This window comes from Aeribacillus sp. FSL k6-2211, from assembly GCF_037966125.1.
GTDB classification, from domain to species: domain Bacteria; phylum Bacillota; class Bacilli; order Bacillales; family Aeribacillaceae; genus Aeribacillus; species Aeribacillus composti.
The window spans coordinates 1,483,765-1,541,435 of the sequence record NZ_CP150190.1; the positions used below are offsets into that span (position 1 = coordinate 1,483,765).

At 39.2% G+C, this 57,671-nt stretch carries 57 protein-coding genes, 4 pseudogenes and 1 riboswitch (2 of these 62 only partly in view); of the genes and pseudogenes, 43 read left to right on the top strand and 18 right to left on the bottom strand.

Annotation, left to right across the window (positions count from 1 at the left end; genetic code table 11):
• The 3 genes from NSU19_RS07250 to NSU19_RS07260 form a co-directional block, all read right to left on the bottom strand.
• Positions 1–404, bottom strand: the start of a protein-coding gene (locus tag NSU19_RS07250) for a Ku protein (RefSeq protein ID WP_063389385.1). It extends 439 nt beyond the left edge of the window; the window shows 404 of its 843 coding nt (coding positions 1–404); its start codon is at positions 402–404; the stop codon falls past the left edge of the window.
• 165 nt (positions 405–569) lie between these two features.
• Positions 570–737: a twin-arginine translocase TatA/TatE family subunit gene (locus NSU19_RS07255; RefSeq protein ID WP_063389384.1), complete on the bottom strand. Its 168-nt coding sequence runs from the start codon at positions 735–737 to the stop codon at positions 570–572.
• 175 nt (positions 738–912) lie between these two features.
• A complete protein-coding gene (locus NSU19_RS07260; RefSeq protein ID WP_063389383.1) occupies positions 913–1,107 on the bottom strand; it encodes an alpha/beta-type small acid-soluble spore protein in 195 nt (64 codons plus the stop codon).
• Positions 1,108–1,480: 373 nt separating this feature from the next.
• On the opposite strand from NSU19_RS07260, the gene NSU19_RS07265 reads away from it, so the two are divergent.
• The 4 genes from NSU19_RS07265 to NSU19_RS07280 all read left to right on the top strand — a co-directional run bounded on the left by NSU19_RS07265 (position 1,481) and on the right by NSU19_RS07280 (position 5,027).
• On the top strand, positions 1,481–2,683 hold the full coding sequence (locus NSU19_RS07265; protein WP_063389382.1) for a glycine betaine/L-proline ABC transporter ATP-binding protein: 1,203 nt from the start codon (positions 1,481–1,483) through the stop codon (positions 2,681–2,683).
• The gene (locus NSU19_RS07270; protein WP_277986810.1) at positions 2,673–3,533 is read left to right on the top strand and encodes a proline/glycine betaine ABC transporter permease; all 861 of its coding nucleotides are present in this window, start codon (positions 2,673–2,675) and stop codon (positions 3,531–3,533) included. The genes NSU19_RS07265 and NSU19_RS07270 overlap by 11 nt, the downstream gene beginning before the upstream one ends.
• A gap of 50 nt (positions 3,534–3,583) precedes the next feature.
• The gene (locus NSU19_RS07275) at positions 3,584–4,474 is read left to right on the top strand and encodes a glycine betaine ABC transporter substrate-binding protein (protein ID WP_066250827.1); all 891 of its coding nucleotides are present in this window, start codon (positions 3,584–3,586) and stop codon (positions 4,472–4,474) included.
• 337 nt (positions 4,475–4,811) lie between these two features.
• Positions 4,812–5,027 carry a DUF6366 family protein gene (locus NSU19_RS07280; RefSeq protein WP_339199556.1) on the top strand — a complete coding sequence of 72 codons (216 nt, stop codon included), beginning with the start codon at positions 4,812–4,814 and terminating at the stop codon, positions 5,025–5,027.
• Here NSU19_RS07280 and NSU19_RS07285 read toward each other — a convergent pair.
• Positions 5,019–5,525: pseudogene (locus tag NSU19_RS07285) on the bottom strand (IS1595 family transposase); the annotation flags it as partial. The gene NSU19_RS07280 and the pseudogene NSU19_RS07285 overlap by 9 nt on opposite strands.
• Positions 5,526–5,607: 82 nt before the next feature.
• Here NSU19_RS07285 and NSU19_RS07290 point away from each other — a divergent pair.
• On the top strand, positions 5,608–5,832 hold the full coding sequence (locus NSU19_RS07290; RefSeq protein ID WP_339199559.1) for a hypothetical protein: 225 nt from the start codon (positions 5,608–5,610) through the stop codon (positions 5,830–5,832).
• A 44-nt stretch (positions 5,833–5,876) separates the two neighbouring features.
• Here NSU19_RS07290 and NSU19_RS07295 read toward each other — a convergent pair whose 3' ends face one another.
• Positions 5,877–6,575, bottom strand: coding sequence for a DUF1836 domain-containing protein (locus NSU19_RS07295; protein ID WP_339199562.1), 699 nt, complete (start codon positions 6,573–6,575; stop codon positions 5,877–5,879).
• Between the two features lie 234 nt (positions 6,576–6,809).
• Here NSU19_RS07295 and NSU19_RS07300 point away from each other — a divergent pair, with 234 nt between their 5' ends.
• The 5 genes from NSU19_RS07300 (at position 6,810) to NSU19_RS07320 (ending at position 12,652) form a co-directional block, all read left to right on the top strand.
• The gene (locus tag NSU19_RS07300; RefSeq protein ID WP_339199565.1) at positions 6,810–8,165 is read left to right on the top strand and encodes a TrkH family potassium uptake protein; all 1,356 of its coding nucleotides are present in this window, start codon (positions 6,810–6,812) and stop codon (positions 8,163–8,165) included.
• 48 nt (positions 8,166–8,213) lie between these two features.
• Entirely contained in the window at positions 8,214–10,199 is a 1,986-nt protein-coding gene (locus NSU19_RS07305) for a penicillin-binding transpeptidase domain-containing protein (protein WP_339199981.1), read from the top strand.
• Between the two features lie 502 nt (positions 10,200–10,701).
• Positions 10,702–11,979, top strand: coding sequence for an IS110 family transposase (locus tag NSU19_RS07310; protein WP_339196343.1), 1,278 nt, complete (start codon positions 10,702–10,704; stop codon positions 11,977–11,979).
• Positions 11,980–12,363: 384 nt separating this feature from the next.
• Positions 12,364–12,519: a hypothetical protein gene (locus NSU19_RS07315; protein WP_094245525.1), complete on the top strand. Its 156-nt coding sequence runs from the start codon at positions 12,364–12,366 to the stop codon at positions 12,517–12,519.
• On the top strand, positions 12,509–12,652 hold the full coding sequence (locus tag NSU19_RS07320) for a hypothetical protein (protein ID WP_339199568.1): 144 nt from the start codon (positions 12,509–12,511) through the stop codon (positions 12,650–12,652). Before NSU19_RS07315 ends, NSU19_RS07320 begins: the two co-directional genes overlap by 11 nt.
• Here NSU19_RS07320 and NSU19_RS07325 read toward each other — a convergent pair.
• Complete coding sequence (locus NSU19_RS07325) at positions 12,649–14,418, bottom strand: B12-binding domain-containing radical SAM protein (RefSeq protein WP_144598529.1); 1,770 nt, start codon at positions 14,416–14,418, stop codon at positions 12,649–12,651. The two genes, NSU19_RS07320 and NSU19_RS07325, sit on opposite strands and share 4 nt — an antisense overlap.
• A gap of 489 nt (positions 14,419–14,907) precedes the next feature.
• Here NSU19_RS07325 and NSU19_RS07330 point away from each other — a divergent pair, with 489 nt between their 5' ends.
• A complete protein-coding gene (locus tag NSU19_RS07330; protein WP_063389375.1) occupies positions 14,908–15,654 on the top strand; it encodes a FadR/GntR family transcriptional regulator in 747 nt (248 codons plus the stop codon).
• Between the two features lie 109 nt (positions 15,655–15,763).
• Positions 15,764–16,314 (top strand): annotated as a pseudogene (locus NSU19_RS07335) (transposase); the annotation flags it as partial.
• A 96-nt stretch (positions 16,315–16,410) separates the two neighbouring features.
• Here the strand turns inward: NSU19_RS07335 and NSU19_RS07340 are convergent.
• Complete coding sequence (locus NSU19_RS07340) at positions 16,411–16,647, bottom strand: hypothetical protein (protein WP_339199572.1); 237 nt, start codon at positions 16,645–16,647, stop codon at positions 16,411–16,413.
• Positions 16,648–17,079: 432 nt separating this feature from the next.
• On the opposite strand from NSU19_RS07340, the gene NSU19_RS07345 reads away from it, so the two are divergent.
• The 4 genes from NSU19_RS07345 (at position 17,080) to NSU19_RS07360 (ending at position 22,127) form a co-directional block, all read left to right on the top strand.
• Positions 17,080–18,309, top strand: coding sequence for an IS110 family transposase (locus NSU19_RS07345; protein ID WP_027725928.1), 1,230 nt, complete (start codon positions 17,080–17,082; stop codon positions 18,307–18,309).
• A 930-nt stretch (positions 18,310–19,239) separates the two neighbouring features.
• A complete protein-coding gene (locus tag NSU19_RS07350) occupies positions 19,240–19,959 on the top strand; it encodes a (Fe-S)-binding protein (RefSeq protein WP_063389374.1) in 720 nt (239 codons plus the stop codon).
• An 18-nt stretch (positions 19,960–19,977) separates the two neighbouring features.
• Complete coding sequence (locus NSU19_RS07355) at positions 19,978–21,411, top strand: LutB/LldF family L-lactate oxidation iron-sulfur protein (RefSeq protein ID WP_063389373.1); 1,434 nt, start codon at positions 19,978–19,980, stop codon at positions 21,409–21,411.
• Positions 21,408–22,127: a lactate utilization protein C gene (locus NSU19_RS07360; RefSeq protein WP_339199575.1), complete on the top strand. Its 720-nt coding sequence runs from the start codon at positions 21,408–21,410 to the stop codon at positions 22,125–22,127. Before NSU19_RS07355 ends, NSU19_RS07360 begins: the two co-directional genes overlap by 4 nt.
• A 284-nt stretch (positions 22,128–22,411) precedes the next feature.
• On the opposite strand, the gene NSU19_RS07365 is transcribed toward NSU19_RS07360, so the two are convergent.
• Positions 22,412–23,413, bottom strand: a complete 1,002-nt coding sequence (locus NSU19_RS07365; protein ID WP_066247926.1) for an acyltransferase family protein — start codon at positions 23,411–23,413, stop codon at positions 22,412–22,414.
• Between the two features lie 174 nt (positions 23,414–23,587).
• On the opposite strand from NSU19_RS07365, the gene NSU19_RS07370 reads away from it, so the two are divergent.
• Entirely contained in the window at positions 23,588–25,744 is a 2,157-nt protein-coding gene (locus tag NSU19_RS07370) for a PAS domain S-box protein (RefSeq protein WP_339199578.1), read from the top strand.
• A gap of 1 nt (position 25,745) precedes the next feature.
• Positions 25,746–26,240 carry a methylated-DNA--[protein]-cysteine S-methyltransferase gene (locus NSU19_RS07375; protein WP_063389369.1) on the top strand — a complete coding sequence of 165 codons (495 nt, stop codon included), beginning with the start codon at positions 25,746–25,748 and terminating at the stop codon, positions 26,238–26,240.
• A gap of 181 nt (positions 26,241–26,421) precedes the next feature.
• Here NSU19_RS07375 and NSU19_RS07380 read toward each other — a convergent pair whose 3' ends face one another.
• Together NSU19_RS07380 and NSU19_RS07385 are read right to left on the bottom strand one after the other, a co-directional pair.
• The gene (locus tag NSU19_RS07380) at positions 26,422–27,582 is read right to left on the bottom strand and encodes a toxic anion resistance protein (protein ID WP_339199581.1); all 1,161 of its coding nucleotides are present in this window, start codon (positions 27,580–27,582) and stop codon (positions 26,422–26,424) included.
• A 5-nt stretch (positions 27,583–27,587) separates the two neighbouring features.
• A complete protein-coding gene (locus NSU19_RS07385; RefSeq protein WP_339199583.1) occupies positions 27,588–28,214 on the bottom strand; it encodes a 5-bromo-4-chloroindolyl phosphate hydrolysis family protein in 627 nt (208 codons plus the stop codon).
• Positions 28,215–28,393: 179 nt separating this feature from the next.
• Between NSU19_RS07385 and NSU19_RS07390 the strand changes: the two genes are divergently transcribed.
• Entirely contained in the window at positions 28,394–28,708 is a 315-nt protein-coding gene (locus NSU19_RS07390; RefSeq protein ID WP_066247932.1) for a YbjQ family protein, read from the top strand.
• Between the two features lie 418 nt (positions 28,709–29,126).
• Positions 29,127–29,375 carry an aspartyl-phosphate phosphatase Spo0E family protein gene (locus tag NSU19_RS07395; protein WP_066247934.1) on the top strand — a complete coding sequence of 83 codons (249 nt, stop codon included), beginning with the start codon at positions 29,127–29,129 and terminating at the stop codon, positions 29,373–29,375.
• Positions 29,376–29,397: 22 nt separating this feature from the next.
• On the opposite strand, the gene NSU19_RS07400 is transcribed toward NSU19_RS07395, so the two are convergent.
• Positions 29,398–30,129, bottom strand: coding sequence for a ZIP family metal transporter (locus tag NSU19_RS07400; protein WP_339199586.1), 732 nt, complete (start codon positions 30,127–30,129; stop codon positions 29,398–29,400).
• A gap of 88 nt (positions 30,130–30,217) precedes the next feature.
• On the opposite strand from NSU19_RS07400, the gene NSU19_RS07405 reads away from it, so the two are divergent.
• On the top strand, positions 30,218–30,670 hold the full coding sequence (locus tag NSU19_RS07405) for a hypothetical protein (RefSeq protein WP_339199589.1): 453 nt from the start codon (positions 30,218–30,220) through the stop codon (positions 30,668–30,670).
• A 205-nt stretch (positions 30,671–30,875) separates the two neighbouring features.
• Here the strand turns inward: NSU19_RS07405 and NSU19_RS07410 are convergent, their stop codons facing one another.
• Positions 30,876–32,363 carry an ATP-binding protein gene (locus NSU19_RS07410; protein ID WP_339199592.1) on the bottom strand — a complete coding sequence of 496 codons (1,488 nt, stop codon included), beginning with the start codon at positions 32,361–32,363 and terminating at the stop codon, positions 30,876–30,878.
• 174 nt (positions 32,364–32,537) lie between these two features.
• On the opposite strand from NSU19_RS07410, the gene NSU19_RS07415 reads away from it, so the two are divergent.
• Entirely contained in the window at positions 32,538–32,984 is a 447-nt protein-coding gene (locus NSU19_RS07415; RefSeq protein ID WP_327863584.1) for a MarR family transcriptional regulator, read from the top strand.
• Positions 32,985–32,997: 13 nt separating this feature from the next.
• Here NSU19_RS07415 and motB read toward each other — a convergent pair whose 3' ends face one another.
• Together motB and motA are read right to left on the bottom strand one after the other, a co-directional pair.
• On the bottom strand, positions 32,998–33,777 hold the full coding sequence (gene motB, locus NSU19_RS07420) for a flagellar motor protein MotB (protein ID WP_063389361.1): 780 nt from the start codon (positions 33,775–33,777) through the stop codon (positions 32,998–33,000).
• Positions 33,770–34,564, bottom strand: coding sequence for a flagellar motor stator protein MotA (gene motA / locus NSU19_RS07425; protein ID WP_063389457.1), 795 nt, complete (start codon positions 34,562–34,564; stop codon positions 33,770–33,772). The genes motB and motA overlap by 8 nt, the downstream gene beginning before the upstream one ends.
• A gap of 267 nt (positions 34,565–34,831) precedes the next feature.
• Here motA and NSU19_RS07430 point away from each other — a divergent pair, with 267 nt between their 5' ends.
• Entirely contained in the window at positions 34,832–36,601 is a 1,770-nt protein-coding gene (locus NSU19_RS07430) for an IS1182 family transposase (protein ID WP_339199596.1), read from the top strand.
• On the opposite strand, the gene NSU19_RS07435 is transcribed toward NSU19_RS07430, so the two are convergent.
• Positions 36,596–38,716 carry an ATP-dependent Clp protease ATP-binding subunit gene (locus NSU19_RS07435; protein WP_339199599.1) on the bottom strand — a complete coding sequence of 707 codons (2,121 nt, stop codon included), beginning with the start codon at positions 38,714–38,716 and terminating at the stop codon, positions 36,596–36,598. The two genes, NSU19_RS07430 and NSU19_RS07435, sit on opposite strands and share 6 nt — an antisense overlap.
• 243 nt (positions 38,717–38,959) lie before the next feature.
• Here NSU19_RS07435 and NSU19_RS07440 point away from each other — a divergent pair, with 243 nt between their 5' ends.
• The 7 genes and pseudogenes from NSU19_RS07440 to queF form a co-directional block, all read left to right on the top strand.
• Positions 38,960–39,994 carry a hypothetical protein gene (locus NSU19_RS07440; protein ID WP_339199602.1) on the top strand — a complete coding sequence of 345 codons (1,035 nt, stop codon included), beginning with the start codon at positions 38,960–38,962 and terminating at the stop codon, positions 39,992–39,994.
• A gap of 32 nt (positions 39,995–40,026) precedes the next feature.
• Entirely contained in the window at positions 40,027–40,764 is a 738-nt protein-coding gene (locus NSU19_RS07445; RefSeq protein ID WP_066247942.1) for a metallophosphoesterase family protein, read from the top strand.
• Positions 40,765–41,139: 375 nt separating this feature from the next.
• Positions 41,140–41,183: riboswitch (PreQ1 riboswitch) on the top strand.
• Positions 41,184–41,368: 185 nt separating this feature from the next.
• Complete coding sequence (gene queC, locus NSU19_RS07450) at positions 41,369–42,028, top strand: 7-cyano-7-deazaguanine synthase QueC (protein ID WP_063389357.1); 660 nt, start codon at positions 41,369–41,371, stop codon at positions 42,026–42,028.
• Positions 42,028–42,465, top strand: coding sequence for a 6-carboxytetrahydropterin synthase QueD (queD, locus tag NSU19_RS07455; protein WP_063389356.1), 438 nt, complete (start codon positions 42,028–42,030; stop codon positions 42,463–42,465). Before queC ends, queD begins: the two co-directional genes overlap by 1 nt.
• Positions 42,465–43,193 carry a 7-carboxy-7-deazaguanine synthase QueE gene (gene queE, locus NSU19_RS07460; protein ID WP_339199605.1) on the top strand — a complete coding sequence of 243 codons (729 nt, stop codon included), beginning with the start codon at positions 42,465–42,467 and terminating at the stop codon, positions 43,191–43,193. Before queD ends, queE begins: the two co-directional genes overlap by 1 nt.
• A gap of 24 nt (positions 43,194–43,217) precedes the next feature.
• A pseudogene (locus NSU19_RS07465) lies at positions 43,218–43,385 on the top strand (NADPH-dependent 7-cyano-7-deazaguanine reductase QueF); the annotation flags it as partial.
• A gap of 383 nt (positions 43,386–43,768) precedes the next feature.
• Positions 43,769–44,092 (top strand): annotated as a pseudogene (gene queF / locus NSU19_RS07470) (preQ(1) synthase); the annotation flags it as partial.
• Between the two features lie 130 nt (positions 44,093–44,222).
• On the opposite strand, the gene NSU19_RS07475 reads toward queF, so the two are convergent.
• Positions 44,223–44,402, bottom strand: a complete 180-nt coding sequence (locus NSU19_RS07475; protein ID WP_063389354.1) for a DUF2187 family protein — start codon at positions 44,400–44,402, stop codon at positions 44,223–44,225.
• 135 nt (positions 44,403–44,537) lie between these two features.
• Here NSU19_RS07475 and NSU19_RS07480 point away from each other — a divergent pair, with 135 nt between their 5' ends.
• Positions 44,538–44,741: a hypothetical protein gene (locus NSU19_RS07480; protein ID WP_063389456.1), complete on the top strand. Its 204-nt coding sequence runs from the start codon at positions 44,538–44,540 to the stop codon at positions 44,739–44,741.
• 61 nt (positions 44,742–44,802) lie between these two features.
• On the opposite strand, the gene NSU19_RS07485 is transcribed toward NSU19_RS07480, so the two are convergent.
• Positions 44,803–45,312, bottom strand: coding sequence for a sigma-70 family RNA polymerase sigma factor (locus tag NSU19_RS07485; RefSeq protein WP_063389353.1), 510 nt, complete (start codon positions 45,310–45,312; stop codon positions 44,803–44,805).
• A 273-nt stretch (positions 45,313–45,585) separates the two neighbouring features.
• Here NSU19_RS07485 and NSU19_RS07490 point away from each other — a divergent pair, with 273 nt between their 5' ends.
• The 6 genes from NSU19_RS07490 (at position 45,586) to NSU19_RS07515 (ending at position 53,602) form a co-directional block, all read left to right on the top strand.
• Positions 45,586–47,061, top strand: coding sequence for a spore germination protein (locus NSU19_RS07490; RefSeq protein WP_066248007.1), 1,476 nt, complete (start codon positions 45,586–45,588; stop codon positions 47,059–47,061).
• Positions 47,062–47,084: 23 nt separating this feature from the next.
• Positions 47,085–48,179, top strand: a complete 1,095-nt coding sequence (locus NSU19_RS07495; protein WP_339199608.1) for a GerAB/ArcD/ProY family transporter — start codon at positions 47,085–47,087, stop codon at positions 48,177–48,179.
• A 2-nt stretch (positions 48,180–48,181) separates the two neighbouring features.
• A complete protein-coding gene (locus NSU19_RS07500) occupies positions 48,182–49,249 on the top strand; it encodes a Ger(x)C family spore germination protein (RefSeq protein WP_158640196.1) in 1,068 nt (355 codons plus the stop codon).
• 147 nt (positions 49,250–49,396) lie between these two features.
• Positions 49,397–50,722 carry an oligosaccharide flippase family protein gene (locus NSU19_RS07505; protein ID WP_066247952.1) on the top strand — a complete coding sequence of 442 codons (1,326 nt, stop codon included), beginning with the start codon at positions 49,397–49,399 and terminating at the stop codon, positions 50,720–50,722.
• Positions 50,723–50,841: 119 nt separating this feature from the next.
• Complete coding sequence (locus tag NSU19_RS07510) at positions 50,842–51,390, top strand: TlpA disulfide reductase family protein (protein ID WP_339195041.1); 549 nt, start codon at positions 50,842–50,844, stop codon at positions 51,388–51,390.
• A gap of 313 nt (positions 51,391–51,703) precedes the next feature.
• Positions 51,704–53,602: a heavy metal translocating P-type ATPase gene (locus tag NSU19_RS07515; RefSeq protein WP_339199983.1), complete on the top strand. Its 1,899-nt coding sequence runs from the start codon at positions 51,704–51,706 to the stop codon at positions 53,600–53,602.
• A 27-nt stretch (positions 53,603–53,629) separates the two neighbouring features.
• On the opposite strand, the gene NSU19_RS07520 is transcribed toward NSU19_RS07515, so the two are convergent.
• Complete coding sequence (locus NSU19_RS07520; protein ID WP_082829436.1) at positions 53,630–53,851, bottom strand: hypothetical protein; 222 nt, start codon at positions 53,849–53,851, stop codon at positions 53,630–53,632.
• A 208-nt stretch (positions 53,852–54,059) separates the two neighbouring features.
• On the opposite strand from NSU19_RS07520, the gene NSU19_RS07525 reads away from it, so the two are divergent.
• The 6 genes from NSU19_RS07525 to NSU19_RS07550 all read left to right on the top strand — a co-directional run.
• Positions 54,060–54,755, top strand: a complete 696-nt coding sequence (locus NSU19_RS07525) for a thermonuclease family protein (RefSeq protein ID WP_063389346.1) — start codon at positions 54,060–54,062, stop codon at positions 54,753–54,755.
• A 96-nt stretch (positions 54,756–54,851) separates the two neighbouring features.
• Positions 54,852–55,811, top strand: coding sequence for a 6-phosphofructokinase (gene pfkA / locus NSU19_RS07530; RefSeq protein WP_066247956.1), 960 nt, complete (start codon positions 54,852–54,854; stop codon positions 55,809–55,811).
• Between the two features lie 360 nt (positions 55,812–56,171).
• On the top strand, positions 56,172–56,390 hold the full coding sequence (locus NSU19_RS07535) for a DUF1659 domain-containing protein (RefSeq protein ID WP_063389344.1): 219 nt from the start codon (positions 56,172–56,174) through the stop codon (positions 56,388–56,390).
• A gap of 19 nt (positions 56,391–56,409) precedes the next feature.
• A complete protein-coding gene (locus tag NSU19_RS07540; RefSeq protein ID WP_063389343.1) occupies positions 56,410–56,628 on the top strand; it encodes a DUF2922 domain-containing protein in 219 nt (72 codons plus the stop codon).
• 66 nt (positions 56,629–56,694) lie between these two features.
• Positions 56,695–56,841, top strand: coding sequence for a YvrJ family protein (locus NSU19_RS07545; RefSeq protein ID WP_063389342.1), 147 nt, complete (start codon positions 56,695–56,697; stop codon positions 56,839–56,841).
• Positions 56,842–57,092: 251 nt separating this feature from the next.
• A protein-coding gene (locus NSU19_RS07550) for a cation diffusion facilitator family transporter (protein WP_063389341.1) crosses the window boundary here: on the top strand, positions 57,093–57,671 show its 5' portion. 297 nt of this gene lie beyond the right edge of the window; 579 of the gene's 876 nt are visible here — the first part of the coding sequence; the start codon lies at positions 57,093–57,095; its stop codon lies beyond the right edge, outside the window.

Below are 57,671 nucleotides of genomic sequence, written 5' to 3' on the forward strand. Positions count from 1 at the left end.
TTCCCTGATTGTTTCAATGCTTCACGAAGCAATGCATACACTTTTTGTCCGTTTTCGCCTGGACCGATATAATATGACCGGTTAAAATAAATCGGATCAATTTCCGGCAAATTCACGAAATCGACGATTTCAACCGTTTTGTCTTCATTTTCTTCCTTCAGAGCTGCTAATTCCTCATCTGTTAAAATAATGAATTTGCCTTGTACATATTCGAACCCTTTCACAATGTCATCGTTGCCAACTTCTTCGTCGCAGTTTGGACAACGTTTTGCGTATTGAATTGGGGTATGGCATTTTTTGTGAAGCTGACGAAATTTCATATCCTTGTCTTCTGTAGCAGAAAACAGTTTGACCGGGATGTTGACGAGCCCGAAGGATATGGAACCTTTCCACATCGTATGCATATTCATTCCGCCTTTCCGTAAGTTACCTTTTCTTTCTCTTTATTTTTAGCGAAAGGATCAGAATGATTTGTGTTAAAAAATGTAAGTTACATACTCGAAAAACGGTTCATACAAATTCCGAAAAAAGAAAAAATCGGCAATTTGCCGATTTTACGGTTGAACCAATTATTTTTTTTCATTTTTTTCTTCTTCGTCAAGAATTCCTTTTGTAGCCAGCTTGAATTCCCGCAGCGTTTTTCCTGCTGCTTTTCCAAGCTCCGGAAGCTTGCTCGGTCCAAAAAGCAAAAGTGCAACGAAAATGATTAAAATAAATTCTGTCCAACCAATTCCCATGTTCTATTCCTCCTAAAAAATGTTCCATTTCATGCCGTTATGCAATCGGAACATGAACAAATAAAACTTATGAAACATCATCCAACATCATTTTACCCTAAACAATATGAAAAATGAAGCATTTGGACGAACATGGGAAAGGATAAAATGTTTGTATTATTTACAAAAGTCTATTTTAAGGCTGTTTTCCGCTAAAATCAGCCTGAGCTTGTGCAATTAAACGCTTTGTCATTTCTCCTCCAACAGATCCGTTTGCGCGTGAGGTAGTATTTGAACCAAGGTGGACACCAAACTCTTGCGCGATTTCCATTTTAAATTGTTCAAGAGCTTGTTCAACTCCTGGAACAATTAATTGATTTCGCCTTGCCATTCGAATTCAACTCCTTTTTGCCTGTTTACGCATAGTTTGCAAAAAAGAAGTGATCTGATGTGTGGAACTTGTTGGTTAAAAATAAACGGTGTAGTTGACCGTAAAATGTTGATATTGGTATGAATTTACCAGCATATAAAAGGAAATGTAAGAAAACTATATAAAAAAACTATTCAGTACAAGCTGACCATTAAATATAAGAGATATCCGCTATATACCGCGTTTGTGTCCATCAAGAAAAATTAGTTATACTTATAAAGCAACGAATCGTTCGGGTTTACATATTTTTATTATGAGCTATTAAAGCTTAGTATGACAATTTTATCGGCGTATTATTTTGAAAATATTGAATTTTATAAAAAGGGGTGGAAAAATGCCGATCATTGAGGTAAAAAATTTAACAAAAATTTTTGGTAAAAACCCCGCTCAAGCATTGAAGCTATTAGATGAAGGATTTTCAAAGCATGAAATTTTACAAAAAACCGGACATACAGTGGGAGTGAATCGCGCTTCCTTTTCCGTTGAGGCTGGAGAAATTTTCGTCATTATGGGGTTGTCTGGAAGCGGCAAATCCACATTGATAAGATTGCTCAACCGGTTGATTGAACCGACTAAAGGAAGCATTTTTATCGATGGGGACAATTTGTCAAAAATGGATAAAAAATCATTGCGAGAGGTGCGGAGAAAAAAAATCAGCATGGTTTTTCAACGATTTGCCCTATTTCCGCACCGAACGGTTTTAGAAAATGCAGAATTCGGACTTGAAATTCAAAAGGTCCCAAAAGAAGAACGAAGGGAGAAGGCAATCAAAGCGCTTGAAATGGTCGGATTAGGACAATATTTGGAGCAAAAGCCTAATCAGCTGTCAGGCGGAATGCAGCAGCGCGTAGGACTTGCGAGAGCATTGGCAAATGATCCTGAAGTGCTGTTGATGGATGAGGCCTTTTCAGCCTTGGATCCGCTTATCCGAAAAGAAATGCAGGATGAATTGCTCGATCTTCAAGGGACGATGAAGAAAACCATTATATTTATTACACATGATTTAGATGAAGCTTTGCGGCTTGGAGACCGGATTGCCTTAATGAAAGACGGATCGATTGTGCAAATCGGTACGCCCGAAGAGATTTTAATGAATCCGGCAAACGACTATGTCGAAAAATTCGTTGAAGATGTAGACAGATCGAAAATATTGACGGCGCAGCATATTATGAAACGGCCCGAAACGATCAATATTGAAAAGCATGGACCGCGTGTTGCATTGGAAAGAATGAGAGAAGAAGGGATATCCACCATTTTCGTTGTTGACAGCAAACGGAATTTAAAAGGTTATGTAACAGCTGATGATGCATCAGAAGCAAGAAAAAAAGATGTTCGTGATATTGAAGAAATATTGCGGACAAATGTTCCGAAGGTTGAAAAGGACACACCAATGTATGATATTTTTACGGTCATCCACGACTCGCCGATACCAGTAGCAGTGGTCGAAAAGGAAAAATTAATAGGGATTATCGTTCGCGGGTCAGTCATCGCGGCTCTTGCAGGTGAAAGCGAGGTGAGCACAAACAGTGCTGAATAATGTGTTGGATTTTGTTCCGAAAATTCCAGTTGCGGAAAAGATCAAACAATTTACGGACTGGGTGACAAATTCTTTTTCGTTTTTGTTTGATCCGTTAAAAAAATATTTTGAGGATTTAATGGAATATGTGGCGGATTTGTTGGGGGCTGTGCCGCCTGTTCTAGTCATATTGATCGTTGCCGTTATTGCCTTTTTTATAAGCGGAAAAAAGTTTGGCCTGCCGGCATTTTCCATCGTCGGCCTTTGGTTTATTTACAACCAAGAGCTTTGGGATCATTTAATAAGTACATTTACTTTAGTTTTGATCGCAAGTTTATTATCCGTCATCATCGGTATTCCAATAGGTATTTTAATGTCTAAAAGCAGAACAGCGGAAGCAATGATTACTCCTATCTTGGATTTTATGCAAACGATGCCTGCATTTGTCTACTTAATACCTGCCGTTGCTTTTTTTGGCATCGGCATGGTGCCGGGAGTGTTTGCATCATTAATTTTCGCGACACCTCCTACCGTTCGTTTTACGAATTTAGGAATTCGCCAGGTGCCGAAAGAATTGATTGAAGCTTCTGATGCATTCGGTAGCACAGCAGTTCAAAAACTATTTAAAGTAGAACTGCCGATGGCGAGAGCCACAATTATGGCCGGAATCAATCAAACCGTCATGCTGGCATTATCAATGGTTGTCATTGCCTCGATGATTGGAGCGCCGGGACTTGGAAGAAACGTGTTATCCGCTTTGCAGCGCGCTCAAATTGGTCCCGGATTTGTTGCAGGTATCGGTATTGTCATATTAGCCATCATTATCGACCGCTTCACTCAAAGCATGAACAAGAAGCATGATCATGTATAGCAAGTTGGTCTCTTTTCGAATTGAAAAATTAAAAAGGAGTTTTGATATTTATGTTTAAACGAATTTGGAAACGCCTAGGACTTGTTGCCGGAATTTCCTTGTCGCTTTTAGTGGCTGGCTGCGGATCAAACGGGGGATCTGAAGGCGGGGCGGCAGATGAAGGAAAAATAAAATTGGTTTACGTGGAATGGGATACGGAAGTCGCCTCCGCCCATGTCATCAAAAAAGTTTTAGAAGATCAAGGATTCGATGTGGACATTACACCTGTTGATAATGCTGTTATGTGGGAATCTGTTGCAAAAGGTGAGGCAGACGGCATGGTTGCCGCCTGGCTGCCGGCTACTCACGGAGATTTATATGAAGAATATAAAGATCAGCTGGAGGATTTAGGTCCAAACTTGGAGGGTGCGAAAATCGGGCTCGTCGTTCCGAAATATATGGACATTCAATCAATTGAAGAGCTCGATCAATATGCTGGCAAATTAAACAAAACGATTACAGGCATTGAACCTGGAGCGGGCGTTGTAAAATCAGCGGAAAACGCTGTTAAAACATATGAAAGCCTAAAAGGCTGGCAAGTCCAAACATCTTCAAGCGGAGCTATGGCAACGGCTTTAGGGGAAGCTTATAAAAATAAAGAACCAATTGTCGTTACAGGCTGGTCCCCGCATTGGAAATTTGCTGCATATGACTTAAAATTTTTGGAAGATCCGAAAGGCTCCTTTGGGAAAGAAGAACATATATCCACAATCGTTCGAAAGGGATTAAAAGAAGATATGCCGAAAGCATATAAAATTTTGGATCAATTCTCATGGACTGCTGAAGATATTGAACAAGTCATGTTGGAAATTTCAGAAGGCAGTGATCCTGCTAAAGCAGCAGAAGATTGGGTCGAAGCAAATCAAGGTAAAGTGGCAGAATGGACAAAAGGTGTGGAATGATCTATTTTAAGAGGGGCTGTACAGAAAGTCAAATCGCCATTGAAAACAAAAAATCATAAACACCGATATATCTAACACATTAATGGGGGCGTCAATAAGCCGTAAAAACGACTTATTAGACACCCCCTTTTATCATTTTTACATGGTCCGGAGCGTCTTTAGTTTTGATCATTTCAATTGTTTATTTTTAGTAAAGGCTGTTCTCTAAAAGATTTTTTTATATGAAAATTTGTTAAATTACCATAATGTGTTAAAATTATGTTATAAACCTTAAGGTAAGATTTATGTAAAGAGTATGAAGAACATATGTTAGTATTACAAAAATGGGGGTGTGATAATGAGCGAAGACAAAGAAACACCTGGAAGAAGAAGAGAAAGACTAAGACGAGAAGAATTAATACGAAACCCAACTGGAAATATAAGCGATGCGTTTAATAGAGCTGAAACTGGAAACCTTGCTGATTTAGTAGGTAGTTTAGGTTGGAAGGGTACTGGAATACCTATTCTTACGATCATAATAGGTTCTATAGCCGCATCAATATTCTTAAAGTAAGGAGAGTGCTTTGAGGTCTTTTATTATGCACTTCTTAGTTGTATAATTTGATTTTTGACAAGCTGAAATAACACGTTTATCAAATGTTAAATCCTTTCTTTATGAATCAACGGAACTAATAAAGGCAGTGATCCAAATAACGAGTTCCAACCCTTTAGAACCTTTCCACCCAACCTTTCAAACGATTGTGGAAATTGTTAACGTGTTGAATAAGATAAATTTCTTCCTTAACACGTTGCTTTTGGCGTTCATTGACCAACATCCCCTTCAATTTGGCAAGCTTTTTATAATTCGTTGCTGTATCAGTGCATAGCAAAGCGGAAAGGTGAATAAACTCACCTATCACAGTTCAATTTCTTCGGCTTTCACACGCCCTGTTCCTGTTTTTCGAGCAATCATATTGCCATTTCTATCTTGTGCTGCGACAACTGCGATTGTAAAATGAGAAATCCCTCTTTTCTTGTCTTTCTTGCCACATTTCTTAACTTTTCTATGTGATTTCACGCTTCCTTAAAAATGTTGCCCTTTGCTGTTTCTTTGTTATTATATAGGTATTGGTCGCTATAAGGAGGGGACTTATTTGAATCATCAAAAAAATGATGTTTATCTTAACATGATGGAAAATAGCTTACAAAGAATTTCAAGCCATTTTCATGAAATGGTCAAGATGATGGAAGAAAAAATGGATTTTACATACGAACGTTATACAGCTTTTGAACGAATGAAAAAGGAATTACTTGAAGACATGAGGGCTCTCGAATTTTACATAAAAGGTTCGGCTAAAAGTAGTCAAGCCCGAAAATAGTTCGGGAATTGCACAACCGCAATTCCCGATCTAAAAGTTAGTTGTTATCCATTTTTTGTCGATTCGCTTTCTTTATCAATGAACGCTTTTGCCCTTGTTTGAAAATGAAACGTTAAAACAGCCAATACCGCAGCAACCGTCACATGGCAAATGCTGTCGATTTGAGCTTCCGATAAAGAAGTTTGATTTTGAAGAAGCCTTTTTGTTTGTACGAAAAGTTTTTTTTCAAACTGCCGGTTGTTGTCGATCTCGACATTTTTTACTTGTTCCAACACATCTGTATATAATTTATAAAACATTAACGGACTGATTAAATCATCATTCCGGTCGGAAATCGTATTAAAAACTTTCATCAATAAGGAACGGACAGTTTCAAAGTCGAATATGGTTTTTAAATCTTTTACAATTAACAATAAAGCAGCTTGTTCGACCGAATATTTTTTTCCAAGTTCAGGAGGACCGATGATTTCTTTTATATCACGCTTGACCCAATTTTGAACGGAAGTTGATTTCAAGGAAGTTAGTTCGCAAAAATTTCCTAAGATGACGATTTCATTCGTTGACAGTCCAAGCTCTCCTTTGTCTCTTTGTTTGCTCAATTTTTTGATGAAGCCAGGTATTTGGTTTGTTTGATCAGAGGGCAATTGTTGTTTCATCACTTCTTCAGGGGATAATTCGTGTATTCCTTTTAAAGATAGTAATAATTGAACCATAACGGAACGGCGCAATTGAATTTTTCCCATAACATCCCCCTTTATTAAACAGCCTACCCTTATTTTTAATAAAAAGATATAAAAAAACAAGCATTTTATATGGAATTAATAAGTTCAGATAAATTTTTCTTGAGTATGAATTTGTAGAAATTGACACAATAACAAATTTTTCAGTTTCGATGATCAAAATTGGAAAAACCTCTTTAAAAAAACTTGTACTTTCTTTATGATAGTATGAGCAGTAAAAAAAAGGATTGAACAAGGATGCTAGTAAATATTCGTAATCGATTAGTTTCACTATCACCAGCTCAGATGCTTGCTATTTTTTATTTTTTAGCTATCACAGTTGCGGTCATTTTGCTCAGTTTGCCGTTTGTTCACAAACCGGATGCCGAATGGACGTTTTTGGATGCATTGTTTACTGCTGTTAGTGCAGTAAGTGTAACAGGGCTGACAACTGTTTCAATTATTGATACGTTTACCGTTCCGGGGATTTTTATTTTAATGATTGTTCTCCAAATTGGCGGCATCGGCATCATGACGTTGGGCACATTGTTTTGGCTCGTTTTAGGCAAAAAAATAGGCTTAAGGGAACGTCAGTTGATTATGGTTGATCAAAATCAATTGAATTTGTCCGGCATTGTAAATTTAATGAGGCAAATTATGTTGATGATTTTGATTATTGAACTGATCGGCACCATCATATTAGGCACATATTATTTAAAATATTTTCCGGAATGGAAGGAAGCTTATTTGCATGGCATGTTTTCTGCCATCAGCGCCACAACGAATGCCGGCTTTGATATAAGCGGTTCGTCGCTCGTACCTTTTGCACATGATTATTTTGTCCAAATGGTTCATATTATTTTAATGACGCTGGGAGCTATCGGATTTCCAGTTTTGATTGAGACAAAAAACTTTATTTTGACAATTGGAACAAAAAGGACATACCGGTTTTCCTTGTACACAAAATTGACAACTGTGACATTTTTCGCATTGGTCGTTATTGGAACAATCCTGATCTATCTAATAGAATCAAGCAATTATTTATCTGATAAAAGTTTTCTCGAATCTTTCTTCTATGCTCTGTTTCAATCAGCTACCACAAGGAGCACAGGGCTTTATACAATGGATGTCAGCATGTTCAGCGAGACGACTTTGCTGATTATGTCCATATTTATGTTTATAGGTGCTTCGCCAAGCTCTGTGGGTGGCGGGGTTCGAACGACTACCGTTGCAGTCATTTTGCTAGTTGCCTTTCATTTTGCGAAAGGTTCCAGCACGGTGAAAGTATTTAAACGGGAAATACACCCAGATGATATAAAAAAATCAATTGCCGTTATGACAGTTTCTGTTATTTTGTGCTTAACTTCGATTGTCATATTATCTGCAACAGAACGGTTTACGTTAATGGAAATTATCTTTGAAGTTTGTTCAGCCTTTGGAACAACAGGGCTTTCGCTTGGCATTACACCTGAACTTAGTCCGATCGGAAAAATCATAATCATGATCATGATGTTTATTGGTCGGATCGGCATTTTATCGTTTATCTTTTTAATTGGAAAACAGAGGAAGGAAGCCAATTATCATTATCCGAAAGAACGGGTAATTATTGGATAAAAAAGAATTGTGATAAAATCATAGGGGAGAGGGGGAATTTTTGTGCGGATTCGAAAGCTTTTTTTTAGTGTTTTTGTCGTGCTGGTGCTTTTTTCGGGATGTTCTAAAGATCCAAAGCCGGAGGATCGTTTTGCAGACTTTGTTGCCAATTGGAGAGACCAAAATTTTTCGGAAATGTATGACCAATTGACTGCCAATGTGAAAAAAAATATCAAAAAAGACGAATTTGTTTCCCGCTATGAAAAAATTTATCAAGATTCAGGTGTGAAACAGCTGAAAATCGACTTTAAGAAACCGAAAGAAGAAATAAAGCCTGATAAAAACGGAAATATTACATTCCCATTTGCTGTTTCAATGGAAACATTAGCGGGGAAAATAAGCTTTGAAAACAAAGCCGTTTTAAAAAAAGAAGAAACAGATAATGGAAACGATTGGCGAATTGAATGGAATCCTTCCTTTATTTTTCCTCAGCTTGATGAAGGAGAAGAAATTTCCATCCAGCCGATCGCGCCGGAAAGAGGGGAGATTTTTGACCGAAATGGAAAAGGACTTGCCATCAATGGCCTGTTGTTTGAAATCGGTGTAGTACCGGGAGAAATGAAGGAGCAAAAAGAAACCATTTTGGAACAAACAGCGAAGCTTCTTGAAGTTTCCAAGGAGGAAATTGAGAAAAAATTATCCCAAGGCTGGGTGAAGGAGGACTCATTCGTCCCGCTGAAAATCGTAAATCCGGCTGACACAGAGCTTGTCAACAAACTTTTAGCCATTCCTTCCGTTAAGAAAAAAAATGTAACGGGAAGAATGTATCCTTTTGGCGAGAGCGCTGCCCACTTGACTGGCTATTTGCGGTCAATGTATAAAGAAGAGCTTGAGAAATATGAGGAAAAAGGGTACAGCTCTTCTGAGCAAATTGGCGCAGCTGGATTGGAGCAAGTTTTTGAAGATGAGCTGCACGGAACGACAGGCTGGATCATCAAAGTAAAAGGAACAGATGAAGTGATCGCCAAAAAAGAAGCTGAGAACGGAAACGATATTTACCTTACAATTGATGCTGATCTTCAGCAAAATATTTACAAAGAATTATCAACTGATTCCGGTGCAAGTGTCGCAATCAATCCAAAAACCGGAGAAACTCTGGCTATGGTCAGTGCACCGTCCTATGATCCGAACGATTTTTTGACGGAATACAAGAAGAAAAAAGATGATCCGAATAAACCGTTTATGGCTAAGTTCAAAAATTTGTATACACCTGGTTCTGTTTTAAAGCCGCTCACAGCAGCGATTGGGCTCAATACCGGAACGATTGATCCGAATAAAAAGATTTCCATTCCAAAAGATACTTGGCAAAAAGACGGGAGCTGGGGCAATTATTATATTAAGCGGGTTCCATCCCCTGCAACACAAGTTGATTTGCGCGCTGCTCTTGCCTATTCAGATAATATTTACTTCGCCCAGGCTGCTTTAAATATTGGAGCCGAAAAATTTATAAAAGGACTAGAGTCCTTTGCATTTAATGAAAAAATTGATTTTCCGTTTCCTGTTGAAACATCGAAAGTTGCAAATAACGGTATGGATAATGAAGTGCTTTTAGCCGATTCTGGATATGGACAGGGACAAATTCAAATCACTCCTCTGCATTTAGCATACACCTTTACAGTATTTATCAATGGCGGAAACATGATTAAGCCCGTATTAATAAAAGAAGAAGAGAAGACACCATCCAATTGGAAAAGCCATGTTGTTTCAAAGGAACATGCGAATTTGATTTTTCAAGATTTGATTCAAGTGGTGGAGGATCCGAACGGAACGGCATATAAACCTCGAACTCCAGGATTGAAGCTGGCTGGAAAAACAGGAACGGCAGAGCTGAAAGCGGCAAAAGGAGAAAAAGGTCAGGAAAACGGTTGGTTTGTTGCTGTTGATGCGGATAAAAAAGATCTTTTAATAACGATGATGATTGAACGTGTTGAAGATCGCGGAGGAAGCCATTACGTGGTTTCAAAAGTAAAAAATATTTTCAAAGCTAGAAAGTAAAAAAGGTCAACCATCCATTGCGAAGATGAATAGAATAAACGAATTTCAGTGTTGTCATGAATCGCTTCTTTCATTGTTTGGCAGTTTTACGAAATTACGCCAAATAAGAGCGGTTCTTTTTTTATGCAAACAAAGTGCTAAATCATCACTTTTTTTAGCTGCAAAACAGAAAACGGTCCAAAATTGCCGAATAGCTTGAAGTATAAAACATCAAAATTGCCGCATAACCCGTTATAAAAGAAGCACAAAATACCCTTGCGGAGTAATCGAAAAAACTTCTAAAACATTGACGATTGGGCATCCATATGGAAGCACATCCCTTTTTCCATCTTTTATAGAAACAGCTGAATAAATGGTTTGTTTCTGAAAAAGATAAAAAAGAAAGGAGCATTCCTGTTAGAAGTTTTTTCGGGGACTTGAATAAAAAAAGCCCTCTTGGTATGATTCGGGGGTGTCAATCAACCGAATTGACCCCTAATTTGGATACCAAGGAGGACTATACATGAATTCTATCTCAAACAAGAAGATTAATCAAGTCACCGATCAAACGCTGGTTGTTGGGATGGATATTGCAAAGAAAAAACATTATGCCTGCTTTGTGGATGAGCGAGGGAGGGTGTTAAAAAAGCCGTTTCCCGTTCCGCAATCTAGAGAAGGATTGGAATGGTTGTACCAGTGCATCGTGGAAGCCATGAAGGAATTTGGAAAAACCGAGGTGATCGTTGGCATCGAGCCAACGGGACATTATTGGCTCAATCTCGCTTACTTTCTTGACGAGAAGGGCATTCCTCTCGTCATGACAAACCCGATGCACGTGAAGCGCTCCAAAGAGCTGGACGACAATCTTCCAACCAAGCATGATGCGAAAGACGCGCTCGTCATTGCCCGGTTAGTGAAAGACGGCCGATTCAGCTATCCGCGTATTCTGAAAGGGATGGAGGCGGAGCTGCGCGTGGGAGCGACATTTCGCTCCAAATTGGTGGAAGAACAGGGAGCGATTCGAAATCAAATGATTCGCTGGCTTGATCGATATTTTCCGGAGTTTTCCCAAGTCTTCCTGTCATTTGGGAAAATGGCGCTCGCGGTGCTGGAATATACGCCATTTCCGAGTGATCTGGCAGGAAAAGAACTAGAAGAGGTGCTGGCCCTTTACCGGAAAAGTGAGGGATTACAATCGCCACAAAAACCGAAAGCGAAGAAGTTGATGGAATTGGCCCAACACTCCATTGGCGTAACGGAAGGACAACAGATGGCCCGTATCGAAATTGCCACGCTTGTCCGCCGATACCGCCAACTGGAAGAAGAAATCGAGGCACTGACAGAGCAGCTGATCGAACTCGTACAGACATCGGTCGAGTACGAATGGTTGAAGACCGTTCCGGGCTTAGGCGATGCGACCATCGTAGAACTGTTATCAGAGATCGGGAGTTTCTCCCATTATCAGGATCCGCGGCAGCTTATCAAATTAGCGGGCCTGACGCTGCGGGAACATTCCTCCGGCCAACACAAAGGGCAAAAACGGATCTCCAAGCGTGGAAGAAGGCGGTTGCGCGCCCTTCTGTTCCGGGTGATGATGCCGATGATCCGCCACAACGAAGCGTTTCGGCAGCTGCACGACTATTACACGACACGTCCTGATAATCCGTTGCGGAAGAAGCAATCGATTGTGGTGTTATGCGGAAAATTATTGAAGGTATTGCACGCTGTATGTACGAAGCACCAAGCGTTCGATGCGAAGCGAATGATGCAGGACATCTTTGGCCTCGAAACGGCTGCTTGATGCCTATAGTCTCGATTCTCTAGACAACAAGGATGACACGGAGAAGCTGGCGCGATATCATCCATTCGACCTTGAGTCCCTAAAGGAGCTTAGCCGGCCTCTGCCTGATGACTAGACCGAACGAAGGAATGTAGGCACAAGGATGCCAAGAGACATGGGAGGGTTCGTCATCATCAGCGATGCAGAGATCCACGGTGCATCCCATACGCTTCCCCCACTACAACCAAATTTAACCAGTAGTGGCCGCGAAGCGTACCCAGTCAATGTAAGATATACACATATTTAAGAAATAATGTTAGAAACTTTGTCGAAAAATATTTTTTTGACACCCCTGAAACGGCTACAACCGTTGATATATCAACATTTATAGAGGGAGGATGCAGATTGAAGAGGAAACAAGCATATAATCAAGCAGAAAAAACGAGCAAAACACCGACAGAAAGCCTTCCTGAAAAAGAATTTTCAGCATCCTATACAGATGAAGACCCGATGAAAGGGGCTAACCGAAATTCAAAAAAGGGGAAAGCACATGGATCATAATAAAAACGTAAAGAACAAAAAAGATGTGAAACAAGATTTGGAATTTGGCAATGAACTGGGAGATTTTAATGCTGCGAAAATTTACGATATTTTAGAAGAAAACAAAAGAAAAACAAAAGGTGAGGGATGTTAAGCTTCCCTCACCTTTTTCAGCGCAGTATACGGAAAAGAAAACATATGCGGCTGGTGATCGCTATAGTTGTAATAAACTAACAAAATTGCCGGCTCTTTTACTAATATCTTTTTTTGCAAATACAGCTCAGGATTAAATGGAAGAATTTCTAAAACCGTATGCTTATATAAATCTTTTTCCGAAAGAGACAGATTTAAAAAGGTTTTTCCAAGCATTTCAGGGTTGGACAGGATAAATTGATAGATTGCTGATTGCTCCTGTTTTTTAAGCTTTTCATCCCACCATGGCTTTCGCGGCTTTTGCTTCTGATTGCGCAAATAATCGTATTTCAGAAACCCTTCAACAGTTGGCAAATGTTCTCGTTTGCGTTCTTGAATAAACGAAAATAATCTTCGAAACAAATCTTCGAGCTGATGACCAATTCTTGCCCATCCGCGTTCATCCCAGTAGGCGCCAAATTCTTGAAAGAAATCAAAAGGCGTCTCAAACACTTCTTCTACTAAATATTCTACTGTCGCGTCCATTCGATGGTCGTTCCAAAATTTCTCAAGAACATCTTCCACCTGTTTAATTTTGAGAATATCTTCAAAAGAGAGAACGTTGTTGCTTAAAATTTCGTATGGCGGTTCATCCATATACACGTAGCCAAAATGTTTAGCTCCAATTCGAAGACCAGTCCCTCTGAGCATTTTTAAAAAACCAAGCTGCAGTTCTTCAGGTCTTAATGCAAACACATCGTTAAAAGTTTTGCGAAAAGAGTTGTAGTCTTCTTCAGGAAGTCCGGCAATTAAATCAAGGTGCTGATCTATTTTTCCGCCTTGTTTGATCATCGTCACCGTTCTGGACAGTTTTGCGAAGTTTTGCTTACGTTTCACTAATTCGTTTGTGAAATCGTTTGTTGATTGAACGCCGATCTCGAATCGGAAAAGTCCTTTCGGTGCGTTGTCATTTAAAAATTGAATCACTTCCGGGCGCATAATGTCGCCAGTTATTTCGAACTGGAACACGACGCCTGGAACATGTTCATCAATTAAAAATTGAAACATGTCCATCGCATATTTCCGGCTGATGTTAAACGTTCGGTCGACAAATTTAATTGTTTTCGCACCGTTTTTCATTAAATAGCGAATATCTTCCTTGATTTTCTCCCGATCAAAATAACGAACCCCAACCTCAATGGAAGATAAGCAAAATTGGCAGTTGAAGGGGCAGCCGCGGCTCGTTTCAATATAAACAATCCGTTTGCTAAGATGTGGCACATCTTCTTCAAATCGAAAAGGCGACGGCATCATTCGCAGATCAATTTTGTTCCTCTGCGGATTTACAATGACTGCTCCGTCTTTTCGAAAAGCTAAACCGCTCACGTTTTCCCATTCTTGGTTTCCATGTGCTTCCCGCAAAAACTGCTTAAACGTTTCTTCCCCTTCTCCTACGATAATAAAATCAATCTCTGGGATTTTTTCAAGCCATTCTTTCGTATCATATGATACTTCAGGCCCACCAAAGACAATGATGGTTTCCGGCTTTATTTTTTTCAGTATTTTCGCCACTTTGATTGTTTCTGCAATGTTCCATATGTAACAGCTAAAACCGATTATGTCCGGTTTTTTTCGAAACAAATCTGTTACAATGTTCATCGCGGGATCTTTTATCGTATATTCTGCCATTTGAACTTGAAATTCTGGCTCGGCATATGCTTTTAAATAACGTATAGCCAAGTTCATATGAATGTATTTGGCATTTAATGAACTGACAATGATGTTCATATTTCCACACCTTTTTCATAATGGATATTGAGAAGTAGCGATTTTCTACATTATTGTAACATATTCTTTTCAAATAAGAAGAAGCAGGGATTCACCCATTTGATAAGTTTTTCGTTCGCGTTCTTTTCCGTTTCTATCAATCACCTTAACAAGTCTACGGCTATAAAGCATATTCGTCGATTGTTTTGTCATTTTAACTGGTACAGTAAAAGTGAGTTACGTATTAGACGTTCGTAACGATGAAGCATTGTTTAAGAGTTTAGACAAATTTCTCTTTTTTTATGATGAAGTTTCATTCAGTCATTTGCGCGATTTCGTAGACACAGGTCTATGATTCCTTCCAAAAAAGTTGTCAAAAAAGAAAAAGTTTATGGTGAGACGCTGTTATTTTTTCGCCAACACTTTGATTTTTATAAGTCTTTTCCAGTAAAATAAATGTACCGATATTTTGGACTTCATTTTGTTTAGTTGAACTTTGGGGTGAAGCAAATGGAATATAAACAAATCAAACCGAGAAAGCTTTATGAAGAAGTGGCGGAAGCCCTTTTAGATATGATTAAAAAAGGAGAAATAAAACCTGGAGAAAAATTGGAATCCGTTCATCAGCTTGCTGAAAATTTTCAAGTCGGCCGTGCAGCGATTCGTGAAGCATTAAGCGCATTACGAGCAATGGGGATTGTTGAAATGAAACAAGGGGAAGGAACGTTTGTAAAAGAGTTTGATCCCATGTCATTCACGTTTTCTCTTTCGACAGCGGCGTTAATGAATATGAAAGATATTGAACATTTATTAGAGGTTAGAAAAATATTAGAAGTCGGTGCTGCATTTACTGCTGCAGCAAAGCGGACGGAGCAAAATCTCCATGATATGAAAGCTGCGCTTGACGAAATGCTTATCCATATAAACGATGAAGAATTAGGAGAAAAAGCGGATTGGAAGTTTCATAAAGCGATCGCAGCCGCTACGCAAAACCCCATTTTATTAAGCTTAATGAACAATGTAGCCGACATGATTGTTGAAACGATGCGGGAAACACGAAAAATTTGGCTTTATTCAGAGCAAGTAACCGCAGAACGAATTTTTCAAGAGCATAAAGCCATCTTTACAGCAATTGAACAACAAAACGCGGAAGAAGCACAGCATTTAATGCTCGCACACCTGACAAATGTTGAAAAGGTTTTGAAAAAACATCATAAAGCCCATATAAAAACAGGGGCTAAAACAGAGTCTTTTTAACTAGGAATTGACATATGATGCAAGCGTTTTTACACATGCCGTCTCTGACTTGAACTGACAAAAGAACTGTTGTTTTTTGCGGCAATAAAAAATTTTTCGGGAGAAACCCGTTTGGGCAGCACTGAAAACCAACCGCATCCTGTATCCACAAGGAATTCGTCAATCCGCCAAAGAATTTGCCCGTTACATCGATGTTTCCGATACCCACCTCGTGACCGTGGGAGGGGAAACGTATCGAGTGTATCGCTACGAAGGGGCATTGAACGACATTCCAAATGCGGTGGTATTGTTTTGTTGGAAAACCGATCAACCGATGACGAGCGAGCATTTGCGTTGTTTTTTAAGTACAGACACAAAAACTGAGTGATCAGGCTATTCTTGAATACTATGCGAAACGCTGGTCGATCGAAAGCTACTTTCGGCAAACGAAAGAAACATTAGGTTTCGATCGATATCGAATCCATCATGAGTAAGGCATTAGCGATATTGGACCATCGACAATTTACGTATATCTATTGCATGACAGAACATTCAAGTGATTTTTCAACCGGTCTTGCGAGTGTAAGATCGAGAAAAATTCACAATCTCACTGAGTTTATTTATTACGAAGCCCAACGAGGAGTGCCACTAGATTCCATTAAACACCAGTTACGAGTGGCATTAGGGTATTTTTGTTTTCTTTTTAAAGATGGTAATAAATGTAATGGAATTTACTCATCTACAGTTTAAGTTTAAAAGAAAAAATCTACATAAAGATTATGTAGATTTATTTTTTTGTTCTTCTCTTATTTGCAAAAGTTTAGGTATTTTCTCGCTAAAAATTGTTTCAATGTCATTGATTATATTTTCTTTTGTAATGTCTTCTGTAGAATATTTAAAATTTCCAAGCTTCCCATAAATTATTTTTAGAAATGATTTTGCATCTTCTTCAGGAAGTTCTTCAATTATAGCTAAAATATCATCTAAATCCAATCTTTCATTAGGGTTCTCCATAATATTACCTCCTCGTATACTAAGTTTCAGAAAGTTTTTTTATCGAATTTCCAGTCCGATACGCTCCTTGACAATCGCATATCTTGGGTGGTTGCCTTTGTGGGAGGGGCGCGCCCCTCCCACAAAGGGTTCAGCGTACCGGGGTTGGACTTTTCGCAATGTTCCTGGATAATGGTCTTAGGATCATCGGGGATACTCTTCTCACTCCTGTAGCTTTGACTACTTGTAAAGTCTGTCTTCCCGGCTCCTGTTTGGACGTCTAACCCGCAGGCTGTTCCCGTTGGTTTTCCCCATGCTGGAAGGAGCAGCTTCCAGGGCAGCCCATGGTCCAACGTGAGTTCTCATATGCGAGGGTGACTGGTCAACAGGCGCGATCCGGGGGCATCCCGAAGAGTCCTACCCCTCGATCCTACAACAATAGGAGGTGATCTCATGAAACTCTACGTCGGGATCGACGTGAGCTCACGCGACTTAGCCACCTGCATTATGGATCATGAAGGAAATACGTGCGCACGCTTCAAAGTGGATAATCATCTTCTGGGCGCCACCTTCCTTCGGGATCAAATCCTCCTGTGGGCTAACAAGCGAAAGCCAACCGAAATTCTGATCGGGATGGAAGCCACCTCGGTCTACAGTTGGCATCCAGCTATGTTTTTCCACCAGCAGGAGGCCTTGCAGGCTTGGAACGTCAAGGTGTTTACGATCAATCCAAAGCTCATTCGCAAGTTTAAAGAAGCCTATGTCGACTTGGAGAAAACGGATGACATCGATGCTTGGATCATTGCGGATCGGCTTCGCTTCGGCCGTCTGAAGATGACGGCTGTCCTCAAGGAGCAGTTTCTCGCGCTTCAGCGACTGACACGCATGCGATATCATCTCGTCCACCAGTTAACCCGTGAGAAACAGTATTTTCTCCAGCACTTGTTTTACAAATGCAGTTCCTTTACCCAAGAGGTGGACAGTTCGATCTTCGGACATGCCATTCTCGAACTGCTGCTTGAGTCGTGGAGCCTCGATGACATCTGCCAAATGGATGTCAAGCAGTTGGCCGACTTCCTGCGCCAAAAAGGGCGCAATCGCTTTGCCGATCCGGAATGCATCGCCAAGTCGATTCAAAAGGCGGCCCGTTCGTCGTATCGGTTGTCCAAGTGTGTCGAGGATTCCATCGACTTGCTGTTAGGGCTGTCGATTCAATCAATCCGCAGCCTGCAATCGCAGCTCAAAGAGCTCGATAAAGCCATTACCCGCCATCTTGAAGGCATTCCGAACACACTGCAAACCATCCCAGGCATCGGACCGGTTTATACCGCAGGCATCCTGGCCGAAATCGGGCAAATCGAGCGGTTTCACAACCAGGCCGCCTTGGCAAAATATGCCGGCTTGACATGGTCCAAGCACCAATCGGGCCGTTTTCAAGCCGAGGACACCTCCCTCATTCGTTCCGGCAATCGCTATCTCCGTTACTACCTAGTGGAGGCTGCCAACTCGGTGCAACGGCATGATGCGACGTTTCGTGCGTACTACCGGAAGAAGTATGAGGAAGTGCCCAAACACCAACATAAACGAGCCCTCGTCCTCACCGCTAGAAAACTCGTGCGTGTGATCGATGCGCTGCTACGCAACGGTCAAATCTACACGCCAAGAAAGGGGGAAGATCGATAAGAGGATCGATCTGGTATACCAATATCAACCTTTAGACCCAGTTTATTACATGTACCAATACTGGGTTTCTTCAGTATTGCCTTTTTTCGGATCATCGGACAAGGGAATTTCCAATTTCTATGATTTTTCACCTTGACATATTACCGCAGGACTTTAATCATTACACTTATATTCTATCGAAAATAACACAATATATAACATGGGAAAATGGTATAATTTGTTATATAAAAATAGAGTCTAGGAAATTTAATTACTAATTTCGGGTCTTTTGGGGGGAAGCGGAATTTGACAAGAGGATACTTTGGAGTTTTCAATGCCATTTTCAAAAAAATACATGCCAAATAAACCCACATATGTATATTCGAATTAATAAGCAAAAAATAAAAATGGTTCTGTTCGTCAATATCTACAAATATGTCGTACATTTCGTGTAGACAATAAAGTTCGGCAACAAACGCTTATAATCTAGGGGGGTTAGAGCATTTATTAGAGAATGGCTCTGTCGATAAATAAATCGAGGGATTAATCAAATTTTCAGAGCGTTACTTTGACCGAATTCACGGGCAAGGCTCTTCCTCTTCTGTCTCCGTGCTTTGGACAAAAGAGTTTGGGCCGGTTTATCTGTTCCGAAAGGTATGGGAAAAGTTAGGGCTTGGTCGGCTATTACGTAAAATCATGGATGATTCCGAGGCTGCTTCTCAGTATGACGAAGCCGTTTTTGCCATGGTGTTAAACCGTCTCATGGATCCCAATAGTAAGTATGATATCTTCAAACAATGGATCGACACGGCGGCTTTTTTTATGAATAAAGCAAGCATATTCCTTTCTAGTCATCAGATGACCTGTTGACTAAAGATAAAAAAAGCGATAAAGTGAAAAGAAAAGGGTTACATCTAAGTTGAAACTGTTTCACAAGGCGGGGGGAGCAAATTGAAAGTTTCATTATTTGTCACATGTTTAGTGGATGTATTTAACGGTTCAGTAGGCAAAGCAACAGTTGAGCTTTTAGAAAGACTTGGATGCGAAGTAGAATTTCCGGAAAGCCAAATTTGCTGCGGACAGCCTGCCTATAACAGCGGATATGTTCAAGCGGCAAAAGAAGCGATGAAAAATATGATTCTCACCTTTGAACATGCCGATTATGTTGTCACACCTTCCGGATCATGTGCCACGATGTTTAAGGAATATCCGCACATTTTTGATGAAGATCCGGTTTGGAAAGAAAAGGCGCAAAAGCTTGCAAATAAGACGTATGAATTAACACAGTTTATTGTAGATGTTTTAAATTTGGAAGATGTGGGCGCAACATTAAAAGGAAAAGCAACCTATCATACATCATGTCATATGACCCGTCTTCTTGGAGTTCAGGAGGCACCATTTAAATTGCTGGCAAACGTGAAGGGGCTTGAATTGGTTCCGCTTCCAAATGCATATGATTGCTGCGGCTTTGGCGGAACGTTTTCCGTCAAAATGGAACAAATATCTGAACAAATGGTTGATGAAAAAGTTCGGCATATTGAGGAAACCGATGCCGACTATTTAATCGGGGCAGACTGCGGCTGCTTAATGAATATTGGGGGGAGAATAAGCAGGAAAAATAAACAAGTGAAGGTCATGCACATTGCTGAGGTGTTAAACAGTATCGAATAATGGAGGGGGGAAAGCAGGATGGCAATGAAAATTTCGGATCAGCCGTTTGATCAAAGGGTGCAAAAAAATATTGAAAACGATTTTATGAGAAATGCAGTCCAAGATGCTCAAGAAAGGCTGAGAAAAAGACGTCTGGAAGCTGCTGAAGAGCTTGGCAATTGGGAAGAATGGAGATCGCTCGGTGAACAAATCAGAAAGCATACATTGGAAAATTTGGACTATTATTTACACCAGTTAAGCGAAAATGTTGCAAAAAGGGGCGGACATGTTTTTTTTGCTCAAACAGCGGAGGAAGCGAACGATTACATCCAAAGCGTTATCAAGAAAAAAAAGGCTCGCAAAATTGTCAAATCGAAATCGATGGTGACGGAAGAAATTCATATGAATCAATGTTTGGAGGAAGCGGGCTGTGAAGTTATTGAAACGGATCTAGGCGAATATATATTGCAGATTGATGATCATGATCCGCCTTCGCACATTGTAGCCCCAGCCCTGCATAAAAATAAGGAACAAATTCGAGATGTGTTTCAGCGAAAACTTGGGTATGAGAAAACAGAAAAGCCTGAGGAGCTTGCACTCCATGCGAGAAAAATGCTTAGGGAGGAATTTTTAACAGCGGATGTCGGCATCACAGGATGCAATTTTGCCATTGCCGAGTCCGGATCGTTTTGTTTAGTGACAAATGAGGGAAATGCCCGCATGGTGACGACCATTCCGAAAACACAAATAACTGTCATGGGGATGGAAAGAATAGTTCCAACATTCGAAGAACTTGATGTGCTTGTCAGTCTTTTGACAAGGAGTGCAGTCGGTCAAAAATTAACGAGCTATATAACGGTTTTAACTGGTCCGAAACAAAAAGAGGATGTTGACGGACCGGAAGAATTCCATTTGGTGATTGTTGATAACGGACGAAGCAAAATTTTAGGAACTGAATTCCAGCCTGTTCTTCAATGCATTCGTTGTGCAGCGTGCATTAACGTCTGTCCTGTATATCGGCATATAGGCGGCCACTCGTACGGATCGATTTACCCAGGTCCGATTGGCGCTGTATTGACGCCGCTTTTTGGCGGTTATGATGATTTTAAGGAATTGCCTTATGCTTCCACACTATGTGCCGCTTGTACGGAAGCATGCCCCGTAAAAATTCCGCTTCATGAACTTCTCCATAAGCATCGGCAAGTAATTGTCGAGCGGGAAGGACGAGCGCCAATAAGCGAGAAGCTGGCGATGAAGGCATTTGGAATAGGAGCATCGAATCAAAAACTGTATCAGTGGGGAACAAAACTGGCGCCAGCAGCCCTCAAACCGTTTTCGAAAGACGGGAAAATTTCCAATGGACCAGGTCCTTTGAAAAATTGGACGTCCATACGTGATTTCCCGGCACCGGAAAAAAACAGCTTTCGCGAATGGTTTCACAATCGTAAAAAAGAAAGTGGTGATCGTTCATGAACGGAACGATTCAAAATCGAGATTCGTTTTTGCAGATGATAGCTCAAAGGTTAGGACGAAATCCCCGGAAGGAAGGGGTGGAACGGCCCAGCTGGTCATTTCACCCTCAAGAAAAAACACTTGCTGGTTATTCTTCCGACGAACTGGTTGATGCATTTATAAAACAATGTAAAAATGTTCATGTCGATGTATACAGAACGACTTCCAAATCATTGAAAAATACGCTGAAAGAGGTGATTGCTTTTTATGGAGGCGGTCCGATTGTGACGTGGGACGATCATCGGTTTGAAGCATTCGGGCTGATGCCTTTTTTATTGGAGGAATTGCCAAACGAAGGAACAGACGTGCATATATGGGATCCTGAGCTTGGAAAAGAAAATATTCAAATTGCGGAAAGAGCAAATATCGGAATTACGTTCAGCGATTATACACTGGCTGAATCCGGAACGGTTGTCTTGTTGAATGGGGGAGGGAAAGGAAGGGCGGTCAGCCTTTTGCCGACAACGTATATTTCCATTATTCCGAAAAGCACGATCCTCCCTAGAATGACACAGGCCGCCAGAAAATTTCATCAAATGGTGGAAAAAGGCGAAACGATTTCTTCCTGCATTAATTTTATTACAGGACCGAGCAATTCAGCGGATATTGAAATGAACTTAGTGGTTGGCGTACATGGGCCAATTAAAACAGCCTATCTCATTATTGAAGATTGCTGAATGGATTGACTAAAAAATTGAACATCTGGCGAAGTCCATCGAGGGGCCTCGCCAGATTTTTTTGGCAAATGTTCGAATTTTCCATACCCCGCTAGGACCTCTGACTTATGACTTGTTTTTAAAGTTAGAAAGTTTAGGAACTGCGACGCCTTTGAAGTTATTTCTCTAACTACTCTAGATTGTTGTTTCAGCATCTCGGACTGTAGAAAAGACCTATTTCTGAAAAGCTATTAGAAGCCGTTCTATTTATGTGATGTGACTGTCTGTGTGCGTCAGCCCCGGTCTTATAAGCCTTTTACTATTTTTTTTAGCATTGTCGCTCGAAGTTCAATGATTGGCTGTGCGATCGTTTTGACAAAGCGGCTCGACAGCAAGAATGTAACGACAATTGAAACAATGGCGAATACCGTGATGCTTTCTATTTCTGTAAGCCAGCTTTCAAGTTCGCTGTCTCTGAACGATTGAATGATAAATCCGTGCAATAAATAAACGTAAAAAGTTCTTGTGCCCCATTCAGTGAAAAATTGACGCTTTTTCGGTATTAACGAGAAAAATCCGAACGTCGTAATCAAAGTAAGAAAATAAAATCCGAGCCGCACCAGCCCTGAAAAGATATCCGTTTCGCCAAAAGCTGAATAAGGCATGGAACCGAACAGCCACTCATACTCAAAAGGCAAATAGAAATACGTCACAAATGTAAGCAACAGAGCACTTGCCCCTAAAGATCTTGCAGGCAGCTTCGTCATCATGGCAAAATGTTCTTTCTTTAAATAAAAACCTATTAAAAAAATAGGAAAAAAGACTAGTGTACGTGACAAGCTCAAATAGTTGCTGATGAAATCAAAATATCCAGCTGCAATACCGATAAAGAACGAAAGTCCTAAAGCGACCAATTTATTCAATTTAGAAAACGGGATCAGCATGACGTTCCAGAAAAACAAACTTATTAAAAACCAGAGGGACCAGTGCGGATTCAAAGGATCAATTGAATGGAGCAGATTGTCGCCTTTAATCAAAACATAATAAACTGTATAGATGCCATGAAAAATGAAATATGGCAAAATGAGTTTTTTGGCTATTTTTTTAACGTATCCCTGTTTGTTAAACCCTTTGGCAAAAAAGCCGGAAATTAAAATGAACGCAGGCATATGAAACGTGTAAATAAATTTGTATATGTTCATCATAATGTAATTGTCTTCAATCATCGATCGAATAAAATGGCCGAACACGACAAGAAGAATTAATATAAACTTGGCGTTATCAAAGTAGCTGTTCCTCTCATTCATGTTATCACCTTCAAAAAAAGTTTCGATTTAAAATATAAGACAAATTCAACATTTTGTAAACAGTCGTACTGAAAGGTACATCGAATTGACTAAATTGACAGTGCATGAAGGATTCTAACGTAATTTGTAGAAAATGTAAATATATTGAGAGTGTTAAAATGAGAGGTGGGAAGTTTGAAGCAAAACATTGCAGCCATTGAAGAAGATTTGTTGGCAAAGCGTTTAAAAAAAGCGCAACAAGAAAATGAAAAATTAAAAAAATATTACGAAATTTTCGATCGATCAGTAGATGCTATGGTGCTTTTAGATCATCACGGCAAGTTTTTTCAAGTAAATCAGTCAGCATGCCGCCTTTTTGAAATGGAAAAAGAAGTCATACTAGAGAAGTCGATAGATGATTTTGTAGCAGCTCTGCCAGGAAACGAATTTATAAAAAATTTTTCTGATCATGAAAAACAGCAATATGCGGAACTCATGTTAAAACTGGAAAACGGCCGAATCAAATATGTTGAATACAGCATCATTGAGAACATTTACGGCACATACAATCTTGCTATTTTTCGGGATGTTTCTTCGAAAAAAATTCTTGAACAGGAACGATCGATCAATGAACAGCTGTTTCCGGATTTATTTGACCGTGCTGTTGACGGCATTGTCATTTTTGATTACGAAGGATTTATTATAGATGCCAATCAATCATTTTGTACAAGCTTTTGCATTCCGAGTGATGAACTCAAAAACTATAAATTTTCAGATTTTATCGAAGATGAGAAAATGAAAAAATATTTTTATGAAGTATTGTTTGAAAAAGGAAAAATGAAAGGAGAAATGCCTGTCCGATTAAAAGACGGAACGCGAAAAATTTTTGAATTTACGACCACGTCAAACATTTTACACGGATTTTACATGTCGATATTGCGCGATATTACAGAGAAGAGGCTTATGGAACAGCAAATTTTGAAGAGTGAAGAAAGGTTTAGAGAAATTTTTGAAAATGCTCTTGATGCCATCCTTATTTGGGATCATTTTGGAAATATTATACGCGCGAATCAATGGGCTTGCCGCATATTTGAACTCCCCTTTGATGAACTGTTGAAAAGCAATTTAATGCGATTTATCAATGCAAATGATCCAAAGTTTTTGCAGGTGAAAGATGAATATTTAAAATCTGGTGCCATCCGGGAAGAATTAATGTTTTACATGCCGAACGGACAAAAGAAGCAGCTCGAATTCACATCAAAATACAACCCGAAGGAAAAAACCCATATGACCATATTGCGAAATATCAGCGACCGGAAACGAATGGAAAAAGAATTGCGTGAAAGTGAACAAAAATTTCGGAATGTGTTTAACGGAGCGATGGACGGCATTCTTCTGTTTAATGATGATTGGGTGATTGTTGATGCCAATCCTGCTGCAATGCAAATTTTAGGATTAACACAAGACCAAATTGGACGTGATTGCATATTCCGATTTTTTCCCATTCATTTTAAAAGTGATTGGAAAATGGATGGGTTGACGAAAGAATTTGCGATTACGGTGAAAAATAAGCAGGAAAGAATTCTCGAATGTTCATTTAAACGCCACATTATTGAAAATATGAATTTAGTTATATTTCGCGATATCACCGAAAGAAAAGAAATCGAAGAGCGGCTGAGAAAATCGGACACTCTCAATATTGTTGGGGAATTGGCAGCCGGAATAGCCCATGAAATCCGCAATCCAATGACAGCGTTAAAAGGATTTATCCAGCTGCTGCAAGGAAGCATAAAAGAAGATTATTCCATGTATTTCAATGTCATTACTTCTGAGCTGAAGCGAATTGAATCAATCATTGATGAATTTCTTATTTTGGCGAAGCCTCAAGCTGTTCGATTTGAACAAAAAAATATTGTGAAAATCATGAAAGATACGATAGAATTATTAAATGCACAGGCTATTCTAGTAAATGTGCAAATTCATTTAGACTATGGGGAAGTGCCGGATATATTTTGCGAACCCAATCAATTAAAACAAGTTTTTATTAACATATTAAAAAATGCAATCGAAGTGATGCCAAATGGAGGCAATATTTATGTTTCGATCACAAAAGAAGATGATCACCGGGTTCAAATTTCCATTCAAGATGAAGGGCCAGGCATTCCAAAAAATAAACTGAAGCGGCTTGGGGAGCCGTTTTATACAACGAAAGAGCGGGGAACAGGCCTAGGTCTTATGGTAAGCTACAAAATTATTAAAGAGCACAATGGGAAAATTGATGTCAAAAGCAAAGTAGGGTATGGAACGACATTTTATATTTCGCTCCCTATCAATGGTCAAGAAGGTGTGTAGGATGTACTTTTTGCATACAATGAACAGCCCTATTGGAACGATCGGGATTATAGAGGAAAAGAATCGAATTGTCTCTTTGTTGATGGACGAGCAGGAGCTTACAGAGCTTCTGGCATCTTCAAAAGTTGTGGAACATAAAACGGATCTATTGGAAGAGGCAGCGAAACAGCTTAAGGAATATTTTCAAAGGAAACGAAAAATATTTTCCCTTCCCATTTTTCCAAAAGGCACTTCATTTCAGCAAAAAGTATGGAAAGAGTTGATGAACATTCCATACGGTGAAGCTAGAAGCTATCAATATGTTGCAGATGGGATCGGAAATCCGAAAGCTGTTCGGGCAGTTGGACAAGCCAATAAAGCGAATCCTATCCCGATCATAATTCCTTGCCATCGGGTGATTGGCAAAAACGGAGCGCTTGTAGGCTATGCAGGCAATCAAACGGATAAAAAAGCTTTTTTGCTGCAATTAGAGCAATGTAAAAATTGGGCATCATAGAAACTTTCAAAATGAAAAACTCTGCGATGCCTGCGCAGAGTTTTTAAAAAATTTGCTGTTTATATGATGTAAATGCCGTGCAGGTTCTGCATGAGCATTTAAAAAAGCTTGGACGAAATCACTCAACAGCTGTATATGTGTAAAATCTTTCCTCTATAAAAATCATCCCGGTTTGTCTTTTTTATTCTTGTTTAAATTGCAATAGTCTTGTTTTTAAGTCTTTCTCGAGCTGCATTAGTTCTTGCTCAGCCTGCTGCCTTTTTAGACGTCCTTCCTGTTGGATCCTGAGCGTTTCTTCGATTGTTGAAATTAGGTCGTCCTGTGTTTTTTTCAACGTTTCAATATCGACGATGCCTCGTTCATTTTCCCTGGCTGTTTCAATTGTGTTTGCTTTCAGCATTTCTGCATTTTTCAAAAGCAGCTCGTTCGTCGTTTTCGTCACTTGCTTTTGGGCCTCCAGTGCTCCTTTTTGCCGATATAAGGTGAGAGCGATCGCAATTTGGTTTTTCCATAAAGGAATGGACGTCAAAATGGAGGATTGGATTTTTTCCGCTAATGTTTGATTCATATTTTGAATCATCCGGATTTGCGGAGCCGTTTGGATTGTAATTTGCCTAGATAGCTTTAAATCATGGATCCGTTTTTCCAACCGATCAGCAAATTGAAGCATGTCGTTTACTTCTTGAACCGCCATTTGATCTCCAGTTGCTTCCGCTTTTTTTTGCAATTCCGGTATTACTTTTGTATGGAGCTCCTCCAATTTTAATTCACCAGCAGCGATGTAAATGTTTAGCGCGTGAAAGTATTCCTTATTATGCTCATATAAACGATCGAGCAATTGAATATCGGACATCAGCGCTTTTTTTGAATTTTCCAGCCGGACTGTAATGCGTTCAATTTGTGCCCCGATTTTTTGGTATTTGGATAAAATTTCATTGATCGAACTAGATATTTTCTTGAAAAGACGAGAGAAGAAGCTTCGTTTTTCCGGTTTTAATTCTTCCGGGTTTACTTGTTCGAGTTTGCTCATCAGCTCTTTTAAAATATCGCCTATAGGCCCGATATCCTTTTTTTGAACATAGTCCAGCATTTCGTGGGAAAAACTGGAGAGCTTTTGCTGAGCGGAAGCCCCAAATTGGACGATCGAATGCCGGTTTTTGTAATCAATTTGAGCTGCCAGCTGTGCAGCCTTTGCTTTATGCTCCTGTGAGAGCATGTCGATAAATTTTTTCGGCTGTTCTTCTTCGCCGACTGCTAAAGGTGATGCGGGCTTATCTTCTTTTTCTCCAAATGGGTCCTTTAATAGATCATCTAATAGATCCAACTCTTTCTTTTCTTCCAACGTAATCACCTATCTTTCCATTTCGTTGTTTGTTTTTTCGCAACATTTAATTCAAATTGAAGATGTTCGATATCATTCGATAAAACGGTGATTAAATCTTTCTCCAATGATTCGCAAATTTGATTCAACATCTGTTTCGTTTCTTCCAATGATGATTTAACGTTCTGATCGCGGATCGGCTGGGCGGAAAGAAACGTATACTTTTCTGCAAGCTCCACGCAAGAATCTAAATGATAGAAAAAGAATGATTCGCCTTGATAGAAGCGTTTCGGCTCCTTTTCAACGACATGATATATACGTTTGGAAAGCCTGATTGCTTCGACAAGCTGCTGAATCGTTCCGAGCGATCGGGCTCTAAATAAGGTGCGCTGCAGTCGGGCAATTTTTTGTCTTGCTTCCTTTAAATTTTCCTGTACATATTTGTATTCACTGGCTGTCAATCCGTTTTGCTTCAGCCAATTTCTTTTTTGCAGCCATTTGGTGATATAATAGACGATAATACCGCCTGCAACAGCATACAAAGACGATTGAATGAAAGCTTGGTCAAATCCTAAAAACAAGGCAAACCAAAGAACAGACATCGAACAAACAGCAATAAAACTTCTTATTAAAAACAAGAATATCGATTTCATGATCCTACCCCTGTCAGCATTGTTTAATAAATTTACGAACAAACGGAAAGCAAGGTTTCGCTTTTTACTACAATTTTACTACAATTTAGAGAAAAAGTAGAATGATTTGTGAATCGGAATGGAACGAAACGTTTTTTCAAACGTAATAAAGTAAAAAAATAAATAATGGAGGGAAATCCATGATTATTACAACAACCAATTCTTTGCAAGGAAAGGAAATTGAAGAATACTTGGGGATTGTCAGCGGTACAACCATTCTTGGTGCAAACATTGTCCGCGATTTTTTGGCAGGCATTACGGATATTGTCGGCGGCAGAAGCGGCGCATATGAAAGCAAGCTTTCAGAAGGAAGGGAAATAGCTATTGAAGAAATGACAGCGAAAGCTAGAAATCTGGGCGCCAATGCTGTGATTGGAGTGGATCTTGACTTTGAAACATTACGAGATGGGATGATGATGGTTGTAGCAACTGGAACAGCTGTAAAAATCCGATAAAATTGCGCTGTTTTTTAGGCTTGTCATTGTGATGATAGAAATAAGCGCAGCTTTTCTTAATGAAAGGAAAGAAATTTCCGACAATATTTTAAATAGAAAACAAGCATCTTATCATTGCTCAAATATTGTCCTCCGACCTATAAAACGGCAGCGGTTATTGAGGCAATAAGCTTTGGTCTGCTGTCAGCGAGTAAAAAAGAAGTCGAATTTTTTCTTTTAAAAAGTCTTTTGGATAAGCTTTTTATGACTGTATGAATGTTTTGACAATCCTCCTTACATAAATATTAAAGAGGATTGTCAAATACTTGTGTAAAAATATTGTCTAAATTTGCGAATCTATTTACAAAAATAGTAGAATCTGTAATAATAACCGAGTGCGTGTCTTTAGACCGCGAGATTTGGAAGGAGGATATGAGAAATGGCAACGGAAGAAGAGCTGCGCAAAGAAAAGCTGTTCATAGAAATCATAATAAAAAGGCAAAAAATGATTGAAATGGCTCAAATAAACGGGATGAACAGCAAAGAGACGATTGAGCTGAGCCAAGAACTGGACAAGCTTTTAAACAAATACCAGCAAATGGTAAGCAGCGATGAGAAAAATCAATCGATTTTCCACCCTATGAAATGGACATTAACAAATCCTTTTGTTGCAACGGTTGAAAAATAAAGAAAACTCATATTTGACAAGCTTAAAAAAGTTCAGTCAGCACAATCATAAATAAAATTCCGAAAATAAAAGAATATGTCGAAGTCAATTCATGACCATCGCCGTGGCTTTCCGGAATCAATTCTTTATAAATGATAAAAAGCATTGCTCCTGCAGCAAAAGCAAGACCGTAAGAAACTAAAGATTCAACAAATGTTGTTAAATAAAACCCTATTAGAGATGTGACAATCTCGATCGCTCCTGTCAACGTTGCAATGAAAAAGGCTTTGATGCGGGAAATGTTCTGATTGATTAAAAAAAGCGCAACTAATAAGCCTTCTGGTGCATTTTGCAGCCCGATTGCAAGAGCAATTAGATGACCTAAATCTTGTTTCTCTGAGGCATAACTTACTCCGACAGATAGACCCTCCGGGAGATTATGTAAGGTGATCGCCGAGATAATGAGCAATGCTTTTTCGTCAAATTGTATTCCTTCTTTCGTATGCTCCAGTTCAATGTGAGGAATATTTTTCTCTAAAATTGTTAATATAAGCACTCCAAGTATTAATCCGATGCACATTTTCATTATATTTCCGTTTGCTAATGCTTCAGGTATCAACCCCCTCATGGAAGCAGCCATCATAATTCCAGCGCTGAATGCTAATAATAAATCTCTTCCTCTATGTTTAATCGTTTTTTGCAAAAAAAGAATCGGGAGAGCCCCTAAACCTGTAGACATTGCTGATAAAAAACTCCCAATATATACGTCGTACATAAAATCGTACCCCTTTTCAGAAAAAATAAATTTTGATAATAATGTTTTATAATAGATTTGTTATTTTATCAATAGAAGGAGATTTTATATGAAAGAAACGCTCTTGTTCATTGTAGAACTGATTAATGATTTTCATGACAATATTATCCATTTGGTAGAAATGGCTGGTTTTCAATTAACAGATAAACAGCTGCATTTTTGGATCATCGGCATTTTCGGCATGGTTATCTTTTTCATTACACATGTGGTATTTAAATATATAGCAAAATTCGGCATTTTATGTATATCGTTTATTTATACAATGACCGTACTAGTTGTCATAGTGTTTGCCATTGAGATTCAACAAAAAATAACGAATAGAGGAAATATGGAATTTGAAGATATTGTGCAAGGACTATGGGGATTTCTCGCTCTGTTCTTCGCTTTTTTGAGCATTTATATCGTTTATAAAGGTGCAGTAAAAATAATGGGAAAAACACGTTCTCAAAAAGGAAGAAAAGGAAAAAGCGGAAGCCGCATGTCAAGATATCATTCATCATAAGAAAATGATTGGCTACGACTCAGCATTTTTTAGCCCCGATCCTCTAATCGGTTTTTGATTCAAAAATAGATAAAAGAAGGTAGAAACCGTCGCTTTCATCGGTTTCTACCAATCCTGCATCAAATGCATCATCAGGCATTTTTAGATGCGGCTTACATTAGAACAAGAAGGCTATTTTTCGCCTAGTTCAGAATCACATCGAGCTTCAGCTTTTATTTGATAGCGGCAGCTTTATCGTCACGGTTGTGCCGACATTCAATTTGCTTTCAATCTCAATGGTGCCGTCATACATATCGACAATGCGTTTGCATATTGCCAGTCCAAGTCCGGTGCCGCTGTCTTTCATCGTAAAAAATGGGTCAAAAATTTTTTCCATCATTTTTTCAGGAATCCCCTTCCCTGTATCGATCACTTTGATAACTGCAAGATTTGCTTCTTTTTTGACAATCAATTCTAATGATCCGTTCATGTCCATTGCTTCTAAAGCATTTTTCGTTAAATTTAACAAAACTTGTTTAATATGATTTTTTGTACAATAAATCCGAATAGGATTATGCCGATCCATATGAACTTGAAAATTTGTTCGATGGAGATTGATTTCCGATTTAATGATCGGCATGACTTCGTCGATAATCTGATTTAAGTCGTACAGTTTGTGTTTATGAGCGGTTGGTTTTCCGAGAACGAGAAATTCGCTCACAATTTCATTGATTCGGTCGATCTCTTTTTCTATGACGGAAAAATAATGCTGATCTTCTTCTGACTGATATTTTTTCTTTAACAGTTGAATAAAACCGCTAATTCCAGTTAAAGGATTTCGGATTTCATGCGCTGTGCTGGCAGCGAGAGTACCGACCAGTTCAAGCTTTTGCGCTTTAATTTTTTCTTCTTCCAATCTTGCTTTACGTTTCAGCAAATAATATTGGATCAACAAAAAAATAATATTAAAAAAAATGTATACAATGGCGGCATAAGTTAAAACAACTTGAGAGATTTCCAACGGCTTGACCGGAGCGACCGACGCTTTCAGCACCCATGGAAGCTGGGTAATATCCGTTTGAACAGATTTTTCGGAAGCGTCCTTTTCTTTTTCGCCTGCACTGAAAAGAAAGTTGTTCTTCGTGTCGCTCACCACGATATATAAATCTGGGCTCAGTACATTCATAATATTTTGTATATAGTTTATGCTTAATGTGGCGTATAAAACGCCATTTACATCTTTTTGCTGATTTACAATCGGGGTGCAGATCGTGATAAGCTTTTTATCGTGAACTTCTGAAATAGAAGTCTTTTTTGTTGCGAGCGCAGATTGAAAACATTTTTCCGAAGAGATGTCATGATGTAATGAAACGGGTTGAGTGCCGATTTTTATTGTTCCGTCTGCATTTGCGATATAAAGGCCGGTAAAGCGGGGTTCTTGTTGTAGGGTTTCTTTTAGAGCTCTTTGAATTTGGTTTGGATTATTTTCTTGATCTATGAATAACGCCATTGTTTCCATTCTCGTTTTTGTTTCCGAGATTAAGCGGTCAATTTGACTTTGATGAATGTCTAGCATATATACGGCTTCTTTTTCATGTTTCAAAAAGAGAATATTTTTTTGTTTTTCCCATATGATAAACGAAATCAGAAAAGTGGGCAGGATTACGATCAAAATGTAAAGCAAAACCTTATGGCGATGTGTTAAGTCCAGCATTTCTTTAAACTCCTTCTTTTTCATCAACCTTTTTATTATAGCATGATCTTTTGAAAGAAGATCGGGGTTAAAAAAAGTTTTTTTATTCTGAAATTTTCTATGCAGTGATTGACAATAATGAGAAGTTTCACTATTATAATTCAAGACATTGAAATACTAAAGGAATGATGAAAGTTGGCTAAGGATAACAGCAGTATTGAAAAATCTCTAAAATTTTTTATCGTTCTTTCACGTGCTTATCGCGCAATGAATGATCAAGTTAGCAAGCACATTCAATCATATGGATTAAACTTAACGGAATTTGCCGTTTTAGAGCTTTTGTATCATAAAGGAGATCAGCCACTTCAACAAATCGGCGGAAAAATTCTTTTAGCTAGCGGCAGCATTACGTATGTTATTGATAAATTAGAGCAAAAAGGGCTGTTAGTTCGAAAAGCATGCCCTAAAGACCGCCGTGTCACATATGCGGCAATAACGGAAAAGGGGAGAAAATGGATTGAAGAAATCTTTCCTTCTCATCAAGAGATGATTGATTCGATCGTGAATATTTTGACAGAAGATGAGAAGGAAACAGCGATTAATCTATTAAAAAAAGTAGGGTACCATGCGAAAGAAAAATGAAAGCGGAACCGGCTTAATTCGGCTCCGCTTTTTTATTGTTTGGAAGAATTAGAATTTCCACCCGTCTGTTTTTTTGTCTTCCTTCTGCTGTATCATTGGAAGCGACGGGTTTGTATTCGCCGTATCCTTTCGCACTGAACTTGCTTGGGTCGAGATTTTTGTTTTCTAAAATAATTTTCATCACATTTACGGCTCTCATAACACTTAAATGCCAGTTTGAATCAAAGTTTGAATTATGAATCGGTACATTGTCTGTATGTCCGCTGATAACCACGTTGCGGGCACTGCCCATGGCGAGCATTTTGGCAATGTCAGTAGCCAAAATTTCATCTTTTTTTCTCACTTTGGCGCTGCCCGAATCAAACAATATATCGTCCCGAATCGTGATTAACAAACCCTCTTCGTTTAGTGATGTTTTAATATTGTTTTTCAAGTTGTTTTCTTCAATGTATTGATTAAACCGATTTTGAACTTCCGCTAATTCCTCTTGATCGCTGTTTCCCGATTCATCATTGTCATGAGGCTCATTTTGCACTTTTCCATTTTGTTTGTTTTCTTCGATGTTTTCCATTTCTTGTTGTGGTAGAGGGCTCGGATATTCTAAAACGCTTATGCCTCCGTCAAAATTGGAATTGAAAGCTCTAGCCAAACGTTCAAATTTTTGGGCATCTATCGAACTGAGAGCAAATAGGACGATAAAGAGCGCAAGCAAAAGGGTTAAAATATCGGCATAGGGAATAAGCCAGCTTTCATCTGTATGATGGTCATTGCGGTTTTTTTTTCTACTACGCATCGGACGCAACACTTCCTTCATCAGAAATCTTTGCCCGTTCTTTTTCAGGAAGATAAAATGCCAACTTTTGCTGGATCGTCCGCGGTGCCTGTCCTTCTAAAATGGAAAGAATGCCTTCGATCATCACCTGGCGGACGAGCACCTCCTGCTGGGATTTCCTTTTCAGCTTGTTCGCAAATGGGTGCCATAAAACATATCCTGTAAAAATTCCGAGCAAAGTAGCAACGAACGCGGCGCTGATCGAATGTCCGAGCTCCTCAATATTTTCCAAATTGGCTAGTGCGGCAATCAAACCTAATACAGCTCCTAATACGCCAAGAGTCGGAGCATACGTGCCGGCCTGAGAAAAAATGGCGGCGCCTGCTTCATGCCGCTCTTCCATTGCATTGATTTCTTCTGTCATAACATCTCGGATGAACTCGGCAGACTGACCGTCCACAGCCATGCTTAAACCGGTCTTTAAAAATGGGTCATCTATTTCCTGAAGCTTAGCTTCCAGCGCCAACAATCCTTCTTTCCTTGCGATTTGCGCCCATTCAGAGAAAAGGACAATCAACTCTTGAATCGTATAAGTTTGTGTGTCTTTAAATAAGACGCGGAATAATTTCGGTACTCTTTTAATTTCATTTGTCGGAAAGGCAATTACGACCGCAGCAATCGTTCCGATGATAATAATGACGATAGCTGCCGGATTGATTAAGACGGAAAGACTGACACCTTTTAAAACCATGCCGACAATAATTGCCATAATTCCTAAAAAAATGCCGATAATTGATGTTTTGTCCATGTTCATCAAATCCTTCTTCTTTCTATATTCAATTATTATATCGACAAAGAAAGACGAAAATTTTATATTTGATCAAAAAAATAAACGACACCTTCATCGAATCGATTTTTGCGATGCTGCTCCCAAATAAAAAAAGGGGCTGTCCGAAAAGTCGATTGAATCGACCTTGGGCTCAGCCCTTTTTTCTGTTTTTAGGGTACAAAAAAATCGTCCTTTTTTATAGAATGAAATTGACCAAAAAACATTCTACAGAAAGGACGATTTCTTATGAATAATCAAATGACTATTCAAGAAAATTATAACACGCAATTAGAAATGACTCTAGAGGGTATTCAAAAAATAGAGGTTCAAAAGAATAAGAAACGCAAAAAACTAGTTTTCCAACCTTATTGCAATCGTCAAGTCATGAGCATTTTAGATATCGAAATGTATATTCCTGAAAATCATGTCGCCCGTTTAGTGGATGAAATGGTGGAATCGATTCCGGATGAAGTGTTGTATACTCATTATGTTGGTGGGGGTCGTGCACCCTATCACCCTAAAATGTTATTGAAAGTGATTTTATATGCGTACACTCAAAATGTTTATTCAAGTCGGAAAATAGCGCAAATGGTGAAAGAAAATCTTCCGATGATGTGGTTGGCGGGATTGCAAACCCCTGACCATCGCACAATAAATGATTTTCGTAGTGTTCGTATGTCAAACATGATGGATTCTGTATTTGAACAATTTGTCCTTCAACTAGTAGAACAAGGACTTATCGACCTCGACCATATTTTTGTGGATGGTACGAAAATAGAAGCGAATGCCAACAAATATACGTTTGTATGGCGAAAATCCGTAGAAAAATATGATCAGAAACTACGAGCCAAAATTCAATCGTTTCTACAAGAAGCGCACCAAATCGCCTTGGAGGAATTAAAAGAAGAACAATTAGAAGAAGAATTAGAAAAATCATCGGCACAACTTTCTGAGAGAATAGAAGCTTTGGAAAAAGATTATAAACAGGAAGAAGACAAAGAAAGAAAAAAAGAACTTCGCTCTAAAAAATCCCAACTCACCAAACAACTGAAAACGATTCAAACGGATTATCTTCCACGATTACGAAAATACAAAGTACAAAAACAGATTCTAGGTGAACGAAATAGCTACTCGAAAACCGACCATGAGGCCACTTTTATGCGAATGAAAGAGGACCATATGAAAAACGGCCAACTCAAGGCGGGTTATAATGTTCAACTCGCCACACAACATCAATTTATCGTGGGATTTGAAATTTATCAAAATCCAGGAGATACTCGCTGTTTCCAACCATTTATGGAAAAGTTATTGGAATCGATGCCGAAGGAAAAGAAACTCAAGTATGTCATTGCCGATGCAGGATATGCGAGTGAAGAAAACTATTTATATGCGATTGGCGAAGAAAAAGAACCTCGTTTTGAATTATTAGCCCCATACCAAACCTATTTGAAGGAACAAAGTAAAAAGTTTAAAAAGGATTTATCAAAAGTACAAAACTGGAAATACATCGAAGAAGACGATTGCTTTATCTGTCCGAACAATCGGAAAGTCGTATTCAAGTATTATCAAAAAAGAAAAAATGCATCTGGATACATACAAGATTTGAAAGTGTACGAGTGTGAAGATTGTACGGATTGCCCGTTGAAGAATGGGTGTACGAAAGCCAAAGGAAATCGTCGAGTATATTGGAACACGATTTATGAAGAAATGAAAGCGAAAGCCAAAGCAGCTCTTGGTGACGAACAAAAGGCAGCTCTTTATGCGAAGCGTAAAGTGGATGTCGAAAGTGTGTTCGGTAACATCAAGGGCAATTTGCGTTTCACTCGATTTCTGTTACGGGGGCTTCATAAAGTCCGAACAGAATTCGGGATTGTGGCAATGGCCCACAACATACTGAAATGGGCCGCAAATTCCCAAACCAATTTCAAAAATAAGGAAACAGAGCGAATGGAAAAACTCATTGTTTTCTCCATTCGCTCTGTTTTTATGGACTTTTTAGACAAGCCCCTGTTATGAACGAATAACAATTTCTTCATTTTCCATATCGGCGATTAAATGATTGTGCACTTCACCGTCTAACAGGATGTCTGCAATTTTGTCTTCAATATGTTCTTGAATGACGCGGCGAAGCGGACGAGCGCCGAACGATGGATGATAGCCGATTTCTACCAATTTTTCTTTTGCTTTTTCTGTTACGTCCAATGAAATGTTTTGTTCTTTCAACGTGCTCCGAACTTCTTCAAGCATCAAATCAACTATTTTCAAATAATCTTCTTTATCAAGCGGTTTAAATTCGATAATGGCATCGAAACGGTTTAAAAATTCAGGCTTAAAGAATGAACCGAGAGATTCAAGGATGCTTGATTCTTTTTCCACCGTGCTGTTAAAACCGACGTGAACTTGTTTTGCACCTGCTCCAGCGTTAGAGGTCATAATAATGACCGTATCTTTGAAGCTGACGGTGCGGCCTTGGCTGTCTGTCAAGCGTCCGTCTTCTAATATTTGCAAGAAAATGTGCTGTACATCTGGATGAGCTTTTTCAATTTCATCCAGCAGGATAATGCAGTAAGGGTTGCGACGAACCTTTTCCGTTAATTGTCCTGCTTCTTCATGTCCGACATAGCCTGGAGGCGAGCCGATTAATTTTGAAACAGAATGTTTTTCCATATATTCACTCATATCCAAGCGAATCATGGCATCTTTTGAACCGAACAGCTCCGAAGCTAATGTTTTCGACAATTCCGTTTTTCCAACGCCAGTCGGGCCGACGAACAGGAAGGATCCGATTGGTCGGTTTTTTGCTTTCAATCCAGCGCGGCTGCGGCGAATGGCTTTTGCCACTTTCCGGACAGCATCCTCTTGGCCGATAATTTTTTTCGCCAAGTTTTCTTCTAAATGTTTCATTTTTGCTTGCTCATCCTCTTGCAGCTTGCCGACTGGTATGCCGGTTTTTTCTTCGATGATTTTTTGAATGTCTTCTACTTGAACGATTGCTTGCTGTTTGTCCTTTCCTTGTTCAAGCTGCTTTTCAAGGGCAGCTTCTTCGTCGCGAAGCTTAGCTGCAAGTTCGTACTGCTCTTCTTTTAGCGCTTTTTCTTTTTCATGGGCAATTTGTTTAAGCCGCTCGTGGATGTCTGCTTCATTAGCCGGCTCGGCTTTTAAGTTTAATCTTGAACCAGCTTCATCCATTAAATCGATGGCTTTGTCAGGCAAAAAGCGGTCTTGAATATATCGATGAGATAGTGTGACGCAAGCTTTAATCGCATCTTCTGAATATTTGACTTGATGGTATTGTTCATATTTTTCTTGAATTCCTTTTAAAATGCTGATCGCTTCTTCAATGGAAGGTTCTTTCACAATAACCGGCTGGAAGCGTCGTTCAAGGGCTGCATCTTTTTCGATTTGCCGGTATTCTTTTAGAGTTGTTGCTCCGACAACTTGAAGCTCACCGCGGGCGAGCGCTGGCTTTAATATGTTGCCGGCATCCATAGAACCTTCCGCAGAACCGGCGCCGACTAAAAGATGAATTTCATCGATAAACAGGATGATGTTTTTTCGGGCTTGCAATTCTTGAATTAGCTGCTTCATCCGCTGTTCAAATTGTCCGCGAATTCCCGTGTTGGCGACAAGTGATGAAACATCCAGCAAATAAACTTCTTTATTTTTTAATTTTTGCGGAACGTCTCCTTGAGAAATTTTTAAGGCTAGTCCTTCCACAATAGCTGTTTTCCCTACGCCTGGTTCTCCGATTAAAACCGGGTTATTTTTGTTGCGTCGATTTAAAATTTCAATCACTCGTCTTACCTCATCATCGCGGCCGATGACAGGATCAATCAACCCAGCTTTTGCAGCATCCGTTAAATTTCGGCCGAATTGATCGAGGAAGCCGTTCTGTTTTCCGCCCCCTGATTTCGGTTGTGCTTGAACAGCTTGGTCAAAGCTCTCAAAAGAGTTTGGCATAAATGATTGAAATAATTCATCGAAACCGCTGAATCCGTAAAAACCACTTGGGATTTTTTGTTTATATTGTTGATAGCATTCTTGACAGAGACGCATTTCTTGTTTGTTGTGATTGATTTGTACATTTAATAAAACATTGGCTTTTCTTGTTTGGCAATTTTCACATAACATATAACATTCCTCCTTTTTGACTTTGATTAACTTTGACTAAAGGAAGAAACTTCTTTGACTTTCTTTGACCTTTTGGAATCAAAGAGACAATCTCAATCATTCAATAGTTAGATTCACTGTTTGACCTTTTCTGACTTTATTATACTTTGACCTTTTTTGACTTTCAAGTCTTTTTTACAAATTTTTTTCGTCTTTTTTTCCCTTCTTGTCCATATATTGTTGATAAAGTAAGGTGGGTGAAACATGAGCAATAAATGGGTATTGGCACTTCAAATAGCTTCTGTCTATATCGGCACTGTCATCGGTGCAGGGTTTGCAACGGGAAAAGAGATCGTTGAGTTTTTTTCAAAATACGGCGCTGGAGGAATTGTTGGAATTATTTGTTCTGCCGTTTTATTTGTTTGGCTGGGAACGAAAATGATGTTGATCGGAAGACGCATTAATGCATCTTCGTATTTGCAGTTGAACCAATTTTTGTTTGGGACGTTGTCAGCTTATGTAGTCAACGGCTTGATGTTTATGATGCTGATTGGCATCACATCGGTCATGCTGTCGGGGGCGGGGGCGATTTTTGAAGAGCAACTGTCGCTTTCAAAGCAATTTGGAATTTTTTTAACGATTGTGCTTTCCATTGCTGTGATTTCGTTTGGAGTCAAAGGGCTGTCTTCCGTCAATCTAATGGTTGTTCCGCTTTTTATTTTGTTTAGCCTGATCATCTCCATTGAAGCCATCATAAGGAGTGATTTTATCGATTTATCGTTGGATGGAGTGTTTCAACCAGTCAAATCAAGCTTTTTATATGTTTCTTTTAATCTCTCTCTTGCTCAGGCTGTACTTGTTCCGCTCGCAAACGCAATAAAGGATGAAAGCGCCATTAAATTGGGCGGAGTTGTAGGCGGTCTCGGATTAAGCTTCATTTTATTTTCCAGCTATTTCTCCCTTCTGCATTTGCCGGACGCCGGGCTTTTTGAAATCCCAATGGCTGAAATTGTCAAGCAGCTGTTTTCAGGCTTTTATTACATATACATCCTTGTTATTTTTGGAGAAATATTTTCATCGTTGATCGGCAATCTGTATGGTTTGGAACGGCAATTATCATCGGAAAAGCCTTTGGCAAAAATCGCTGGTGTCATTTTCATCCTATTATTATGTTATTTAGTCAGCCTGATAGGATACGGAAAGCTCATTTCCACGCTTTATCCGCTGTTCGGGTATATGAGCATTGCCTTTTTCATATTATTAATGTTCAAAAAAATTCCAGACGATAACAAATCATGATAAAATAGTAGGGAAATGAAGGAGGAGTTTATTTGGATAAAATCGCGGTCATTTCTGATATACATGGGAATATTCCGGCGTTGTCGTCTGTATTGAAAGATATAAGCTTGCGAAATGTAGATCGAATTTTTTGTTTAGGAGATCTTGTCGGAAAAGGACCTGAATCAAAAGAAGCGATCGATATCGTCCGCAGCTCCTGCGATTTTGTTTTAAAAGGAAACTGGGACGAGCTGATTACAAGGGAAGATGTAAACGATGTCGTTCGCTGGCATCAAAATCAGTTGTCGCAAGAAGACATAGAATATTTGCGTAGCCTCCCGTTTTCCATTGATTTTTATATGAGCGGCCGCCGGCTGCGGCTTTTTCATGCATCCCCTTTCAGCGTCTGGATAAGAGTACAGCCTTGGGATTCGATTGAAAAAAGATTGTCCATGTTTGAAAACAGCGTTGAAACCGGTTTGGGAACGAAGGAGCCGGATGTTGTCGGATACGGTGATGTTCATAATGCCTTTATACAGCATTTATCCGGTAAAACGCTTTTTAATGCAGGCAGTGTCGGTAATCCGCTGGACCTGCCCGAAGCATCCTACTGCATTTTGGAAGGCACGTTCAACTCGGAGAAAAGGGCTCCTTTTTCGATTCAGCACATACGTGTTCCATATGATATTGACCTTGCCATTCAATTAGCTAGAAAAAAAGAAATGCCGGAACTAAAAGAGTATATTCAGGAATTAACGACCTCACGCTACAGAGGCTTGGAAAAGGCATGATGCGGAGGTATAAGTAAAATTATTGTAGGTAAAAATTAGCGCCTTCATTTAATGAGAACTCTGATTGCTCATTAAATGAAAGGGAAAGTGTGGCAGTAATATAAGAAAGTGCGGCTGCTCCTGGTAGAATGATCATGGACTACATTTAGAGGATAAAAAATTGCCCACAAACGCTCGGCTCAATTCTGTTTTTTGAAAAAGGAGATTTTTTTACCAAGAGGGTACCCTGAAAAAAGTGATTTCGCTATCAAAAAATAGCGATTAAAAAAGTTGCCCACAAAGTCTTGAGTGACTCCAGTCGGAGCATGCCGTTTGCATAACCAATTCTGTATGATATAATAAGATACAACTTGAATAAAAATCTGTTTCGAAAGAACGGGAGAGGTTCTAGCACACCCTCTATAAAAAACTAAGGAAAACTATATCCTTGGGATATAGTTTTTTCAATGTTTGCGAAAGGTTTAGAAGTTGAATAGATTTATGATGATTTCGAAAGGCTTCTGAACAGCTTGCTTCCGCCTCTGTAGCAGAAAAAGAAGCATCAGTTTCTGTTTAAGCTAGGCAGTGTGAATGGCTTTCTTTTTTCAGAAAGGAGCGTTTTCAAATGGATAATAAGAAAGCGGTCGTTGTGTTTAGCGGAGGACAAGACAGTACAACTTGTTTGTTTTGGGCGAAGAAACAATTTGATGAGGTGACCGCTGTCACGTTTCATTATAATCAGCGGCATGCACAGGAAATTGAAGCAGCGAAAAACATTGCGAACGAAGCCGGCATACCTCATTATGTGCTGGACATGTCCTTATTAAATCAAATGGCGCCGAATGCATTAACGCGTTCAAATATGGAAATTGAACAAAAGGAAGGAGAGCTTCCCAACACTTTTGTTCCGGGGAGGAATTTAGTTTTTTTGACATTTGCCGCCATTTTGGCGAAACAACTGGGAGCGAAACATATTGTGACAGGTGTATGTGAAACGGATTTCAGCGGCTATCCTGACTGCCGGGACGTGTTCGTAAAATCCTGCAATGTAACGATTAATTTAGCGATGGAAGAGGATTTTGTGATTCACACGCCGCTTATGTGGATCAATAAAGCGGAAACGTGGAAGTTTGCCGATGAGTTAGGGGTGTTCGATATCATTCGCGAAAAAACGTTGACGTGCTATAACGGCATTATTGGCGACGGATGCGGCGAATGCCCTGCTTGCTTATTGAGAAAAAGGGGATTGGAACAATATTTGGCTGAAAAAGGAGCTAATACGTGATGCTTCATCAATTTTATCCGCAAGTTTTTCATAGTTATAGTTATGAGCTGAATAAAGATATGCAAATATCTGCTGCACACTACATCCCGCATGAAAAAGCGGGGAAATGCGCCCGTGTACATGGCCACACGTATTTCGTCAATCTCACTATTTGCGGTGATCAGCTTGATGATTCAGGATTCCTTGTGAATTTTCAGCATTTAAAAAAATGGGTTCATGATCGATTTGACCATACGCTGCTCAATGACCATACGGATGTATTCAATGGTCAAAACAGCGAAGACTTTCCAACGACAGAAGTGGTTGCGCGGAAAATTTGGGAAATTGTCCAGGATCATTTAAATGTACTCCCGAATAAACCGAAATGCTTGCAGGTGTTTGTCAGAGAAACGCCGACAAGCTATGTTGTGTACCGTCCGAAAAGGGAGATGAAATAATGAAAAAAATACCGGTCATCGAGATTTTTGGACCGACCATTCAAGGGGAAGGAATGGTGATCGGACAAAAAACAATGTTTGTCCGAACGGCCGGTTGCGACTATTCATGCAGCTGGTGTGATTCAGCTTTTACGTGGAACGGTTCAGCAAAAGATGAAATTAAACAAATGACAGCAGCGGAAATTTTGGACGATCTTATTGAGCTTGGCGGCGATCGCTTCAATCACGTCACCATTTCGGGCGGAAATCCGGCATTGATTAGAGGATTGGATGAATTGATTATCCTTTTAAGGGAGCAAGGATTTCGCACTGCACTGGAGACACAGGGAAGCCGTTATCAAGATTGGTTTTTACTAATCGATGATTTAACTCTTTCTCCCAAGCCTCCTAGTTCAGGGATGAAAACGAACTTTACTGTGCTTGATGACATTATGAAGCGGCTGATCGATGGCGGACGGAAAGACAATGTTAGTCTAAAAGTTGTTGTTTTTAATGAGGAAGATTTTGATTACGCGAAAAACGTCCACCTTCGCTATCCAAATATTTCATTTTATTTGCAGCCTGGAAATGATCAAGTAAACGAACAAAATGATCACCTCCTGAGAAATCAGCTTTTAGAAAAATTAGAATGGCTGATCGAATTGATTGTTCTATCAAAAGAAATGAACGATGCTCGAGTTTTGCCGCAGCTTCATGCACTTGTTTGGGGAAACAAGCGCGGAGTGTAAATGAATAGGAAAGGATGAAAAAAGATGGCTGGAAGAAAAGATGATGAATTGAAAGATCTGACGCTGTTAGGCAACAAAAATACAAAATATTTATTTGAATACAGCCCAGAAGTGTTGGAAGTATTCGATAATAAACATCCAGACCGCGATTATTTCGTGAAGTTCAATTGTCCGGAGTTTACCAGCTTGTGTCAATAAGGGCACACTTCAGTGGCGACACTGTCGGATAAACCTTGTGAATTCAGGGGAAGAGGATAATGGAGTAAAAAGCGGAAATGGCAATTGTAATCAAATAAAAGAAAAACATGTTCTTGTCTCTTATTCCCATTATCTTTCCAACCCTGAGCCAAGCCTCAAATTTAAGGGAATCTTCTTCTTAAATTTGAGGAAGGTGCAGAGACTATCGAAATCACTCCAGCATGAAGCGAGTAAGAGTAGTGTTGGAGGAAGAGAGTAGAGTACACCAAGATGACAGCATATATTATCTTGGTGGAAGCGCAAGGGTTCTTATTCAATATCGCAGTTGAATAAGAATATGATATAGTCCACCTGTTTGTGAAAAACAGAGGCCAATCACCGGACAACCGGACTTCGCGACCATTTATATCAGCTATATTCCAGACAAAAAATGTGTGGAAAGCAAGTCGCTGAAGCTTTATTTGTTCAGCTTCCGCAACCACGGCGATTTCCATGAGGACTGTGTTAATATTATCATGAATGATTTAATCAAGATCATGGAGCCCCGCTACATCGAAGTATGGGGAAAATTTACGCCGCGCGGCGGTATTTCTATTGATCCTTATGTCAATTGGGGACGTCCTGGAACAAAATACGAGAAAATGGCGGAGTATCGTATGATGAACCATGATTTGTACCCGGAAAAAGTGGACAACCGATAAAGCAAGTCGCTTGAGGAGTTTTTTTGATAAAAGAACCTGCCGAAACTTGCGTTAATTGTAAAAAATTCTTGAAATGGCACTAAACTCTTTGATATAAGAAAAAGTAAAACGGAGCATTCAATTCTCCGTTTTACTTTCCGACAATTTTATAGTTTTTATGATTAACTACTGTTTTTTGTTCCAGATCCATTTCCCGAAAGTTTTCCATGTACGTAAGATCGACGATGACGGAATTTTCATTTACTTTTTCGACAATTCCTTTGAGACCGTCTTTAAATTCAATAACATCTCCAACTTCAGCAATTTTCATTTGTTCTCTCCTTTTTTATGGATTTTCAAATATTTTGCATGATTTCTTTAGAATTGTAAAGTTTTTTTGGACAATCGCAAAAAAATAGGTAAAAAGTTTCCATTGCTCGGTAGACTGTTTTTCATAGAAAAGGAGATGGTCGAGTTGACAAATCAAGAGATACAAGACATTTTAAACAAGCTTCGTGATGGAGAACTGGAAGAATATTGTGTATCAAAGGAAGATTTTATGGCGTTTCGCAAAGTGCTGATCGAAAGGGAAGATTTTAAACATTTTCATGGAACAGCAAAACGCGGTGGCAGCATTGTTTACCGATATACAAAAGATCCAAGAAGCTGACCGATGTCAGCTTCTTAATTTTTGGCACATCTTCCCCTTAAAAACTGCTATTAAAGACTGTTCACTGTTCTTCCCGTGCCTTTACGGCATATTTCTTCAATTTTTTTAATGCTCCTTTTCTCCAATTTTTTACTTTGTTGACTGTGACATTTAGCTCCTCTGCAATTTCCTTCTGAGTTTTTCCTTCAAAAAAATACATGGTAAACCAAATTCGTTGAGCATCTGATAAAGCGGGGGCAATCCGTTCATATAAATCTCTTGCTTCAATGTCTGTATATGGAAAAAATTCCAATTTAGCAGCTATTATGTCATTCGCATGAAGAACATGCCTTTCTTTATATGTTTGTTTTTTCCTTAATTCTGTCATGAGCGAGCCTTTTATCGTTGCATAAGCATAAGTGGCAAACCGTCCTTTCTGTTCGTCATAATTGATGCTTGCTTTCCAGAGGGCGATCGCTGCTATTTGAAAAAACTCGTCTTGGTCTGTATAAATATTTAAAGTTTTCATAATGTGAAAAATTAAAGGGCGAAAAGCAGTTAGCATCTCCTCAAATGATTGATTCTTTTCCACGTGTGCGCATCCTTTCAAAGAGCGCGCTCTTTTTTTTTCCGCGGTAATACAATCGTAAACGGTGTAAATCATTTGAGCGAATCATCATGATTAAGATGACCCGCGTCCAATTGTCTGGGAAATTCAATTTTCTATATAGGAAAATACAATTATTTCGTTTCAGCCTCCTCCGTTTTCACCATTTTCCTCCTTATTTCTATAGAAGAAATTTAATTGAATAAATAAAAAGATGGCTTGAAAAAATAATGGAAAGAGGTGGGATGAATGAGCCGAATGTATAAGCAAAATTGGAAAAGAAAAGATTCAATTGAAAAATTGTTTGCTGTCTTCCGCAGTTCTACTGATTTTATTCAATATGACGTCAATACAAGCCATATCAAATATTGGATTTCATATTTTGAAACGTTAGTGGATGTAAATATATTAAATGAAAACATTTTAAAGCCGATTCACTCAAAATATTGGCAGTCATTAGAAGAACTAAAAAACATTTTACCGGTCAAAGATATTTTTTTAACCATTGATACGGATTTAATGAAGGAAAAGCTTTTGGAAGGCTTTGTTATGATTTCGCTAAGCGAATATGGATCTCCGTGCTTGCTCGTTAATGCAAAATTAAACAAAGCTAGAGAAGTTACACTCCCGGAAGTGGAATTTACGGTCATCGGTCCGAAAGAGGCGTTTGTTGAGTCCATTGAATCCAATATTAATTTAATTCGAAAACGATTGCCGATTGAAGAGCTGCGCATTCGGACTTTAAAAATTGGCAGGCTGACGCAAACGAGATTAGCGATCATCTATATAGAAGGCATAGCGGATGAGGAAAATGTATTTACGGTTTGGCAAAGAATTTCTAATATCCAAATTGATCAAGTGAATGATAGTTCGTACATTACGGAAATGATCTCTGACAATCATAATTCTCCCTTTCCTCAGCTGTTGGATACGGAAAGACCGGACCGTGTAGTTTCCATTTTGGCGGAAGGGAAAATAGCGGTCATTGTGGACGGCTCTCCCCATGTATTAATCGGTCCGACAACTCTTGTCGAATTTTTCGCATCGTTTGAAGATTATTTTTTAAATTGGATTTTGTCTTCCTTTTTCCGTATTATCCGCCTGTTTGCTGTCTCCTTTTCCATATTGGCAACACCGATTTATGTAGCTGTTTTAAATTATCATTATGAGTTAATTCCAACTGATTTACTAAACAATTTTGTCACATCCAGAAGGGAGGTCCCAGTTCCGCCTTTTTTAGAGGCGCTGTTTTTGGAAGGAACGATCGAATTGCTGCGTGAGGCGGGCGCCCGGCTGCCGACAAAGGTTGGACAAACGATCGGCATCGTCGGGGGGATTGTAATCGGAACAGCTAGTGTGGAAGCAGGTTTAACAAGCAATATTTTGCTCATCATTGTAGCGCTTGCTGCATTAGCATCATTTACAACACCTGTCTATAAAATGGGCAATACGATCAGGCTTTTGCGTTTTCCATTTCTCATGTTTGCCGAAATGTACGGTCTTTTAGGAATCGTTTTATGCTTTTGTTTTTTAGCGACCCATCTTTTACGATTAACTTCTCTCGGACGTCCTTTTTTGGAGCCAATCTATCCTCCGAGAATTTCCGATTTAAAGGATGCATTCCTGCGTATGCCGTTTTCAATGATGAATGAACGTCCGAAACAGCTGCGGACGGAGCAGCCGAAGCGAATGGATGAAGAGAAATCGAGGGAAAATAAAGATATTGATGAATAACAGCGGAAGAGGAGGAATCCAACTTGGCGCAAATAGCAGAACGTCATAAAGTTTCCGCACCGCTCGTTTTTTATTTAGTGCACAGCACTCAATTCGGCATCGGTGTATTAGGTTTTCAAAAAAATGTCGTCAAGTATGCGGGACATGATTCATGGATTTCAGTTATTTTGATCGGTCTTATTGTTCATCTGTACATTTGGATGATCTATCAAATTTTGAAACGTTCAAGCGGAAGCTTAATGACACTGCAGCACGATTTGTTTGGAAAATGGGTCGGCAATGGATTGAACATTGTCTGGATCATCTATTTTTTTCTTGGAAGCTGCGCCATATTAATAGGATATATTGAAATTTTGAAGGTGTGGATGTTTGAAGATTTAAATATTTGGATTTATACCGCGATTTTTATGGGATTGCTTTATTACATTTTTAACGGTGGATTTCGGGTAGTAACCGGATTTGCTTTTTTTGGAGTGGTTCTGCCGCTTTGGATTTTTCTTACATTTTTAATTTTCCCGACTCGTTTTGCAGATCTTCAGCACCTCTTGCTAATTATGGATCATTCACCTCAGGAAATTTTCATGGGAACGATGCAGATGGTCATAACTGTTATTGGGTTTGAAACTCTTTTTTTGTATTACCCCTTTGTCAAAAATATTGACAAATCCCAAAAATGGGCTCATATTGGAAGTTTATTTACAACCTGTTCCTATATCATCATCATGATTGTTTCGATCGTTTATTATTCTGCGGAAGAAGAAATATTGCGCAATAAATGGGCGACGCTAGCGATGTGGAAAATTGTTGAACTTCCTTTTGTTGAAAGATTCGAATATATCGGTATTGCTTCCTGGTCTCTCGTCATCTTGCCGAATATTTGCGTCATGTTGTGGAGCGCCAAAAGAGGTATAACAGAAATTTTTGGAATAACAGAAAAGAAGGCAATCATTTCTGTTCTGGTCGTCATGTTTTTTATAGTCAATGTCATTGTTGATAAAGAAGATATTCAATTATTAAATAAGATCATCAATACGTATGCTCTTGGTATTGTATTTTGCTATATTCCGGTTTTATACCTCATTACGTTTGTACGGGATTTATGGAAAAGGAGAACATAAACATGTGGAAAATTCTCTCCTTCATTATGTTGTTCATGCTGATGCTTTATGGATGTCTGGATAAAGAAATTATTGATGATGTCAATTTAGTGATGGTTATTGGATACGATGTCGGCGAAGGCAATAAAATTAAAGGAACCATTGTTGCTCCTGAATATAAAAAGGAGCAGCCGGTCGACAGCAAGGTGATGACGGTCGAATCAGATTTAAGCAGGGATCTGATTTCCGATTTGCAAAAGGAGTCGCCAGCCCCTCTAGTTTATGGAAAATTGCAATTTGCTCTTTACAGTGAAGACGTAGCAAAACAGGGAATTGAAAAATATGTCGACTCGCTTGAACGAGATGCAAGCGTCGGTTCAAAGGTTATTTTAGCGGTCTGCAAAGGTGAAGCGAAAAATTTGCTGGAAGGAAAATATGGACAACAGGGGACTGCCACGTACTTTCGTAATTTAGTGGAGCATAATATGCACCGGGAAAATTTGCCGATTATCAATTTACACACATATTTGCGCAACTTTCGCATGAAAGGAAAAGACCCTTCTTTACCTTTATTAGAAAAGAAAAACGACCATGTCAAAATAACTGGACTTGCCTTGTTTCAAAAGGACAAAATGGTTGGCGAAATCGAAAATGATCAGCTTTTTTATTTTAAGCTTCTTTCCGATCGATATGTTAAAGGAATTCATACGATCACAATGGATGATGGAAATAAAGCATCTATAGAAAGCATCCGTTCGAAAAGAAGAGCGAACATCGATGAAAAAAATCCGTTCCATTTAACGATAGAGCTGGAAATTGAAGGGTATCTACGCGAATATTCGGAAGGGACTGTTCGTCCGGAAATCTTAAAAAAAGCTGAAAAAGCGTTTGAAAAGGAAATTGTGAAGAACAGTATGGAGATGATCGATATGTTTAAAGAGAAAAACATTGATCCGGTTGGATTAGGAGAAGAAATTTTAAGCCATGCGAGAGGTTTAAGAAAAGTGAAAAATTGGAGGGATATTTATTCAAAGATGGAAGTCGATGTGCATGCGGATGTAAAAATTACTGAAACTGGTGTGGTGCAATAATTCTAAATATTTGATTGCTTCGTTTTGCCAATGAAACGAGAAACCGAAATAACAAAGGCTGACTAAAAATTTTCCTCCCTCTTCCGATCCTCTGTCATGTTTTTGAACTTGTCTCATATGCATGAAATAAGAAAAGAGGGAGGAAAAATGAAAACTTTTTTTAAGGGAGCTCTGCTTTTAATCGTTGCTTCGTTTCTAGGGGAATGCTTTGATTTTATGATTAACATGGTATTGACGCGGGAACTTGGTGAAGAAGGCATCGGCCACTATATGTCGATCATGCCTATTATGTTTTTCATTATCGTGTTAGCAAGCTTTGAATTGCCGATATCTATTTCAAAATATGTGGCGGAAACTGAAAAGCCGTACCATTGGCCAATGTTGAAATATGCTTTTCGCCTAACTTTGTGGATCAGCATTTGCTTCAGCTTAATTGTTTTTTTGCTGTTTCCTGCTCTTCCGCCGCTAAAAAGCTATCATCCTTCCGTTACGGTTTTATTTGTACTGCTTGTTCCGATGATTTCTTTTTCCTCTATTGCTAGAGGCTATTTAATGGGCACGCAGCAAATGGGGAAAATTGCATTTGCAAATGGATTTCGCAAGCTTGTTCAGCTTATTCTGCTCATTTTGCTGTTCAACCTGTTTGAATTTTCTCCTGAAATGTCTGTCATTGCAGGGTTAAGCTCATTTATTGCAAGCGAAGCCGTTATTGTTCTTTATTTGCTTACCGTTTATGTCTATCAGGCGCAAGAACTAAAAAAAAGCACGCTCGCTTCATCCAAAACAGCTTTGATCCGGCGGAGTTTATTTCGTGTCTCTGTTCCAACGACAATTTTGCGCATTTTTCATTCTATGACACATGCGATTCAGCCGTTTTTAATCAAATATGCATTAATGGCAGCAGGTGTTTCGGAGGTTGGAGCGACAGAACAGTTCGGTCTGCTTTCCGGAGTTGCGATGACGATCGGCTTTTTTCCAGCGTTTATCGCTCATGCACTGTTGACGATTTTGATCCCAACTGTATCAGAAGCGTTTGCTAAAGGAAACCAGGAACTTTTAAAGAAGCTTTTGCAGCAATCGCTCGGAATGACAATGCTTTACGGAATACCTGCGATTGTGATTATGTTTGCTTTTGCTGAGCCGCTTACAAGTTTGTTTGTCAACGGAACTACTGCAACACTTTTTTTAAAGCTTTTATGGCCGTACTTTTTTACCCACTTTTTGATCATTCCGCTGCAAGCGTATTTGATCGGTCTGAATTTAATAAAGGATGCTTTGTTTCATACGGTTTGGGCGCATTTTATCTCGTTTGTCGTCATCTTTTTGCTTGGATCGCAGCCAGAATGGCAAATGTCAGGAGTTATTATCGGGCTCAATGCAGGAGGATTGCTGCAATTGTTAATGCATTATATGACAATATGCCAAAAAATCGGCATTGGCTATTGGTCGCTGAAGGAAAAACGTGTTCATTAAGATTTTCCGGGTTGTCTCTACTGTGATCTATCGCAGCAATAAATTATGAAATAGCGAAAGTCATCATTTTTCCATCATTGAATGGAAAAAAATAGTGCTCTCATGAAGGGGGAAGCGTTTTGAAAAAAACAGCTGCCTTGCTTTTTCATTTTCTGCTTATATCATGTGTGTTTTTTGGATGTCAAGAGAGCGATTTGAAACAAGAAAATGCACCGAGCAAAACAACTATGAAAGAAATAATAACGAAAGAAGATTCGAAAGTGCCCGCTAACAATTTTGTTTTGCCAACAACTGACGGCAAGATGGTAAAACTTTCGGATTTTAAAGGGAAAAAGGTCGTGATCAATTTTTGGACGACGTGGTGCCCTCCATGTAAGGAAGAATTGCCTGAGCTTCAACGTTTTTATGAACAAGCGGATTCTGAGCACGTCGCGTTTTTAGGAATTAACATTACTTCAGAAGAAGGGGGGAAAGAAGAAGTAAAGTCTTTTTTATCAAAGAGCGGATTTGATTTTCCTGTGCTTTTTGATGAAAAAGGCGAAGTCATGAAATTATACAAGGTTATGGTCATTCCCACTACTTTTATAATCGATGAACAAGGACAGGTGTTTAAAAAAATCATTGGTCCCGTAACAACCGAACAATTAAAACGTTTAACCGATTTGTAAAGCACAGCGAAGCTTCTGTGCTTTTTCTTTTTTAAAAAATAGAATTTTAATGCTTAACATATGAATCGACCGATTTTCCAACCAACGTTTTTGATCTGTAAAAAACCGTGATTGAGAATGATAATAATTATTAATATTAATTATTAATTTAAAATTAATATAATTATTACTTGAAAAAAATAATTGTTGATATATAATATACATATAGATGTTGATATTTTAATAGTTTTTTTACTAGTCGCCAAGAATAGCATATGGAATTCAATAGAAGTGAAGCTGAATTTTATTCTCAGTTAGGAGGTTGTAAGTGAGAATGGAAGCAAAGATGTTTCATAATACGGAATTATTTCAAGGGTTGAAACAGCATGTTGAAATGATTGCGGCCATTGTGTCAGGTGTTCTCATTTTTTTCGCTTGGCTGCTTAGCATAGATGATTTCAACATCATATCAACGATTTTATTTATTTTCGCATTCGTTATTGGGGGATTTGCCAAAGCTAAAGAGGGAATTGAAGAAACGATCCGCGAAGGCAAGTTGAATGTAGAGCTGCTGATGGTTTTTGCTGCTATCGGTTCGGCAATAATCGGCCATTGGCTTGAAGGAGCGATTTTAATTTTTATTTTTGCCCTAAGCGGCGCATTAGAAACGTATACAATGAACAAAACAAACAAGGAGATCTCTTCATTGATGGAATTGCAGCCTGAAGAAGCGCTGCTTTTAGTAGATGGACGGGAAGAAAAAGTGCATGTTTCCACTTTATCGATTGGAGATTTGATCATTGTGAAGCCCGGGGACCGCATTCCGGTGGATGGCCAGCTCATAAATGGTCATACGACAGTGGATGAATCAGCTATAACGGGCGAATCCCTCCCGGTTGAGAAAGAGCCTGGAAGTGAAGTGTATGCAGGGACTGTAAACGTAAATGGATCGATCACCGTTCGCGTAACGAAAAAAGCATCGGAAACGCTTTTTCAAAAAATTATTGAACTGGTGCAAAACGCCCAATCTGAAAAATCTCCGTCCCAGCAATTTATTGAAAAATTTGAAGGAACGTATGTAAAAGGTGTGCTTATTGCAGTGGCTGTTTTGATGTTTGCTCCTCCATTTTTATTAGGCTGGAGCTTTCAGGAAGCTTTTTACAGATCGATGGTGTTTATGGTAGTGGCTTCCCCGTGCGCGCTCGTCGCCTCGATCATGCCGGCGACGTTATCCGCTATTTCTAACGGGGCAAGAAACGGCATTTTGTTTAAAGGGGGCGTACATTTAGAGCGTCTTAATAAAATTCGGGCGGTCGCGTTTGATAAAACGGGAACTTTGACAAAAGGCGAGCCGATCGTCACGGACGTAATCGTACGCCCAGACGTCGAAAAAACAGAGCTGTTACAAGCAGTTTATAATATTGAGCGGCAATCCTCCCATCCTCTTGCCAAAGCTATTACAGCTTATATTCAGGAAAATGTAAAAGGACTGAAAGATGAATGGGTATCAGTGGATGAACATTCAGGGTTTGGAGTTTCTGCTTCTTGGAACGGGCAGAAAATATTCGTTGGGAAAGCTGCGTTTGTCGGAAAAGAAGAGGCTGAACAATTTCAAAACTCTGTTTCCAAGAAATTATACAAACAAGGGAAAACGGTTGTTTATGTTAAAGACGAAAAAGGAATTGCCGCAAGCATCGCTTTAAAAGATGTACTTAGACCTGATATGAAAAATTTGATGGATGAATTGAAAAGCAAAGGCATCTATACGGTGATGCTGACGGGCGATACGAAAGCGTCAGCTGAAGCCATTGCTAAAGAGGCATCCGTTGATGAATTTCACGGTGAATGTCTGCCTGAAAGCAAAGTTGACCGAATAAAGCAGTTGAATAAACAATTCGGCGTAACGGCGATGATCGGCGACGGTATCAATGACGCACCAGCTTTAAAAACAGCATCTGTCGGTATAGCAATGGGGGAGGGAACGGATGTTGCTTTGGAAACAGCAGATGTTGTATTAATGAAAAACGATTTAACGAAATTGATCAAAGCGATCGAATTGTCGCAAAAAATGAACAAAATTGTGAAACAAAATATTGCCTTTTCTCTATCGGTCATCGCCCTTCTCATATGTGCTAATTTCCTTCAAGTCATTGACTTGCCGTTCGGAGTCATTGGCCATGAAGGAAGCACCATACTTGTCATTTTAAATGGATTGCGGCTATTAAGATCATAAATAAGAAGAATAACAAGGCGGATTAAGCTATATGATCCGCCTTTTATTTTCTTTTAAAAAGTCATTTGGTTCAGAGTCATCGGGTCGTTTCGTTACAATTATGTATGCAGCTACAATAAAAATGAATCCAACCACCCACCCGATTACCGAACTGTAATAATACACATCAATTAACATCATGCCGATTATGGGTGACGAAAATGCCGCCAAGCAGAGGATCGGGACGATATTTCTTTTGATAAATGTCACAAAAAATACACTCCTTAACTCCCCCGATTGCTTTACCATTATTATTATACTAGAATGGTTTTATTTATAAAATATTCCGAGAAAAATGTAAACAACATTTAAAATAACTTTGAAGGTGAAAAATCCTCCACATTTCTTATTGATATGAATGTTCTTTTCGCTTAAAATGATATTTCATTGAATGGACACAATAGAGAGGAAGAACATCATGTGGAGAAAATGGATTGTTTTATTTTTTGGTTTGCTTGCATTATTTTTCGGATGGGAGCTTTGGCAAAAAGATGATTCAGCCGTAAACAATCGGTTGGAAGCCAAAGTAATTGATGTCGTCGATGGTGATACGATGAAAGTCATCGTCAACAATAAAAAAGAAACAATCCGACTTCTTCTTGTCGATACTCCTGAATCTGTACACCCAACGAAGCCTGTGCAGCCATTTGCAATCGAAGCAAGCAATTTTGCAAAAGAAATGCTGTCAGACAAAAAAGTTGAATTAGAGCTTGGCGTTAGAGAACGTGACAAGTATGGAAGATTACTTGTTTATTTATATATAAACGGACAAATGTTTAATGAAATGCTGCTTGAAAACGGGCTAGCCCGCGTCGCATACGTTCATCAGCCAAATACAAAATATGTAGACCGTTTTTTGGATGTTCAAAAAAAAGCCCAGCACAAAGAAATCGGAATCTGGAGTATAGAAAACTATGTTACAAACGATGGATTTAATGATAAGATTGGACAAGACGACAAAAAAGAGGGCTGCGACATAAAAGGAAACATTAATTCAAAAGGTGAAAAAATATACCATATGCCTGGCAGCAGGCACTATTATATAACAAAACCAGAAATGATGTTTTGTACAGAGGAGGAAGCAAAAGAAGCCGGATTTCGAAAAGCTGAATAACGAGAAAATCATTTAAGCGGGAAAATTTTTTGATATAATACATTTTATAAAACATGAGATGGCAGCAATTATTGAACTGCATAATGAGGTGATGGAATGAAACGAATAGCTGTATTAACGTCTGGCGGAGATTCTCCGGGGATGAATGCTGGAATACGTGCAGTTGTAAGAAAAGGGATATTTCATGGGTTGGAAGTTTATGGAGTATACCATGGATATCAAGGATTAATTAACGGTGACATAAAAAAATTAGAGCTTGGCTCTGTAGGGGACATTATTCACCGCGGCGGCACGATTCTCCAATCGTCGCGCTCTGAACAATTTAAAACAGAAGAAGGACAGCTTCTTGCGATTCAACAATTAAAATCATTTGAAATTGAAGGTCTTGTTGTAATTGGCGGAGACGGATCATACCGAGGGGCTTTGAAGCTGACGGAAAAAGGCTTCCCTTGCATTGGATTGCCTGGAACGATCGATAACGATATTCCAGGAACAGATTTCACGATCGGATTTGATACAGCTCTGAATACGGTTGTAAGGGCAATGGACCAAATTAGGGACACAGCGCAATCCCATGAGCGGATTTTTATAATCGAAGTGATGGGGCGGCATGCTGGTGATATAGCGCTTTGGGCAGGAGTAGCTGGAGGCGCTGAAACGATCTTAATCCCTGAAAGATCGTTTGACTTAGATGATATTGTCAAGCGGTTGGAGCATGGTGTTGAACGCGGGAAAAAACATTCCATTATTGCGTTAGCTGAAGGAGTTATGAGCGCATCAAAACTTGCCGATATTTTAAAGGAAAAATACGGCATTGAGACGCGAGTATCGGTATTAGGACATATTCAGCGCGGCGGCTCTCCAACTGGATTTGATAGAGTTCTTGCTTCCAGAATGGGAGCGAGAGCAGTTGAGCTTCTGTTAGAAGGAAAAGGCGGAAGAGCAGTCGGAATACAGAAAAACCAAATCGTTGATCATGATATTGAAGAGATATTGAAAGAAAAGAGCGAACCAATCGGAGAATTATATACGTTGTCAAAACAGCTTTCTATTTAAAAAGAGCGGACACCGCTCTTTTATTTTTTCATCCGTTCCGTTTTGTGATACACAATAGTTTTGCATTTACGAAGTCTCCTTTTTTAATGGGGTTTGACCACTTTCATAATAAAAGAGAGCACTTCGTAAATGCTTTTTTAATTTTGATGAAATTCATTACTCTAAAATTTAGTTTTATCCAAATAAAATATTGACGAAACCAAAGAGATTCCGTTTATTGGAAATGGTCAAAACGGCATCAACAGCCGTTGTCTGCAGCGACAGGGCTCCGTTTTCATTTCTTTTTTCACCTTTTTACATATTTGCTGCCCCTTTTTTTTCATTTCTTTATATAAAGAAGGTGAAAGGAGGTGCGAGCAAATGGCTGAGGTTCAACCGGTCAAATCACAATTGCGTCTTGTTTTTGAAGAAGGTTTTGATCATTCCGGCAAGCCGCTGTATCGCTATAAAAATTACAGCAATATTAAAACGTCAGCTAGTGCAGATGATTTGCTTAGAGCAGCCCAAGCAATTGCCAGTCTTCAAAAAATGCCGCTTGCCAAAGTGGAACGAAACGATACGCATCAAATTAATGCATAAGTAATCTGGGGGTGAAAAAATGTCTAAATCGCTCGATCTTCTTTTTGCCAATACGGAAGGAAAGACAGTCAGAATCAATGTTGATGAACCTAAGGATTCATTAACAGCAGAGCAAATTGGTCAAGCTATGGAAACAATCATTCAATCAAATGTTTTTACTTCTTCTGGGGGTTCGCTCGTTTCAAAAAAAGGAGCCAGAATTATTGAGCAAACGGTGACAGAATATACGATGAGCTGACGGAAGCGGCCTGTTTCCGGTTCGGGAACAGGCCGGATTTCAGATGCCATAAAGGGAGGGATTGGTTTGCACGATTGGCTGTCGTTTATCAGCGATGTCGGTTTTCCTATTGTTGTGACGCTCTATTTGCTTCACCGGATTGAAGGCAAGCTTGATGACCTAAACCATTCGATTCAAATGATCCCGGTTTATTTGACACAAAAAGAAAATTAATCTCTCTCGATTGATAGCAATCAAACTGTAAAAAGTTTGGTTGCTATATTTTTTTAATGTAATGTAAAAAAATGAAATAATTTATATTTTTCCTTGTTTTACTAATCTCCATATTGGAATGATCGCTTTGATTTCAGAAAAACCTTTTGATATTAAACCTTTTGTAACAAGGAAATAATCTGTATGTATAGACCTTTACATGTTTTTTTGATAGTATAAATGGCAGACTAAACGAATGGAGTTAGTGGAAGGTGGAAGTTTATCAAAATTTAAAAAAGGGTGAACGGGGAGCATGGATTAGCATTGCAGCCTATATTTTGTTGACCGTTGTAAAGATAGCGGTCGGATATTTTTTTCATTCGGAAGCTTTAATGGCTGACGGACTGAACAACGGGACTGATGTAATTGCTTCGATCGCGGTTTTAGTCGGATTAAAAATATCGCAGCGTCCTCCTGACCAAGATCATCACTATGGACATTTTCGGGCAGAAACCATTGCGTCTTTAATTGCATCATTGATTATGGTCATGGTTGGTTTTGAAGTTCTTACTGAAGGAGCAAAATCAATCATAAACCCGAAAACAGAATCACCTGATTTGATCGCGGCATGGACGGCTATCGGCTCAGCAATCGTCATGTTTTCCGTTTATTTATTTAATGTAAGACTTGCGAAAAAAATAAAAAGTCAAGCGCTCATGGCAGCAGCTATGGACAATCGATCCGATGCATATGTCAGTGTCGGAACATTCCTAGGGATTTTGGCGGCGCAATTTCATATCGCATGGATGGACACAGTTGTTGCGATGATCATCGGAGTGCTTATTTGCAAA

Coding starts and splice junctions, on each gene's coding strand:
- NSU19_RS07355 (WP_063389373.1), top strand. CDS start 19,978: ATGGCAATGAAAATTTCGGATCAGCCGTTTGATCAAAGGGTGCAAAAA.
- NSU19_RS07330 (WP_063389375.1), top strand. CDS start 14,908: ATGGAATATAAACAAATCAAACCGAGAAAGCTTTATGAAGAAGTGGCG.
- NSU19_RS07430 (WP_339199596.1), top strand. CDS start 34,832: ATGAATAATCAAATGACTATTCAAGAAAATTATAACACGCAATTAGAA.
- queC (WP_063389357.1), top strand. CDS start 41,369: ATGGATAATAAGAAAGCGGTCGTTGTGTTTAGCGGAGGACAAGACAGT.
- NSU19_RS07340 (WP_339199572.1), bottom strand. CDS start 16,647: ATGGAGAACCCTAATGAAAGATTGGATTTAGATGATATTTTAGCTATA.
- NSU19_RS07325 (WP_144598529.1), bottom strand. CDS start 14,418: ATGAACATCATTGTCAGTTCATTAAATGCCAAATACATTCATATGAAC.
- queD (WP_063389356.1), top strand. CDS start 42,028: ATGCTTCATCAATTTTATCCGCAAGTTTTTCATAGTTATAGTTATGAG.
- motA (WP_063389457.1), bottom strand. CDS start 34,564: ATGGACAAAACATCAATTATCGGCATTTTTTTAGGAATTATGGCAATT.
- pfkA (WP_066247956.1), top strand. CDS start 54,852: ATGAAACGAATAGCTGTATTAACGTCTGGCGGAGATTCTCCGGGGATG.
- NSU19_RS07345 (WP_027725928.1), top strand. CDS start 17,080: ATGAAACTCTACGTCGGGATCGACGTGAGCTCACGCGACTTAGCCACC.
- NSU19_RS07435 (WP_339199599.1), bottom strand. CDS start 38,716: ATGTTATGTGAAAATTGCCAAACAAGAAAAGCCAATGTTTTATTAAAT.
- motB (WP_063389361.1), bottom strand. CDS start 33,777: ATGCGTAGTAGAAAAAAAAACCGCAATGACCATCATACAGATGAAAGC.
- NSU19_RS07275 (WP_066250827.1), top strand. CDS start 3,584: ATGTTTAAACGAATTTGGAAACGCCTAGGACTTGTTGCCGGAATTTCC.
- NSU19_RS07480 (WP_063389456.1), top strand. CDS start 44,538: ATGGTCGAGTTGACAAATCAAGAGATACAAGACATTTTAAACAAGCTT.
- NSU19_RS07490 (WP_066248007.1), top strand. CDS start 45,586: ATGTATAAGCAAAATTGGAAAAGAAAAGATTCAATTGAAAAATTGTTT.
- NSU19_RS07320 (WP_339199568.1), top strand. CDS start 12,509: ATGGATCATAATAAAAACGTAAAGAACAAAAAAGATGTGAAACAAGAT.
- NSU19_RS07365 (WP_066247926.1), bottom strand. CDS start 23,413: ATGAATGAGAGGAACAGCTACTTTGATAACGCCAAGTTTATATTAATT.
- queE (WP_339199605.1), top strand. CDS start 42,465: ATGAAAAAAATACCGGTCATCGAGATTTTTGGACCGACCATTCAAGGG.
- NSU19_RS07395 (WP_066247934.1), top strand. CDS start 29,127: ATGGCAACGGAAGAAGAGCTGCGCAAAGAAAAGCTGTTCATAGAAATC.
- NSU19_RS07390 (WP_066247932.1), top strand. CDS start 28,394: ATGATTATTACAACAACCAATTCTTTGCAAGGAAAGGAAATTGAAGAA.
- NSU19_RS07515 (WP_339199983.1), top strand. CDS start 51,704: ATGGAAGCAAAGATGTTTCATAATACGGAATTATTTCAAGGGTTGAAA.
- NSU19_RS07440 (WP_339199602.1), top strand. CDS start 38,960: ATGAGCAATAAATGGGTATTGGCACTTCAAATAGCTTCTGTCTATATC.
- NSU19_RS07265 (WP_063389382.1), top strand. CDS start 1,481: ATGCCGATCATTGAGGTAAAAAATTTAACAAAAATTTTTGGTAAAAAC.
- NSU19_RS07360 (WP_339199575.1), top strand. CDS start 21,408: ATGAACGGAACGATTCAAAATCGAGATTCGTTTTTGCAGATGATAGCT.
- NSU19_RS07405 (WP_339199589.1), top strand. CDS start 30,218: ATGAAAGAAACGCTCTTGTTCATTGTAGAACTGATTAATGATTTTCAT.
- NSU19_RS07505 (WP_066247952.1), top strand. CDS start 49,397: ATGAAAACTTTTTTTAAGGGAGCTCTGCTTTTAATCGTTGCTTCGTTT.
- NSU19_RS07400 (WP_339199586.1), bottom strand. CDS start 30,129: ATGTACGACGTATATATTGGGAGTTTTTTATCAGCAATGTCTACAGGT.
- NSU19_RS07280 (WP_339199556.1), top strand. CDS start 4,812: ATGAGCGAAGACAAAGAAACACCTGGAAGAAGAAGAGAAAGACTAAGA.
- NSU19_RS07375 (WP_063389369.1), top strand. CDS start 25,746: ATGTACTTTTTGCATACAATGAACAGCCCTATTGGAACGATCGGGATT.
- NSU19_RS07525 (WP_063389346.1), top strand. CDS start 54,060: ATGTGGAGAAAATGGATTGTTTTATTTTTTGGTTTGCTTGCATTATTT.
- NSU19_RS07300 (WP_339199565.1), top strand. CDS start 6,810: ATGCTAGTAAATATTCGTAATCGATTAGTTTCACTATCACCAGCTCAG.
- NSU19_RS07310 (WP_339196343.1), top strand. CDS start 10,702: ATGAATTCTATCTCAAACAAGAAGATTAATCAAGTCACCGATCAAACG.
- NSU19_RS07260 (WP_063389383.1), bottom strand. CDS start 1,107: ATGGCAAGGCGAAATCAATTAATTGTTCCAGGAGTTGAACAAGCTCTT.
- NSU19_RS07410 (WP_339199592.1), bottom strand. CDS start 32,363: ATGCTGGACTTAACACATCGCCATAAGGTTTTGCTTTACATTTTGATC.
- NSU19_RS07500 (WP_158640196.1), top strand. CDS start 48,182: ATGTGGAAAATTCTCTCCTTCATTATGTTGTTCATGCTGATGCTTTAT.
- NSU19_RS07535 (WP_063389344.1), top strand. CDS start 56,172: ATGGCTGAGGTTCAACCGGTCAAATCACAATTGCGTCTTGTTTTTGAA.
- NSU19_RS07475 (WP_063389354.1), bottom strand. CDS start 44,402: ATGAAAATTGCTGAAGTTGGAGATGTTATTGAATTTAAAGACGGTCTC.
- NSU19_RS07540 (WP_063389343.1), top strand. CDS start 56,410: ATGTCTAAATCGCTCGATCTTCTTTTTGCCAATACGGAAGGAAAGACA.
- NSU19_RS07295 (WP_339199562.1), bottom strand. CDS start 6,575: ATGGGAAAAATTCAATTGCGCCGTTCCGTTATGGTTCAATTATTACTA.
- NSU19_RS07385 (WP_339199583.1), bottom strand. CDS start 28,214: ATGAAATCGATATTCTTGTTTTTAATAAGAAGTTTTATTGCTGTTTGT.
- NSU19_RS07255 (WP_063389384.1), bottom strand. CDS start 737: ATGGGAATTGGTTGGACAGAATTTATTTTAATCATTTTCGTTGCACTT.